The sequence below is a fragment of the Pseudomonas marginalis genome, assembly GCF_008692035.1.
Taxonomy (GTDB): Bacteria; Pseudomonadota; Gammaproteobacteria; order Pseudomonadales; family Pseudomonadaceae; genus Aquipseudomonas; species Aquipseudomonas marginalis.
Genome location: NZ_VTFG01000003.1, coordinates 172,325 through 229,995 on the forward strand (window position 1 = coordinate 172,325; position 57,671 = coordinate 229,995).

At 62.8% G+C, this 57,671-nt stretch carries 38 protein-coding genes (2 of these 38 running past the window's edge); 30 read left to right on the plus strand and 8 right to left on the minus strand.

What is annotated here, in order from left to right:
* From FX984_RS30875 to FX984_RS32555, 4 genes are all read left to right on the plus strand, one after another.
* Window positions 1-82 carry the final stretch of a ShlB/FhaC/HecB family hemolysin secretion/activation protein gene (locus tag FX984_RS30875; RefSeq protein WP_146478210.1) on the plus strand. The gene continues 1,613 nt to the left of window position 1, outside the view, so only the last 82 of its 1,695 coding nucleotides appear in the window; its start codon lies beyond the left edge, outside the window; the stop codon is at window positions 80-82.
* A 21-nt stretch (window positions 83-103) separates the two neighbouring features.
* A complete protein-coding gene (locus FX984_RS30880) occupies window positions 104-6,268 on the plus strand; it encodes a two-partner secretion domain-containing protein (protein WP_146478208.1) in 6,165 nt (2,054 codons plus the stop codon).
* A complete protein-coding gene (locus tag FX984_RS30885; protein WP_139202148.1) occupies window positions 6,265-6,789 on the plus strand; it encodes a hypothetical protein in 525 nt (174 codons plus the stop codon). Before FX984_RS30880 ends, FX984_RS30885 begins: the two co-directional genes overlap by 4 nt.
* 528 nt (window positions 6,790-7,317) lie before the next feature.
* The gene (locus FX984_RS32555) at window positions 7,318-7,494 is read left to right on the plus strand and encodes a hypothetical protein (RefSeq protein WP_155954384.1); all 177 of its coding nucleotides are present in this window, start codon (window positions 7,318-7,320) and stop codon (window positions 7,492-7,494) included.
* 265 nt (window positions 7,495-7,759) lie between these two features.
* Here FX984_RS32555 and FX984_RS30890 read toward each other — a convergent pair whose 3' ends face one another.
* Window positions 7,760-8,371 carry a type II secretion system protein GspJ gene (locus FX984_RS30890; protein WP_098479770.1) on the minus strand — a complete coding sequence of 204 codons (612 nt, stop codon included), beginning with the start codon at window positions 8,369-8,371 and terminating at the stop codon, window positions 7,760-7,762.
* Window positions 8,368-8,820 (minus strand): type II secretion system minor pseudopilin GspH, encoded by a 453-nt coding sequence (gene gspH, locus FX984_RS30895; protein WP_027607548.1) that lies wholly within the window; start codon window positions 8,818-8,820, stop codon window positions 8,368-8,370. Before gspH ends, FX984_RS30890 begins: the two co-directional genes overlap by 4 nt.
* A gap of 93 nt (window positions 8,821-8,913) precedes the next feature.
* Between gspH and FX984_RS30900 the strand changes: the two genes are divergently transcribed.
* Window positions 8,914-9,345 carry a type II secretion system protein N gene (locus FX984_RS30900; protein ID WP_146478207.1) on the plus strand — a complete coding sequence of 144 codons (432 nt, stop codon included), beginning with the start codon at window positions 8,914-8,916 and terminating at the stop codon, window positions 9,343-9,345.
* On the opposite strand, the gene gspI is transcribed toward FX984_RS30900, so the two are convergent.
* On the minus strand, window positions 9,332-9,697 hold the full coding sequence (gspI, locus tag FX984_RS30905) for a type II secretion system minor pseudopilin GspI (protein WP_146478205.1): 366 nt from the start codon (window positions 9,695-9,697) through the stop codon (window positions 9,332-9,334). The genes FX984_RS30900 and gspI overlap by 14 nt on opposite strands.
* 148 nt (window positions 9,698-9,845) lie before the next feature.
* Between gspI and gspG the strand changes: the two genes are divergently transcribed.
* From gspG to FX984_RS31005, 19 genes are all read left to right on the plus strand, one after another.
* Complete coding sequence (gene gspG / locus FX984_RS30910; protein ID WP_053140795.1) at window positions 9,846-10,295, plus strand: type II secretion system major pseudopilin GspG; 450 nt, start codon at window positions 9,846-9,848, stop codon at window positions 10,293-10,295.
* Window positions 10,296-10,303: 8 nt separating this feature from the next.
* Window positions 10,304-11,182: a type II secretion system minor pseudopilin GspK gene (gene gspK / locus FX984_RS30915; protein WP_169899895.1), complete on the plus strand. Its 879-nt coding sequence runs from the start codon at window positions 10,304-10,306 to the stop codon at window positions 11,180-11,182.
* Window positions 11,179-12,249: a type II secretion system protein GspL gene (gene gspL / locus FX984_RS30920; protein WP_146478204.1), complete on the plus strand. Its 1,071-nt coding sequence runs from the start codon at window positions 11,179-11,181 to the stop codon at window positions 12,247-12,249. Before gspK ends, gspL begins: the two co-directional genes overlap by 4 nt.
* Window positions 12,242-12,754, plus strand: a complete 513-nt coding sequence (locus FX984_RS30925) for a type II secretion system protein M (RefSeq protein ID WP_092489622.1) — start codon at window positions 12,242-12,244, stop codon at window positions 12,752-12,754. The genes gspL and FX984_RS30925 overlap by 8 nt, the downstream gene beginning before the upstream one ends.
* Window positions 12,751-15,069, plus strand: coding sequence for a type II secretion system secretin GspD (gspD, locus tag FX984_RS30930; protein ID WP_098479766.1), 2,319 nt, complete (start codon window positions 12,751-12,753; stop codon window positions 15,067-15,069). The genes FX984_RS30925 and gspD overlap by 4 nt, the downstream gene beginning before the upstream one ends.
* Before the next feature lie 157 nt (window positions 15,070-15,226).
* Window positions 15,227-16,645, plus strand: coding sequence for a type II secretion system ATPase GspE (gspE, locus tag FX984_RS30935; protein WP_065939826.1), 1,419 nt, complete (start codon window positions 15,227-15,229; stop codon window positions 16,643-16,645).
* Complete coding sequence (gspF, locus tag FX984_RS30940; protein ID WP_146478202.1) at window positions 16,645-17,856, plus strand: type II secretion system inner membrane protein GspF; 1,212 nt, start codon at window positions 16,645-16,647, stop codon at window positions 17,854-17,856. The genes gspE and gspF overlap by 1 nt, the downstream gene beginning before the upstream one ends.
* A 489-nt stretch (window positions 17,857-18,345) precedes the next feature.
* Window positions 18,346-19,530 carry a substrate-binding domain-containing protein gene (locus FX984_RS30945; protein WP_146478200.1) on the plus strand — a complete coding sequence of 395 codons (1,185 nt, stop codon included), beginning with the start codon at window positions 18,346-18,348 and terminating at the stop codon, window positions 19,528-19,530.
* 205 nt (window positions 19,531-19,735) lie between these two features.
* Window positions 19,736-31,984: a filamentous hemagglutinin family protein gene (locus FX984_RS30950; protein ID WP_146478199.1), complete on the plus strand. Its 12,249-nt coding sequence runs from the start codon at window positions 19,736-19,738 to the stop codon at window positions 31,982-31,984.
* 1,199 nt (window positions 31,985-33,183) lie between these two features.
* Window positions 33,184-33,777, plus strand: a complete 594-nt coding sequence (locus tag FX984_RS30960; RefSeq protein WP_027607535.1) for a transposase — start codon at window positions 33,184-33,186, stop codon at window positions 33,775-33,777.
* Window positions 33,778-33,836: 59 nt separating this feature from the next.
* Window positions 33,837-35,426, plus strand: a complete 1,590-nt coding sequence (locus tag FX984_RS30965; protein WP_146478197.1) for a ShlB/FhaC/HecB family hemolysin secretion/activation protein — start codon at window positions 33,837-33,839, stop codon at window positions 35,424-35,426.
* 24 nt (window positions 35,427-35,450) lie between these two features.
* Complete coding sequence (locus tag FX984_RS30970; RefSeq protein ID WP_146478195.1) at window positions 35,451-37,250, plus strand: DUF2341 domain-containing protein; 1,800 nt, start codon at window positions 35,451-35,453, stop codon at window positions 37,248-37,250.
* 11 nt (window positions 37,251-37,261) lie between these two features.
* Entirely contained in the window at window positions 37,262-37,687 is a 426-nt protein-coding gene (locus tag FX984_RS30975) for an ExbD/TolR family protein (protein ID WP_010211136.1), read from the plus strand.
* A 3-nt stretch (window positions 37,688-37,690) separates the two neighbouring features.
* Window positions 37,691-38,395, plus strand: a complete 705-nt coding sequence (locus FX984_RS30980; protein ID WP_027607532.1) for an energy transducer TonB family protein — start codon at window positions 37,691-37,693, stop codon at window positions 38,393-38,395.
* Window positions 38,396-38,442: 47 nt separating this feature from the next.
* A complete protein-coding gene (locus FX984_RS30985; RefSeq protein WP_092357721.1) occupies window positions 38,443-40,143 on the plus strand; it encodes a putative porin in 1,701 nt (566 codons plus the stop codon).
* Window positions 40,144-40,161: 18 nt separating this feature from the next.
* Window positions 40,162-40,788 carry a hypothetical protein gene (locus tag FX984_RS30990; protein WP_027607530.1) on the plus strand — a complete coding sequence of 209 codons (627 nt, stop codon included), beginning with the start codon at window positions 40,162-40,164 and terminating at the stop codon, window positions 40,786-40,788.
* 20 nt (window positions 40,789-40,808) lie between these two features.
* Window positions 40,809-41,270, plus strand: a complete 462-nt coding sequence (locus FX984_RS30995; protein ID WP_146478193.1) for a YbjN domain-containing protein — start codon at window positions 40,809-40,811, stop codon at window positions 41,268-41,270.
* On the plus strand, window positions 41,267-42,208 hold the full coding sequence (locus FX984_RS31000; RefSeq protein WP_027607528.1) for a peptidylprolyl isomerase: 942 nt from the start codon (window positions 41,267-41,269) through the stop codon (window positions 42,206-42,208). The genes FX984_RS30995 and FX984_RS31000 overlap by 4 nt, the downstream gene beginning before the upstream one ends.
* 51 nt (window positions 42,209-42,259) lie before the next feature.
* Window positions 42,260-43,240, plus strand: coding sequence for a LysR family transcriptional regulator (locus FX984_RS31005; RefSeq protein ID WP_027607527.1), 981 nt, complete (start codon window positions 42,260-42,262; stop codon window positions 43,238-43,240).
* Between the two features lie 27 nt (window positions 43,241-43,267).
* Here FX984_RS31005 and FX984_RS31010 read toward each other — a convergent pair whose 3' ends face one another.
* Window positions 43,268-47,953: a dermonecrotic toxin domain-containing protein gene (locus tag FX984_RS31010; protein ID WP_146478192.1), complete on the minus strand. Its 4,686-nt coding sequence runs from the start codon at window positions 47,951-47,953 to the stop codon at window positions 43,268-43,270.
* 158 nt (window positions 47,954-48,111) lie between these two features.
* Between FX984_RS31010 and FX984_RS31015 the strand changes: the two genes are divergently transcribed.
* From FX984_RS31015 to FX984_RS31025, 3 genes are read left to right on the plus strand one after another with little or no spacing between them, the layout of a single operon-like run.
* Window positions 48,112-48,666 (plus strand): histidine phosphatase family protein, encoded by a 555-nt coding sequence (locus FX984_RS31015; RefSeq protein ID WP_146478231.1) that lies wholly within the window; start codon window positions 48,112-48,114, stop codon window positions 48,664-48,666.
* A gap of 45 nt (window positions 48,667-48,711) precedes the next feature.
* A complete protein-coding gene (gene cobF, locus FX984_RS31020) occupies window positions 48,712-49,467 on the plus strand; it encodes a precorrin-6A synthase (deacetylating) (protein WP_146478190.1) in 756 nt (251 codons plus the stop codon).
* Between the two features lie 11 nt (window positions 49,468-49,478).
* Window positions 49,479-50,198: an alpha/beta hydrolase gene (locus FX984_RS31025; protein WP_027607523.1), complete on the plus strand. Its 720-nt coding sequence runs from the start codon at window positions 49,479-49,481 to the stop codon at window positions 50,196-50,198.
* A gap of 69 nt (window positions 50,199-50,267) precedes the next feature.
* On the opposite strand, the gene FX984_RS31030 is transcribed toward FX984_RS31025, so the two are convergent.
* The 3 genes from FX984_RS31030 to FX984_RS31040 all read right to left on the minus strand — a co-directional run bounded on the left by FX984_RS31030 (window position 50,268) and on the right by FX984_RS31040 (window position 53,687).
* On the minus strand, window positions 50,268-50,822 hold the full coding sequence (locus FX984_RS31030) for a DcrB/PsbP domain-containing protein (RefSeq protein WP_027607522.1): 555 nt from the start codon (window positions 50,820-50,822) through the stop codon (window positions 50,268-50,270).
* Between the two features lie 72 nt (window positions 50,823-50,894).
* The gene (locus tag FX984_RS31035) at window positions 50,895-52,703 is read right to left on the minus strand and encodes a monovalent cation:proton antiporter-2 (CPA2) family protein (protein WP_146478188.1); all 1,809 of its coding nucleotides are present in this window, start codon (window positions 52,701-52,703) and stop codon (window positions 50,895-50,897) included.
* A gap of 126 nt (window positions 52,704-52,829) precedes the next feature.
* Window positions 52,830-53,687: an EamA family transporter gene (locus FX984_RS31040; protein WP_092357731.1), complete on the minus strand. Its 858-nt coding sequence runs from the start codon at window positions 53,685-53,687 to the stop codon at window positions 52,830-52,832.
* A 102-nt stretch (window positions 53,688-53,789) separates the two neighbouring features.
* On the opposite strand from FX984_RS31040, the gene FX984_RS31045 reads away from it, so the two are divergent.
* From FX984_RS31045 to FX984_RS31055, 3 genes are all read left to right on the plus strand, one after another.
* Entirely contained in the window at window positions 53,790-54,572 is a 783-nt protein-coding gene (locus FX984_RS31045; protein ID WP_027607519.1) for an AraC family transcriptional regulator, read from the plus strand.
* Window positions 54,573-54,665: 93 nt separating this feature from the next.
* Window positions 54,666-56,219, plus strand: coding sequence for a DUF726 domain-containing protein (locus FX984_RS31050; protein WP_146478187.1), 1,554 nt, complete (start codon window positions 54,666-54,668; stop codon window positions 56,217-56,219).
* Window positions 56,220-56,260: 41 nt separating this feature from the next.
* Window positions 56,261-57,580, plus strand: coding sequence for an Nramp family divalent metal transporter (locus tag FX984_RS31055; protein WP_027607517.1), 1,320 nt, complete (start codon window positions 56,261-56,263; stop codon window positions 57,578-57,580).
* 21 nt (window positions 57,581-57,601) lie between these two features.
* Here the strand turns inward: FX984_RS31055 and FX984_RS31060 are convergent, their stop codons facing one another.
* Window positions 57,602-57,671, minus strand: the 3' end of a protein-coding gene (locus FX984_RS31060; protein WP_027607516.1) for a type II toxin-antitoxin system VapC family toxin. Its footprint extends 308 nt past the window's final position; the window shows 70 of its 378 coding nt (coding positions 309-378); its start codon lies off the right edge, out of view — the gene reads right to left on this strand; the stop codon is at window positions 57,602-57,604.

Below are 57,671 nucleotides of genomic sequence, written 5' to 3' on the forward strand. Positions count from 1 at the left end.
GCTCGCCCGTTCCCTGGAGCGCCCGGCCGTCGTTGAGCGCCGCGAACACCCGATCTACGCCCGAATCGAGCTGTTTTTCTAATAACAACAAGGAACCTTGCCTATGGACGTGCGCAGCCCGTTTAACCAGTGCCTGGCCCTGAGCCTGGCGGGAATCATCTTCCTCAACCCCATTGTTGCCGCCGCCGCAGAGCTGAGCGTGGACCCGGCCAGCCCTGGCACCAGCGTCGGTCATGCACCCAATGGCGTGCCGGTGGTGAATATCGCCGGGCCCAATGGCAGCGGGCTGTCCCATAACCTGTTCACCGACTACAACGTCGGCAGCCAGGGGCTGATCCTCAATAACGCCACCCAGGCCACGCAACACACCCAACTGGGGGGTGTGATCCTCGGCAACCCAGGCCTGCAAGGGCGAGCCGCCAGCGTGATCCTCAACGAAGTCACCGGTGGCAACCGCAGCCACTTGGGTGGCTACACCGAGGTGGCCGGGCAGGCCGCGCGGGTGATCGTCGCCAATCCCCATGGCATCACCTGCAATGGCTGCGGATTTATCAATACGCCTCGCGCGACATTGACCACCGGCAAGCCAGTGATCGAGGGTGGGCGGCTGGATCACTTTCGCGTAGAGGGCGGCGATATTGCAGTGGAGGGCGCCGGGCTCAATGCACGCAATGTCAGCCAGTTCGACCTGATTACCCGTACCGCCAAGCTGAATGCGCAGTTGCATGCCGACCACCTCACCGTCATCACCGGCCGTAACGATGTCAGCGCCGACAGTTTGCAGGCCCACGCCCATGCCGAGGATGGCCGGGACAAACCGCAACTGGCCATCGACGCCAGCGCACTCGGCGGGATGTACGCCGGGACGATTCGCCTGGTGGGCACTGAACAGGGCGTAGGCGTAAGGCTGGCGGGCGATATGGCCAGCACCGCCGGCGACATTGTGATCAACGCCAATGGCGGCCTGAGCCTGTCCCACACCACCAGCGTCGGCGCACTCACTGCCAGGGCCGAGTCGATTGACTTGCAGGGCCCGACCTTTGCGATGGGGGATGTCGACCTGCAGGCCCAGGGTGACCTGGTGGTGCGGCAAACCCTGGCCAGTGCCGGGAATGTGAGCGTGGAAGGCACCTCGGTCAGCAACCAGGGCAAGGTTGTCAGCGGCATCCTGGAAGATCGGCGTATCGCGGGCAAACAGCTGACCATCCAGGCCCAGCGCCTGGATAACCAGGGTGAACTCAACGCCAGTGGCCATCTGGAAATCACCAGCGGCAGTGTCGATAACAACGGCCGGATCGCCGCCGACAGCGCCAGGGTCGACGCACGCCAGACCCTGAGAAACCGTGGCCAGGTCGTCACCGCCCGCGAACTGGACATTGTCGCCCATCATGCCGTCAACCACGCCGGGACGATTCATGCCGAAGGCGATCTGAGCCTGGTCGCCGACACTGTCGACAACAGCGGCAAAATCGTGGGGGCGGGCAGTGAGCTGAGTATTGCGGCCGGCACGTTCACCAACGCTGGCGAACTGCTCGGCGACCACCATCTGCAACTGCAGATCGATGGCGATCTGAAGAACACCGGCCTCATCGCCGCCAAAGGCGATGCCGTCATCAGCGCATCAAACCTCACCCAAGACCACGGCCAGATCCTCAGCGGTCAAGACATCCAACTGCGCGTGCGCGATGTACTGCACAACCTCGGCGTGCTCAGTGCAGCGTGGCATATGCAGATCAATGCCGCTCAGTTGAATAACCATGGGAGCGTCGGCAGCCAGGGCCATTTCCTGCTCACTGCCAACGTCACCAACACCGGCCTGCTGTTCAGCGGCGGCGACCTGCACGTGCGCGGCGAGCATTTCAGCAACCTCGAAGGTGATCTCTACAGCGTCGGTGATTTCAGTTTCAGCGGCACGCGCTTCAGTAACCTCTCCGGCAGCGTGGAAACCGAAGGCAACCTGCACATCAACGCCCGCGAGTTCGAAAACGCCCGCACCCACCTTGCCCTCGAACGCGAACTGGTCGGCGGCAGCATCCAGTGGGTCTGCGGCCAGCACTGCGACGGCGACGACAGCTTCAAGCGCGGCACCATCTATATCAGCGAAACCTGGCGCGAAACCGCCGCGCCCAACTCCACCCAGGCCGCGCGACTGGTGGCCGGCAAACACCTGAGTATCGACGCGCATACCCTGGAAAACCGCTACAGCCTGCTCGCCGCCAATGGCGACATGCACCTCGCCGCCCACCGCCTTATCAACCAGGGCGCGGCCTCCCAGACCGGTACTTCCAGCACCATCATCGGCACCCCCGGGCGCATCGACAAAGCCCTGTGGGACCAGATGGAGTTCCACGACCTGCCGGCCTTCAACAATGCGCCGTTCGACCCGGTGCGCTTTGCCGAACTCAAGGCGCGCTCGACAGGGGAGGGCTTCAGCAACCCCGGCACACTCACGACCTGGCGCGAGGATGGCCGCGCAGTCTATGCCGCCACCCTGCAAGCCGGCGGCAGCCTCAACCTGCAGGCCAGCGAGTACCTGCAAAACGGCACCCTGCGTGAAAACACCCTGGCGCAACTGACGGGCGAAACAGGCCACAACCCCAACGACCTCGAACTGAGCCCTGATCGCCTCAGCGAAGACCTGACCCAACCGCCGGAATTCCAACTGCCCAGCGGTGAATACGGGCTGTTTATCCCCAGCAGGAATCCGGGCAGCCCCTACCTGATTGAAACCAATCCACTCTTCACCCACCTTGCCAACTTTCTCAGTTCCCAGTATCTGCTCGACAAGATCGGCTACAACAACGACGAAGCCTGGCGGCGCCTGGGCGACGGCTACTACGAAAGCCGCCTGATCCGTGACGCCGTGCTGGCGAAGACCGGGCAACGCTTTCTCGCCGGGCTGGAGAGCGACGAGGAACAGTTCCGCTACCTGATGGACAACGGCCTCAGCGCCCGCGACAGCCTGCAACTGAGTGTCGGCGTCGGCCTCACCGCGCAGCAGGTGACGGCCCTGACCCACGACATCGTGTGGATGGAAAAACGCCAGGTGCAGGGCGAAGACGTGCTGGTGCCGGTGCTGTACCTGGCAACGGTCGATGCCCATAACCTGCGGGGCGGCAGCCTGGTGCAAGGCCGGGATGTCAACCTGGTCAGCGGTGGCGATATCGTCAGCGTGGGCACCTTGAAAGCCTCGCAGGATGTGACCGCCATCAGCGATGGCAGCCTGCTCAATGGCGGCACGATCAGCGCCGGTGACCGCATCAGCCTGCTGGCCAGCGACAGTATCCGCAATGCGATGGCCGGTGAGATCCGTGGCAGTCACATCGATCTCACCAGCGTGAGCGGCGACATCCTCAACGAACGCATCGCCCACGCCAGGCATCAGGGCGACGGCACCCTCGTCACCCATCTCGACACCGCCAGCCGGATCAGTGCCGGACAGCAACTCACGCTCAATGCCGGTCGCGACATCACCAACCGTGGTGATATCAACAGCGCTGGCGATGCCAGCCTGAGTGCGGGGCGCGACATCAACCTCATCGCCGTCACCGACACCCAGCAGGTCCGCACCACGGAAAACGGCGGCCACCGCGTCACCCAACACAGCCGCACTGAACAGCTCGGCGCCAACCTCAACGCCGCCGGTAACCTGAGCCTGCACGCCGGGCGCGACATCACGCTATTGGCCAGCCAGGCCAACGCCGGCAAAGACCTGACCGTCTCCGCCGGTGGCAACCTCCACCTATTGGCCGCCGCCAACGAAACCGATCATGAGGTCAACAGCAAACGCGGCGGCGCCAGGGTCCATGAGCAAACCACCCAGGTCCGCCACGTGGGCAGCCAGCTCACCGCCGGCGGCACCCTTACCGCCAGCGCGGGGCAAGACATCGTGCTGCACGCCAGCCAGGTTCGCAGCGGCAAGGATGCGTATCTGGTGGCCGGTGGGCAGTTGCAGCTGCTGAGTGCCAATGACAGCGACTACAGCCTGTATGACTACAAGAAAAAAGGCAGCTTCGGCGCACTCAAGACCCAACGCGACGAAGTCACCGACCTGCGCGCGGTGGGCAGCCAGGTCACCACTGGCGGCAACCTCAACCTGATCAGCGGCGGTGACCAGCTTTATCAAGGGGCCAGGCTGGAAAGCGCTGCGGACATCGCCATCACCAGTGGTGGAGCGGTGACCTTCGAAGCGGTGAAGGACCTGCATCAGGAGAGCCACGAGAAGACCAACAACAACGCATTCTGGGTGTCATCCAAGGGCAAGGGCAGCACTGACGAAACGCTGCGCCAGAGTCAGCTGGTTGCCGGGGGCGCCATTGCGATCAAAGCCGTCGACGGTTTGAAGATCGACATCAAGCAGGTCAACCAGCAGAGCGTCACCCAGTCCATCGATGCGATGGTCAAGGCCGACCCGCAATTGGCTTGGCTCAAGGACGCAGAGCAACGCGGGGACGTAAACTGGCGTCAGGTCAGGGAAGTCCACGACAGCTTCAAGTACAGCCACTCCGGGCTGGGCCCCGCCTCGCAAATGATCATTGCCATCGTGATGTCGGCAGTCATCGGGCCCATGGCAGCGGCAGCCGCGGGGGGCGGCGTCGGCGGCGCCATGGTCGGTGCAGTAGCCACCGGCGCGTCGACCAATGCCGGCGTCAGCGTGGTCAATAACCGGGGCAATCTCGGTGCGGTTCTCAAGGATGTGACGGCGTCCGATGCCATCAAGGGCTATGGGATTTCGGCGATCACTGCCGGGCTGACGGTGGGTCATTTCGATCGGTGGACCGGCACCCACACCCAGACCGACATAGGCAAAATTGTTACATCCGGCTCGCTGGGCACCTGGAGCGGTGTCGGCCAGTTCGCAGCCAACCAGGCGCTGCAGAACGGCACCTCTGTGTTGCTGAACAAAGCCCTGGGGCAGGGCGGCAGTGTCAGTGACGCGCTGAAAAATGCCTTGTTCAACACCTTGGCGGCCGCCAGCTTCAACCTGGTCGGGGATTACACGAAAAACCTCCTGGCGGACGGCTCGGCCCCGAAGGTGGTGATTCACGCCATGGTCGGTGGGTTGCTGGCAGAAGCCACCGGCGGCGACTTCAAAACCGGCGCATTGGCTGCGGCGGCGAGCGAAGCGTTGGTTGGCCACCTGGATGACTTGGTCAAGGGCAACGACAACCTGCTCACCATGAGCTCGCAGATCGTCGGCGTGCTCGCGGCTGCGGCGCAGAGCGATACGGACGCAGCCAAGCTGGAGACCGGCAGTTGGGTGGCGAAGAACGCCACGCAATACAACTACCTGTCACACAACCAACTGGAGCGAGCCGCCAAGCAGATAACGCGATGCACCGACGCCTCCTGCATCGAAGACGCGACGCGCAAATTCATAGAACTGAGCCTGCAGCAGGACATTGACGCGATAGTCAGCTGCCAGGCCGACCCCGACTCTTGCGCCGCACGCTCCATGGAAGTCGCCAACACCCAGGCGAACCTCAACGCCATCCGCGATATCGCTGACGACGCCTCGCCTGAGGCCCGGGCAGCAGTACAGAACCTCATCAACGGCAACTACGAATTCCAGGAAATGTTAGCGACCGCCACGACCGAGCACTCGGTGGGTGCGATGGTCGATTCGCTCAAGGCGAAATGGGAACTGAGCGACGCTCAGGCGCAGGACATTGCGGACAATTTGAAGATCGCGCTGGCGGTTGGGGTGGGAACTGCGGCGGGGGTGGTGGCTTATAGGCGGGCTGTGGCGGCGGGGGCAAAAGGAACTGCGAGCGGCTTGTCGTCTGGTGAAACGAAATTAGTCGATAACGGTACACCAGCGGCTGATGATGCGAGTTTTACAGCAACATCCACATCAGGATGGACGAGCATCTCGAGTGACGCTCGCGCGGTGGTCCGGGACGTCGAGTACTATTCAGGTGTGCCGATGCCCTCTAATCAGCGCACGCAACTTGCAGATGAGTTGCGTCAGGTGGATCACACTTATGTCGCGCCCAGAAGCGACTATCAAGCCTTACAGCGTGAATACAATAGCCAGCGAAATAATCTCAAGCGTGAGTGGGAGTTGAATACTGGCTTGATATGGCCGAAGACGGAGAGTGGTGTGGATTTCCAAGCGCACCATGTGATACCACAGCAGTATGGTGGACCTAACCAATGGTGGAATTTGCATCCGGTGCCGGGTGGAAGTGCTCACCAAGGTGGCGTTCATGCCCCAGCAAGTCCAACAACTACAGCATTTCCGCAGAACCCTCCGAGGCGACCATGACCATGTACGAAAAATTAGAAGCCTTCAATGCACTCGCATGCGTGCTATTAGAGCGTCTGACCCCTGTTTCTTCTGATGACGTGAGTGGGATGCGACAGCAGTGGCCAGCAGCTCCCGATGATTACTTTACTTTTATGCAGGAGCGGGGGCATGGTGAGATAAAGGAGGACGACTGCGCGCTGTCGCTTTTGACTATTCAACCCATATTGTGTCCTGCGGCAGACTACTTTGGTGATGATGGGTTTTATAAAGACGGACCCTATGAATCGGGTGCTAAGGGCGAGGTGTGGCTGTTCGGCTGGGATAGCACCGGGACTGCTTTCGGTTTCGACAGTGGAGACAGCTGGCGATTGTTGGAAATCGACAATATGCGTTGGATAACGCGACTTGACTTGTCGTTTCGTCAGTTCGTCGAAGGGTTGTTGGTTTGTTATCCGCAGCGGCCGATAAGCTTTGCGAATGGAGTTTGGCGCGACTCGGGAGATGTTTCTTACACCCTGTCGGAGCTTCGTTGGTTGTAATGGTGGCTATGAGCTAACCGGTGACTGGGGGCGAGTAGCTATTAAGGGAGAAGCTGTAGATGTAATTGTGGAATATTAGTTGGTCAAAAAGCCATGGATGGAACAGTTCTTCTAAAGTTTGCATGGAGTCGACTTCTAGGAGGTGGCGAAAAATTAATATACTCCTCGAAAAAGATTGCGTTCATTAGTGCTCATTATTTGCTGATGGGGATTTTGGTGACCTTGAAAGGATAGAGCTGGAAGGTTTTAACAAGCTAGGAACTGTCGAATTTTGGTCTAAAGGTTGGGTGGGTATTGATATATATGACTGTGCTCTTGATGAGCAGGTTATGAATGTGTTGCTTTCTCCAGAAGAGGAAGAATCTGTTTCTCAGGCATTTGAGAGTTTTGTAAGGATATTGACGCAAGATAGTTGATGGTGCAAAAGGCGCAGTAACGGCTCTAGAGACAACCAGTCCTGTTGTCGTGACTGGGAAGTGCGCAATTGATAAGGTACAAAGTTACGAGGGGGCTCTTCGAGACGTATAGATGGCCCGTCTGTTTCACGCTGTCATATATCACGGTGATATTGACGGCTGGAGAAAGGATATTAAAGCCGGTGCCGAAGGCCTCGGGTTGCTGCTGGCTCGAATCGAAGGTAATCAATTTGTTATTACCGATGGCCGCTCCATTCCTCTTTCAGAGTGCAAAATAGAGTTCTCTTAAACTTGCTCCACTGACACCGGCCTTGCGCCGGTGTTTTTGCACCCTACCTGCACACTTTCTGCAGTTAAGTGGGGGGTAAACGGGGTCTGACCGAGTGATCTCCAGATCACCCAACAGGTGTTCCAACGCTAATCTCAGAGACAAAGTTGACTCAAGGCGCAGGAAGATATAACTATGTCGTTCTTCAGGATGGTCAGTTAGTGAACCGACTGCTCTGCAATGGCTTGCGCTCGACAACTACATGAGAAGCGCGAGTGGGGGACGGCTATCTCAGTGGCCCCACCACCTGCCGATACTTCTCCACCCCCTGCGGCGTCTCCCGCACCAAACTGATCTCCAGTCCCAACGGATCCTCACGCCGATTCCCGCTCAACTGCCGCCAGCCCTTATCCGCCTCCCACACCCGCACCTGCAAATCACGGACCCCGCTCAACACCACCACGCCATCTTTCGCCGCCGGCAGCGGATAGCGATCCCGCGCGGGTGCGGCAGCGCGATACAAACTGTCGCCCTTTAGCCACCAGCGCACCCGTTGCAGGCCATCGCCGGCGATGGGTGCGCTGCGAATGATGTCCAGGCGAAAGCCTTTGCTGTCGGAACTGCGCACGGTGACCGCCGCCAGTCCATCGAGCTTTTCTGCACTGTTCTTTGAGGGCTCCGGGGTGTTCAGTTCGACGCCGGCGCGCAGGCTGATGTCGCGCTGCAGTTGGTTGAGGGCGCGCAGCAGCACTTCGGTCTGTTCGCTGCTCGCCTGCAGGTGCTGGTCGGCGCGGGTGACGCTGTCCAGGCCGCGCCAGGCGATTACGCTGACCACGGCCATAAGCATGATCGCGACCATCACTTCGATCAGGGTAAAGCCTTGCTCGGAGCGCTTCATGGCTGGCTCACTACGCGCATCAAGCCGGCGGTGTCGCGTTGCAGGCTGAGGCTGTGTTGGCCGTCGGACAGCACGATGCGCACGGGTGGGTTGATCCATTCGGCGTCGAGCACCAGGGTTTGCCGGGGTTCGATATTGATGTGCATCGGCGTGCTTTCCCACAGGCGCGGGCGCAGTTGGGTGTCGCCCTGGAACGCTTCGACGCCACTGCCATCGTCGGTTCGACGGTTGAAGCGAAAGCCCTTGGCGTCGGCGCGCCAGGTGATCGGGCGGCCGTCCGCGCGGGCTTCGGCCTGGGCCACTTGCAGCAGTTGGCTCAGGCGCTCGGCGTCCTTGCGCAGCAGGTGCAGCGGGTCGGGCTTGATGGTCAGGCTGATGGCGGCGCTGGCAATGCCGATGATCACCAGCACCACCATCAACTCGATCAGGGTGAAGCCTTGCTGTTTCATCGGTAGGCCCCTCGAAAGCTGGTGAGCTTGTGAAATAAAAACGTGCGAATTGGCCTGTAGGCTGGTGCCATGGACAAACAGGAGGTCCTTCCCATGGCATTCACCCTGCGTTTCTCACCGGCCCACGGTGTGCAGATCGTGGCGTTGCTGGCGGCATTGGCCGGTGTGGCGGTCTGGACGCCGCTGCTGCTGACGTCCGCCGAGTCCCATACGCCCCAGGCCGCGCCCCAGGTGCTGGCGGCGCGCAGCGATAACCCGGCGCTGCAATGGTTTTCCAATGCGCCGGCGGCGTTGCAGGTCAAGGTCTCTGGGGTGCTGGCCGGGGCGCGCGGTGCGGTGGCGATCCTCAGTCTCAACGACGGCCCGCCGCGCAGTTTCCTGCTGGGCGAGCGCCTCAGTCCCGGCGTGCGGCTCACGGCCATCGAAGGCGACGGGGTCGAGATCGAGAGCGGCGGCGAGAAGCTGCGCGTCAACCTCGACAAGTTGCCCGATGGGCCGGCCTTGCCGCGGCTCACTCGGCCCTGACCTGTGTCTCCACGCGGGCCAGCGGCGGCGCCTCGCGGCTGGCGTCCAGCACCTGCACGTTGACTTGAAACAGGCGGCCATCGCGATTGATGGTCTGCTCGCACCGCAGTTTCAAGCGCCCCTGGTCACAGCTGAAGGTCTTTGTGCCGTCGCGCAAATGCCCCTCCAGGCGCAACTCCGCCAGGCGACTCTGCGCCGCCAGCAACCCCATGGATTTGTCCCGCAGCAGGCCGTTGCCCTGGGTCATCAACCCGGCCACGCGGATGGCAGCGGCCATCGCCACAGCGATAATCGCCAGCGCCACCAGCACCTCGATCAGGGTAAAACCTTGCTCCTTGCGACGGCCGTACATGGCGTTCTCAAAGCCGGGAAACAGGCCCGCAGACTAGCGCCGGCAGTTGACCGATTGGCGACCGAAACTCCCGAGGATTTTCAATACGACTGACATGTGTTCTTGCAACACTGCGCCACGAAATGTACCCAAGCCAAGGAATGTCGAGATGGATATCGCGCGCCTAACATCCCCATTGCCAGGCCCTCGCGGCCAGCGTGGCTTCACCTTGATCGAGATCATGGTGGTGGTGGTCATCCTCGGGATCCTCGCGGCGATGGTGGTGCCCAAGGTCCTCGATCGCCCGGACCAGGCGCGGGCCACCGCCGCGAAACAGGACATCGGCGGGTTGATGCAGGCGTTGAAGCTGTATCGCCTCGATCACGGCACCTACCCGAGCATGAACCAGGGCCTGAAAGTGCTGGTGGAGCGCCCGGCGGATGCCAAGAACAGCAACTGGCGCGCCTACCTCGAGCGTTTGCCCAACGATCCCTGGGGCCATCCGTATCACTACCTCAACCCGGGCGCCAACGGTGAGGTCGATGTGTTCTCCCTGGGCGCCGACGGCCAACCGGATGGCGATGGCGTGAATGCCGATATCGGCTCCTGGCAGTTGTAAGGCGTGCCATGAAAGGGTATTCGCCCCCAGCGGCGAAGCAGCGCGGCATGGCGATTATCAGTGCCTTGCTGATCGCGGCGGTGGTGGCGGTGATCGCCGGCGGCATGCTCACGCGCCAGACCGTATTCACCCGCAGCCTGGAAGCCGAACAGTCGCGCGTGCAGGGCCAATGGCTGTTGCTCGGTGGCCTTGAACGCAGCCGGCAGATGCTCTGGGAGGCGCGCCAGAAGGACGTGCTGACCCGCCTTGACCAGCCCTGGGCGCGGGCCCAGACCGGCGTGTTCGAGGGGCGGATCGACGATGAACAGGGCAAGTTCAACCTGCGCAACCTGGTTAACCGCCAACAGCCCGACGCCGAGCAATTGCAGAGCTTCGAGCGCCTGTGCCGCACCCTGGGCGTGGCCCCGGCCGTGAGCCGGCGCATCAGCCAGCGGGTGATTGCCTCCTACGAACAGAACGGGCAGCCCGCCAAATACCCGATGCTGCGCAGCCTCGACGACCTCAGTGGCCTCGAAGGCCTGACCCCGGAGGTGTTGCAGCGCCTGCAGGCGTACGTCAGCGTGCTGCCCGGCAATACCTGGGTCAACGGCAACACCGCCAGCGCCGAAGTGCTCAGCGCGGTGGTGCCGCAGCTCAGCCTGTCCCAGGCCCACGGGCTGGTGGCCGAGCGCGACAACGGGCATTGGTTTATCAACCGTGGGGATTTCGTCAACCGTCTGCACTTGCCCCAGGTGGAGTTGGAAGCGGTGCAAGTGGGCATTACCAGCGAGTGGTTTCGCCTCCAGGGCCAGGCGCGACGCGAGCGCCGGCGGGTGACGATCGACGCGTTGCTGCACCGCCCCGAAGACCGTGAGCCCAGGGTGATCTGGTCGCGGGTGGGCGTATGAAACGCTTGCGCATTGCCTTGCCGCCGCTGGATCAGGTCTGTGCTGAAAGCCAGGTGAAATTTGCCTGGCTCGACCGTGGCGTGGTGGTGTCCGAAGGGCAGGAAAGCCTGGCGCAATTGGGCAAGAGCCGGCAGGCGGTGGACTGCTTTCTGCACCCGCGCGACAGCCTGCTCACCAGCCTTGAACTGCCGCCATTGGCCGCAGCAAAAACCCAGGCGGCGGTGGCCTGTGCGGCCCAGGCACTGATCCTCGGTCCAGTGGAACAGATGCAGGTGGCCCACGGCCCGCGCGAAAGCGATGGGCGTGTGCAGGTGGGATGGGTGCCCAAGACTGGGTTGGAGCGGTTGGGCCAGGTATTGGCGCAAGTGCAGCTCAAACTGCGCGGCCTGTACCCGGCGCCCTATGCGTTGCCGGTGGGGGCGGCGGCGTTGGACGACGGCTATCTGTTGACCCGCGACAGCCTGCAGCAGGGCGCTGTGCACCCGCTGGGGTTGCAGGCGCTCGACGTGCCGCTGGTGGCGGAGGCGCAGCGTTGGAGCGGCGCGGTGCCTGGCTGGGGCTTGCACGCTCGCCTTGGTCAAGCCTCCGGCGCCGGATGGGGCAGGGCGCTGGCTTGTGTGGCGCTGGCCGCTGCCATCTGGACCGTCGGCCTCAACCTGTATGCCGCGCGCCAGGTCGACGAAGGCCAACGGCTCAAGGCGTTGATGAACCAACAGGTGCGCCAGGCGTTTCCTGAATTACCCGTGGTGCTCAACCCCTTGCAGCAGGCCCGTCAACAGTTGGCCGCACGTCAGAGCGGCGCGGCCGCCGATTCGGGCCAACGCTTCAGCAGCCTGCTGCAACTGGCAGGCAGCAACCTGCCCTTTATGGTGGGCAGCGTCGATAACCTGAACTTTGAGCAGGGCACCTTGCACCTGGCGCTACTCGCCGACAGCCGCAACCCGGCGGCCGAGGGCGAGTGGCAGGCCGCGTTGGCCCAGGCCGGTTTTGCCGCCACGCGCGATGAGCAGGGCTGGAGCATCGGCCCGGCGCCGGCCACGGAAAAACCGGAGGCCGGCGATGAATAGGTGGCTGCGCCTGCGCACCCAGGCCCAGGTGTTCTGGAGCGGCCTGGCCCTGCGCGAGAAACGCCTGCTGATCGGCGCCGGGCTGGTGCTGGCGAGCCTGCTGACCTGGCTGGTGCTGGTGCAGCCGGCGTTGAAAAAGATCGACTACTGGCAGGCCGAAACCCCCAGGCTGCGCGCCCAGGCCGAAGCCTTGCAGGTGTTGTTGCAGGATGTCGCCGCGCCGCGCCAGGCCGACGAAGCGGCGTTGCGCCAGGCCCTGGACAGTGCCGGCCTGCAAGGGCATTACCAGGTGCAGGCGCTGGAGGCCGGCGGTTGGCGCCTGACCTTCGACAACGCCCCGGCCGACGCCGTGGTGGGCTGGCTGCTGGGCAATCCCCGTTCATTTTCCCTGGAGGTGTCCGAGGCGCGTTTGCAACGTGCTGCGGATGCCGTCGATAACTCGGCCGGCACTGTGTCCGGGACCGTTCGCATGGATCAGGCGCCTGGCGCTAAGGAAGCTTCATGAAGTGGTCAGTCCTCCCTTTTCGCAAGGCCGCGCCGTTGCTGTTGCTGGCCTTGAGTGCGTGCAGCAGCCCGTCAACCACGCCGTTACTGGTGGACAGTGAGCTTGGCCAACCCCTGGCTGATACCCGGCGCAGCGGCGATACCCTGCTGGATCGCCAGCGCGACGAAGCGCCGAAACCGCGGGTCCAGCACCCGGTGACCAACAGCGTCCGTGGCCAGGCCCCGGCGCCGGTCAAGGCGCGTAACCCGCTGGGTGACCAGCCGGTGCAGCTCAACTTTGTCGATGCCGATATCCAGGCGGTGGTGCGTGCGCTGTCCCGTGCCACCGGCCAGCAGTTCCTGGTGGACCCACGGGTAAAGGGCAAGCTCACCCTGGTCAGCGAAGGCCAGGTGCCGGCCCATCAGGCCTACGACATGCTGCTGGCGGCGCTGCGCATGCAGGGCTTCAGCGTGGTGGATGTGGGCGGCGTGGCCCAGGTGGTGCCGGAGGCCGATGCCAAGTTGCTCGGCGGGCCGATCTACAGCGCCGGCAGCAGTGGCATGCAGACGCGCACCTTCCGCCTGCAATACGAAAATGCGGTGAACCTGATCCCGGTGCTGCGCCCCATCGTGTCGCCGAACAACCCGATCAACGCCTACCCCGGCAACAACAGCATCGTCATCACCGACTATGCGGAAAACCTCGCTCGGGTCGCCCAGATCATCAGCGGCATCGACACCCCCAGCGCCATCGACACCGATGTGGTGCAGATTCAGAACGGCATTGCCGTGGACATCGCCGCCATGGTTTCCGAGCTGCTGGAAACCCAGGGCGCCGACCAGACCCAGAAGATCAATGTGGTCGGCGACCCGCGCTCCAATTCGATCATCATCCGTTCCGGCAGCCCCGAGCGTACGGAGCTGGCGCGCAACCTCATCTACAAGCTCGACAATGCCCAGAGCAACCCCAGCAATATGCACGTGGTGTACCTGCGCAACGCCCAGGCCGCCAAGCTGGCCCAGTCGCTACGCGGGCTGCTCACCGGCGAGAGCGATTCCGGGGTGAGCGACGATGGGCGTGGCAAGCTCAGCGCCATGGGCGGCAATGGCAATAGCAGCCAGGGCACGAGTAATGCCCAGAACAGCAGCGGCACGCCCACCGGCAGTGGCGTGCAGTCGGGCTACGGGCAAGCCACCGGTTCCAGCACCAGCACCAGCAGCGGCAATACCGCCAACGAGCAGGACACCGCGTTCAGCGCCGGCGGGGTGACCATCCAGGCCGACGCCACCACCAACACCCTGCTGATCTCCGCGCCGGACCCGTTGTACCGCAACCTGCGGGAAGTGATCGACATGCTCGACCAGCGCCGCGCCCAGGTGGTGATCGAAAGCCTGATCGTGGAAGTGGGCGAGGACGATGCCACCGAGTTCGGTGTGCAATGGCAGGCCGGCAACCTGGCGGGCAAAGGTGGCTTCGGTGGCGTTAACCTGGGTGGCAGCGGTGTCGTGGGCACGCCCGCCAGCCCCACCAGCATCGACGTACTGCCCAAGGGCCTGAATATCGGCGTGGTCAACGGCACCGTGGATATTCCGGGGATCGGCAAGGTGCTCGACCTCAAGGTCCTGGCCCGTGCCTTGAAGAGCAAGGGCGGCACCAACGTGCTGTCCACGCCGAACCTGCTGACCCTGGACAACGAAGCGGCGAGCATTTTCGTCGGGCAGACCATTCCATTCGTCACCGGCAGTTATGTGACCGGTGGCGGCGGTACCAGCAATAACCCGTTCCAGACCGTGCAGCGCGAAGAGGTGGGGCTCAAGCTGAATGTACGCCCGCAGATCTCCGAGGGCGGCACGGTGAAGCTGGATATCTACCAGGAGGTCAGCACCGTGGACACACGGGCATCGGTGTCGGCGGGCACGGTGACCAACAAGCGCGCGATCGATACCAGCATCCTGTTGGACGATGGGCAGATCATGGTGCTGGGCGGGCTGTTGCAGGACGGCTACAGCCAGAGCAACGACGCGGTGCCGTGGCTCTCGGATATTCCGGGGTTGGGGGCGTTGTTTCGCAACGAGAAGCGCAGTGTGAGCAAGACCAACCTGATGGTGTTTTTGCGGCCCTACATCATTCGCGATAGTGGCGCGGGGCGCAGCATTACCTTGAACCGCTATGAATTCATGCGTCGTGCCCAGGGTGGGTTGCAACCCGAGCACAGCTGGGCGATGCCGGATGTGCAGGCGCCGCAATTGCCGTCGGTGGAGAAGGCGATTCCGGGCGGGCAGCAGCAGGGGCCGAGGGCGGTCATTCGCGCGGTGCCTGTAGGTGCACGACCATGAGCCTGCTGTACGCAGGACCAAATGTGGGAGGGGCGGTGCGACGATTCGACTTGCCCCCGATGAGGGTGTGTCAGCCACAGATGTACAACCTGACCCACCGCTATCGGGGGCAAGCCCCCTCCCACATTTGCACTGTGTATTCCTGTGGGAGAGGGGTATGAGCCTGTTGCCTTACGCCTGGGCCAAATCCCAACGCATCCTCCTGCGTCCCGGCGACGACGGCATGCTGCTGACCGTCTGCCCCTCCACCCCCGGTTGGTCGATCAGCGAAGTACGGCGCCAGTTCGGCCAGGCCCACCTCGAGCAGGTACGCGACGACGAACTCGACGGCCTCCTCGCCAGTGCTTATGCCGATACGGGCAGCGCCGCCGCTGTGGTGGGTGCGGCGGAAAACGAGGTCGACCTCGACCGCCTGATGCAGGACATGCCCGAGATCACCGACCTGCTCGACACCCAGGACGGCGCGCCGGTGATCCGCATGATCAACGCCTTGCTCACCCAGGCGGCGCGGGACGAGGCCAGTGATATCCATATCGAGCCCTATGAAACCCACTCCGTGGTGCGCTACCGCGTCGACGGCACGTTGCGGGATGTGGTGTCGCCGCGCAAGGCGCTGCATGGTGCGCTGGTGTCGCGGATCAAGATCATGGCCCAGCTCGACATCGCCGAAAAACGCCTGCCCCAGGACGGTCGTATCGCCTTGCGCGTGGCCGGGCGGCCGATTGATATTCGTGTGTCGACCGTGCCCACCGGGCATGGCGAACGGGTGGTGATGCGCTTGCTCGACAAGCAGGCCGGGCGGCTGCAACTGGAGACCCTGGGCATGGAGCCGCAGCTGCTGGCGCGCCTCGACACCTTGATCCGCCAGCCCCATGGCATCGTGCTGGTCACCGGGCCTACGGGCAGCGGCAAGACCACCAGCCTGTACGCCGCGCTGGCGCGGCTGGATGCGAGCACCAGCAATATCCTCACCGTGGAGGACCCGGTGGAATACGACCTGCCGGGCATCAGCCAGATCCAGGTCAACGCCAAGATCGATATGACTTTCGGCCTGGCCCTGCGGGCGATCCTGCGCCAGGACCCGGACATCATCATGATCGGTGAAATCCGCGACCTGGAGACCGCGCAAATCGCGGTGCAGGCCTCGCTCACCGGGCACCTGGTGCTGGCGACCCTGCACACCAACGATGCGGTGTCGGCGGTCAACCGCCTGATCGACATGGGCGTCGAGCCGTTCCTGCTGGCCTCGTCACTGCTGGGGGTCTTGGCGCAACGCCTGGTCCGCCGCCTGTGCCCGCATTGCAAGCAGGAAGACCCGGCCGCGCCCGGCACCTGGCGCCCGGTGGGCTGCGCGCAGTGCAACCAGATCGGCTACAGCGGGCGTACCGGTATCCATGAATTGTTTTGCGTCGACGACGAGGTGCGCAGCCTGATCCACCAGGGCGCCGGCGAGCAGGATCTGCGCGTGGCGGCACGCCGTGCGGGGATGTTCAGCATGCGTGAAGACGGCGAGCGCTGGGTGCGCAGCGGCGCCACCGCGCCGGAAGAAATCCTGCGCGTGACACGGGACGCCTGATGAATCGCTACCGCTATGAAGCCGCCGATGCCAGCGGCAAAGTCGAGGCCGGGCACCTGGAGGCCGACAGCCAGAGCGGGGCGTTTGCCGTGTTGCGCAGCCGTGGCCTGACCGCGCTGCTGGTGCAGGTCGAGGGCGGCCAGCAAAGCGCCGCCGGCAGCAGCCTGTTCAGCGCCAAGCTGTCGGATAACGACCTGGCCTGGGCCACGCGGCAACTGGCGAGCCTGCTCGGCGCCAGCCTGCCCCTGGAGGCGGCATTAAGCGCCACGGTGGAACAGGCGGAGAAAAAACACATCGCCCAGACCCTGGCCGCCGTGCGTGCCGATATACGCGGCGGCATGCGTCTGGCGGATGCGCTGGCGGCGCGGCCACGGGACTTTCCGTCGATCTACCGCGCACTGATCGCGGCGGGGGAGGAGTCCGGCGACCTGGCCCAGGTGATGGAACGCCTGGCCGACTACATCGAGGAGCGCAACAACCTGCGCGGCAAGATCCTCACCGCGTTTATCTACCCCGGTGTGGTCGGGCTGGTGTCCATCGGTATCGTGATTTTTTTGCTCAGCTACGTGGTGCCCCAGGTGGTCAGCGCGTTTTCCCAGGCGCGCCAGGATCTGCCCGGGCTGACATTGGCGATGCTCAACGCCAGCGACTTTATCCGCGCGTGGGGCTGGCTGTGTTTCGGCGGGATTGTCGGTGGGTTCTGGGGCTGGCGCCTGTACCTGCGCAACCCGGTGGCGCGCTTGAACTGGCACAGCCGCGTGCTGCGCCTGCCGCTGATCGGGCGTTTTGTGCTGGGCCTGAACACCGCGCGCTTTGCCTCGACCCTGGCGATCCTCGGCGGTGCCGGCGTGCCGCTGTTACGTGCGCTGGAAGCGGCGCGGCAAACCCTGTCCAACGAGCGCCTGAGCCAGTGCGTCAACGATGCCACGGCCAAGGTGCGTGAGGGCGTCAACCTGGCCCCGGCACTGGCGGTGGAAAAAGTCTTCCCGCCGGTGCTGATCCACCTGATCGCCAGCGGCGAAAAAACCGGCTCGCTGCCACCGATGCTGGAGCGGGCGGCGCAGACCTTGTCGCGAGATATCGAACGGCGGGCCATGGGCATGACCGCGTTGCTGGAGCCACTGATGATCGTGGTGATGGGCGCGGTGGTGCTGGTGATCGTGATGGCGGTGCTGTTGCCGATCATCGAGATCAACCAACTCGTTACCTGAATGCATGCGGTTAAAAAATGTGGGAGGGGCGGTGCGATGATTCGACTTGCTCCCGATAGCGGTGGGTCAGTCACCTCAGTTGTTGCTGACATACCGCAATCGGGGGCAAGCCCCCTCCCACATTGAACCCTGTCTGTTCAGTTGATTTGGGGCAGGCCGATATCGCCGGCTCCCAACCTCGGGTTCCTCATTCCGTCACATCCAGGCCCTGCGCCACAGCCCGCGCCGCCTTGGCGAAACCCACGCTGAAACCTCGCTGTCACCTGCCGCCAAACCGCTCAAAACCATGACCAAAACACCCGAGAATCTTTTTAAAAATCAAGCCCTTCCTCCCGAGGTTTTTTCCTTTTGCTGTCATCGGAAACTGCGAAATTTCCTACCCATGGCCTCACCCCTCGCCACCCCCGAGACACGGCCTGGGACCGAAGCCATGGCGTCATGCAAGAGCCATCTACCCCAACGTACAAACACGACGAAAGGAGATTCTTCATGTTTAAGCGCAACGTTCTCGCGGTATCCATGACCCTCGCTGCACTGTGCTCGGCACAGGCTGCAATGGCTGACATCAACGGCGGCGGTGCCACCCTGCCACAAGCGCTGTACCAGACCTCCGGCGTGTTGACGGCCGGTTTCGCCCAGTACATCGGTGTCGGCAGCGGCAACGGCAAGGCAGCCTTCCTGAACAACGACTACACCAAGTTCCAGGCGGGCGTGACGAACAAGAACGTGCACTGGGCCGGCAGCGACTCCAAGCTGAGCGCCACTGAGTTGTCGACCTACGCCTCTGCCAAGCAACCGACCTGGGGCAAGTTGATCCAGGTGCCATCGGTGGGGACTTCGGTTGCCATTCCTTTCAATAAAAGCGGTTCCGCCGCTGTAGACCTGAGCGTTCAAGAGTTGTGCGGCGTGTTCTCGGGCCGTATCAATACCTGGGACGGGATTACCGGTTCTGGCCGTACCGGTCCGATCGTTGTGGTTTATCGCAGCGAAAGCAGTGGTACCACTGAGCTGTTCACCCGTTTCCTCAATGCCAAGTGCAACGCAGAAACAGGCAACTTCGCCGTCACCACCACCTTCGGCACCAGCTTCTCCGGCGGCTTGCCTGCCGGCGCCGTTGCTGCTACTGGCAGCCAAGGCGTAATGACTGCCCTGGCCGCCGGCGATGGCCGCATCACCTACATGAGCCCGGACTTCGCCGCCCCGACATTGGCCGGCCTGGACGACGCCACCAAAGTGGCTCGCGTGGGCAAAAACGTCGCCACCAACACCCAGGGCGTTTCGCCTGCCGCCGCCAACGTGTCTGCCGCCATCGGCGCAGTACCGGTACCGGCTGCCGCTGATCGTTCCAACCCGGACGCCTGGGTTCCAGTCTTCGGTCCGGACAACACCGCCGGTGTACAGCCTTACCCAACCTCGGGCTACCCGATCCTGGGCTTTACCAACCTGATCTTCAGCCAGTGCTACGCCGACGCGACCCAGACCAGCCAAGTGCGTGATTTCTTCACCAAGCACTACGGCGCCTCCAACAACAACGATGCAGCCATCACCGCCAACGCTTTCGTTCCGCTGCCAACCGCCTGGAAAGCCACCGTTCGCGCCAGCTTCCTGACCGCGAGCAACGCCCTGAGCATCGGCAACACCAACGTCTGCAACGGTATCGGTCGTCCGCTGTAACCCTCGCTTTCAACGATCTGCACGACCTGATCAGCAACGGCCTGTGCCGTTGCTGATTTTTGCGTTTGTGCGGTTTTTCGAGCCGTTAACAGCCCTCTATGAACTTTGCGTGACAGAAGTTCAGTCCCGTCCCTCGCCAACCGCCTAACCCTCATACGTGAGCCTGTCTTGCTCCCTGCGTGATAACAAAGAAGGAAGATCCCCGATGGTCCGCTGCAAATCGCCGGTTAACCTGAAAGCCCAAGAAACTGTGCTGCGCCTCAAGCCCCTGGCCCAGGCCATCGCCTTGTTGATGGTGGCGGGCAATGCCCATGCGGCCACGGCGTTCAGTTCCAGCTGGTTTGCCGATAAAGGTGCGACCCAGGCGGCGACGGCGGCGCGGATCAGTGCCGGGCAGGTGCAGGGGATTCCTTCGCTGAACCAGCAGGCGCGGGTCAACCAGCAGTTGGCGCGTTCCATCAGCACTTTGAACACCAGTGTGGCGGCGATTGCCGCGCAGCAGGCGGCGCAGGCCGCCGGGCGCCAGGCTGCGTTCGGCCAGGTCTCGACCATTCCCGATGGCCTGGGCAAGGGTGGCCTGCAGGTGGATAACAGCCTGACCCAGGGTTGGACCAACGCCAAGGGCCCGGTGCAGACCCAGGCCGGCGGCAAGACCACGGTGACCATCGAACAGACCGCCGACAAGGCCATCCTCAATTGGGAAACCTTCAACGTCGGGCGCAACACCAGCGTCGACTTCCAGCAGCAGTCGAGCTGGGCCGTGCTCAACCGCGTCAACGACCCGAATGCGCGCCCGAGCGAAATCCAGGGCCAGATCAACGGCGCCGGTACGGTGATGATCGTGAACCGCAACGGCGTGGTGTTCAGTGGCACCAGCCAGGTCAACGTGCGCAATCTGGTGGCGGCGGCGGCGAACATCACCGATGAGCAGTTCACCCAGCGCGGTATCTACGTGGACGCCACCGGCACCCAGCCGACCTTCACTGACGCGGCCGGCAAGGTCGAGGTGCAGCGCGGCGCATTGATCCAGACCCACAACCCCGCCACCTCCACCGACGCCGGCGGCTATGCCTTGCTGCTGGGCTCGGAAGTGGAAAACGCCGGTACCCTCACTACCGCCAAGGGCCAGACCACCCTGGCCGCCGGCGACAGCTTTTACATCCGCAAGGGTGTCGGCACCACCGGCAATGACCGCTCCACCACCCGTGGCAATGAAGTGGCCACCAGCCTCAAGGCCGGCAGCAGCGCAGGCAAGGTCAGCAACACGGGCCTGATCATGGCGTCCACCGGTGACATCACCCTGACCGGGCACCAGGTGCAGCAAAATGGCGTGGCCTTGGCCAGCACGTCAGTGGACGCCCGTGGCACCATCCATTTGCTAAATTCCGCTACCGACACCACCAGCAGCGTGATCCTGGGGGAGGGCAGCACCACCGCGATCCTGCTCGACAGCAGCGGCAGCACCGCGCTCAACGGCCAGAAGGACAACGGCCTGATCAAGCTCGACGGCACGCCCGCCAACCTGATCACCGGCCAGTTCAACAACCTCAGCGCCGTGGCCGACCGCACCGACCAATCACGCATCGAGATCGTCAGCGGCGGCACCGTGGACTTCCAGAAAGGCTCGATCACCCTGGCTACCGGTGGGCAGGTCGCGGTCAGTGCCACCGGGCGCAGCCTGGTACGCGACGGGGCGATGATCGATGTCTCCGGGGCGGTCGGTGTCAAGGTGTCGATGGAATCCAACAACATCAAGATCAACGTACAGGGCAACGAGCAGCGCGACGCACCGGTCAACCGTGACGATGGGCAGTTGATCAATAACGATGTGTGGGTCGACCTGCGCGAGCTGGTGTTTGTGCCCGCAGGCACCAACGGCTATGCGACGGATCGCTGGTACACCGCTGGCGGCTTGCTGGAAGTGGGCGGCTACCTGGGCACCCAAGGCCACTCGGTGGGTGAGTGGATGGCCCAGGGCGGTACCGTGACGTTTACCGGCAAGGACGTGGTGACCCAGAAGGACGCGCAGATCAACCTGTCGGGCGGCACCGTGGATGTGCAGGCCGGGTATATCCGGCAGACCTGGCTCAAGGGCCCGGACGGGCGCCTGTATGAACTGTCCAACGCGCCGGGCGACATTCTCTATTCCGGGTTCTACAAGGGGTATGAAGACACCAGCAAGCGCTGGGGCCAGACCGAGTACTACTACAACCCGATGATCGCCAAGCAGCGTCGTTATGAGAGCGGTTACACGGTGGGCCGCGATGCCGGCAAGCTGGTGATCGGTACCACCAGCGCGGTGCTCGAGGGCCAGGTGATCAGTGACGTGTTCCAGGGCGATCGCCAGACCCAGGCGCCGAACATCAACCTCGACGGTTACCAGCAGTCGCAGAAGGCCATGGCCCAGCGCGCGCAATTGGTCATTGGCGGCTACACGCCTATCTACAACAAGACCACCGGCACCCTGCGCTATGCCTTGGGCGCAAACGCGGACGAGGTATTGATCGAGGGCGGTACGCAAAAAATCGCCGATGGCCTGGACCTCACCACCGCGCTGCCCGCGGACCGCCAGGGCAAGATGGTACTCGACAGCGACCAGCTCAATGGCTATCAGTTGGGCGCGATCAAGGTCGCGGCCAAGCAGCAGGTCACCGTCAACGGAGCGCTCAAGGTGGCCGATGGCGGCGATATCACCCTGTTCGGGCCAAGGGTCGACATCAACGCCAACCTCACGGCCCACGGCGGCAGCCTCAACGCGGGAAATATCCTCAGCCAGGTCGACCCGCTTAAAGGCGGTGCGGTAGGCGACAGTATCCTCAACGGCGGCGGCACGCTGAACGTGGCCAGCGGGGTCACGCTGGATGCCACCGGGCGCTGGAACAATCTGCTGCTGGATCCGGCCAACAGCAGCGGCTTGGCCTATGTGAACGGCGGCAAGGTGTCGCTGCGCAGCACTGGTGGTGTGAACCTGGCGGCCGGCAGCGTGGTGGACACCTCCTCCGGTGGCACCCTCGGCTTGGATGGCAAGCTCAACGGTGGCAAGGGCGGCGACGTGACCTTGGCGTCTCTCGGTACCCTGGGTTTGGACGGCGAGATTCGCGGTTATGGCGTGAGCGGTGGCGGCACCCTGGCGTTGCAGGCGCGCAAAGTACAGATCGGCGACAGCGCCACGGCGCCCGATGTTGGCACCGTGCAACTGGCGGGGGATTTTTTCAACAAGGGCTTCTCGGCCTATGACATCACCGGCAATGAAGGGCTGCTGGTCACGGACGGTACCCAGGTCGACGTCACGACGCCGGTCTACCGTATTGGCGAGCGGACCTCGGCCGCTCCCACGGGCAGCGACCCGGCCACCGCCCTTGAACGCTGGACGCCGGCGCTGTACCAGGAAGACGCCGCCAAAGGCGTACTGACCCAGCGCCGTGGCGCCAGCCTGACCTTGACCGCCGGCAATCTAAATTCCACGGCGGCTGAACTGGCCACCACAGCCTTGAGCGTGGCGCAGGGCGCGGTGATCACTGTCGACCCAGGCCAGGCCATCAACCTGCGCAGCGTCGGCCAGTTGACCATGAACGGCCGCCTCAACGCCTGGGGCGGCAGCGTCAGCCTGGGCGGCCTGACGGCGACGGGCTCGGAAGCGGCCAACGCCGCCGGCCATAGCCGTTCGATCTGGGTGGGTGAAAACGCGCTGATCGACGTGGCGTCGCGTGCGGTCACGGCGGTGAGCAACCGTGGCAATGTCTACGGCCAGGTGCGCAATGGTGGCACCATCAGCATCGGCGGCGACATCAACCTGGCCACCGGTATCGCCAAGGCCAGTGACCTGTTTGTGGTGGTGCGCGACGGCGCGCGCCTGGACGCGTCCGGTGCCCAGGCGATGCTGGATGTTCCCGGCCAGGGCCGCGTGCCGGTGGCCAGCAATGGCGGCAGCATCAGCTTTGCGTCGAACAACGGCCTGTACTTGGACGGCAGCTTCGTTGCCCGCGCGGGTGGCGCAGGTGCTGCGGGCGGTAGCCTGGCCCTGGCCCTGGAAAGCCCGTATTACCTCAAGGCCGGCGTCAACGACAGTGTGCTCAAGGTGCGTGAACTGGTGCTCAGCCAGACCCATCAAGCCAGCCCGACTTCCAGCCTCGAGTACGGCCATGGCCGCCTCGGCGTGGACCAGATCAGCGCCGGCGGCTTTGACAACCTGGCGCTGCTCAGCAACGGCTTGCTGAGTTTCGACGGTGACGTGTCGTTGAACATGGGCCAGAGCCTGCGCCTGTACGGTGGCAGCTATAACCTCAGTGAAAACGCGGCGGCCAGTTCGCGGGTCAACCTGTCGGCGCCATACCTGCTGTTGGCCGGCATCCTCGCGCCGGCAGAATCCGGCAAGGAAGCCTATACCCGCGCGGTGCCGGTGTTGCCCAATCCCTCCGCGCTGGCCACCACGGCGCAGTTCAACGCCAACGCCAACCTGATCGACGTGCGTGGCAATGTGCTGTTCGGCAACAAGAGCTATCTGTTGCGGCCCGACAACAGCCAGGCCAGCCTCGAGCGGCGTGGGTTTGATGATGTGCAACTGACCAGCCAGGGCGACTTGCGCTTCCTGGCGGGGGCGGGGGCAGATGTGATTGCCCAGGGCATCAGCACGCAATTAGTGACCAGTGGTGACATGACCCTGCGTGCGGCGCAGTTGTACCCGGCGACTGAAGTCGGCGCCCGGGTACTGGCGGGCTATCTGAATAATGCTGCCAGCAATGACACAGGCTTCAATTACGATCCGACACGCACCCTGACCATCGCACGCACCGCCAATAGCAATGCCGCCATGCCTTACTCGGCCTTTGGTCGTCTGCAATTGGGCGGGCCCACCATCAGGCAGGGCGGGGTGGTGCGTGCGCCACTGGGGCTGATCGAGATTGGCAACCTGGGCTCTACCCACGTGCAACTGCTGCCGGGCAGCCTCACGTCGGTGAGTGGCAAGGGCCTGGTATTGCCTTACGGCGGTACCGTGGATGGCCAGATCTACAAGTACAACGGCAAGACAGTGACGTTTATCGGCCAGGGTGGCGGCAACAGTGCGGGCAGCCTGAACGTTGGGGTGATTCTCGGTGGCCAGCAGTTGACGGTGCTGCCGCAGGCGACGGTAGATCTGTCCGGCGGTGGCGAACTGCTCGGCGCCGGGTTTATTTCCGGGCGCGGGGGCTCTACCGATGCACGTTACAACCCACTGGTTCAGTTCGGTGCGAACGGCGGGTTTGTACTGCCGGGTCTGAGCACCAACCCGATCTATGCGATTGTGCCGGGCGTGCAACCGGGCTATGCACCGGTGGCGCCGGAAGGTGGCGCGGTCGATCCGTTGATCGGCCAGCAGATCACAATCGGCGCCGGCGTGCCGGGCCTGGCGGCCGGCACCTATACCCTGATGCCCTCCACCTATGCGTTGATGCCCGGGGCTTTCCGGCTCGAGATCAACGGCCTGGCCGGGATGGGCGCCGACGGTGCGGCCCAGGCGTTGCGTAATGGCTCATGGGCCACGGCAGGGCGCTTGTCCATCGCCAATACCGGGATCAGCAACAGTACGGCCAGCCAGGTGATTCTCACGTCGGCCGATATGTTGCGTCGTTACTCCCAATACAACGAAACCGGCTACGCACAGTTCGCCGTGGCCGACGCCACCAGGCTTGGTGTACCTCGGGCACTGCTGCCGGTGGATGCCAAGACCCTGCAACTGGCCCTGCGGCCAGGCGCAGGTGCGGATGCCTTTTCGTTCCAGGGGATCGGTCGCTTCGAGGCCGCTGACGGCGGTTACGGCGGTACCGTATCGCTGATAAACGAAGAAAAGGGCAGCCTGGGAAGGGGCATCGAAATTGTCGCGGCAGGCAACGCGGCTACCGCCAATTTCAAAGGCATTACGGTGGATGCGGACAGCCTGAATGCAATGGGCGCGGCTCGCCTGTTGATCGGTGGAATGACCTATGTCACGTACGGCCAGGGTGGCAACTACATCAACCTCCCCAGCAGCATCATCAGTTCCATCATCCTGCGCGACGGCGCGAAACTGGCGGCACCGGAGGTATTACTGGTGACCTCCACCGGAAAAATTACGCTCGAACAAGGCGCCTCGATCAACACGATAGGCCAGGGCAAGGCCAGCTACGACGCACGTGACGGTTTTATCTACAACCTGAGCAATGTGCTGGCGGTGTCCAACGGTTTGCTCAACGTAATCGCCGCGCCGTCATTGGGCGAAGTCATCAGTGGGGGCATCCAGTTAGGCGTGTGCAACAGCGCGCCCTGCAGCGGCCAGACAGCCCTGTATTCCGAAGGCAGCATCGTTACCTTGACCGACAGCTCCCTGCAGATGGGCGATGAGGTGCGCTATGGCACCCGCCACCTGAACCTGGGCGTGTCCAGCATCAACGTCGGCAGCCCCGAAGCCCTGGCCGCTGCAGCCGCCAACAATCGCCTGCCGGTGGGTATGACCCTCAACCAGCAAGTGCTGGAACGCCTGCTGCGCGGCGACACCCAATTCGGCGCCCCGGCCCTGGAAACCCTGCAGCTGTCGGCGCGTGACAGCTTTAACTTCTACGGCACCACCACCCTGGACACTTATGACGCCGTGACCGGCAAGTCGTTGCTGAGCAACCTGATGCTGTCCGCGCCGGCGATCTACGGCTCTGGCGGCTTGAACGACGTGGCGACTATCCACACCGCCAACCTGATCTGGCAAGGTGCCGTCGCGCCGCCTGTGGCGGCGGTGACCGGCGGTGCCGGCAGCGGCAGCGGGCGCCTGGACATCAATGCCGAGCGTATCGAATTCGGCTATGGGGATTTTGCCCAGCCGAGCACGACCAATACCTTCGACCGCCTCGCCCTGGGCTTTGCCAACGTCAACCTCAATGCCAGTGAACGCATCACCGCCAACCACAAGGGCAGCCTCTCGGTGTACCAGAGCCAGGGCGCGTTTGATGCGATCAAGGGCTTTGCCTACAGCGGCGGCAACCTGAATATCCTCACGCCGCTGATGACCGGTGAGGCCGGTTCGGTCAACCGTATTACCGCCGGTGGCGCGATTGATGTCAGCGCCTCGGCTGGCGCAGTAGGCAAGGTGGACGGCATCGGCGGCGAATGGTCATTGCAAGGCGATAGCCTTCGCCTGGCCACTGCCGTGGTACTGCCCAGCGGCAAGGTCACCTTGGGCGCGCGGGGCGACGTGGTGTTGACCGATGCCGCTTCGATTGATGTGTCCGGCCGGGCCATTGCCTTCAATGACTTGACCAAATACAGCGCAGGCGGCGAGGTTTTGCTGGAGAGCCGTGCCGGCAATGTGCAGCAGGCCGCCGCTTCGACCATCAACCTGTCGGCGCAGCACAACCAGGCGGGCAAGTTGCGCGCGGTGGCGGTGGACGGCGCTGCGGGGATCGTCGACCTGGCAGGCAAGATCATCGCCGGCAGCAGCGGTGACTACGATGCCGGTGGTACGCGGGTGCCATACCTCGCGGGTGCGGTGGAGATCCAGGCCCAGCGCCTGGGCGGCAGCGGTACGCTCAGCGACCAGTTCGCAGCGCTCAACCAACGCCTCAACCAAGGCCAGGTCTACGGTGCACGCAGCTTCCAGCTCAAGCAGGGCGACCTGACCATCGGCAATGACGTCAAGGCCAACAGCGTCAACGTCTCGATCGACAATGGCAGCCTGCGCGTGACCGGCCTGGTGGATGCCAGCGGCGAGCGCGTGGGCAGCATAAACCTGGCCGCCAAGCAGGGCCTGAGCCTGGACGGCACGGCGGTGCTCGATGCCCATGGCAGCCAACTTCGGGTGGACAGCTACGGCAAGATCATCGATTCGCCTAACCGCGCCATCGTGGTCCTCGGCTCTGGCCAGGGCCAGTTGACCCTGGCCGAGGGGGCGCGCATCGACCTGCGTCACGGTACTGCTGCCGCGACCGGCAATGACGGCCGCAACCGTGGCACGCTGGAACTCAACGCGCCGCGCGTGGGCGGCAATGACATCGCCATTGATGCCAGTGGGCAGTTGACTATCCAGGGCGCGCGTTCGATTGCGCTCAATGGCATGAGAACCTACGACGATGCCCCGACCAACACCGATGAAACGCCCAATGGGCGCCCGTACCAAGTGATTGATCAGGACTACCTCACGAAAGTCGTCGATCCAGCAAATACGAATTTCATCAACGCCGCGCGTGTTAACAGCAACTTGCTGCGCAAGCTCGCCGGCTTGAACAACGCCACGTACGGCGATGTGTTCCACCTGCGCCCCGGCGTAGAGATCATCAGCAAAACCCCGGATGGCGACCTGGTGGTGCAGGGCGACCTGGACCTCTCCAGCTATCGCTACGCCAGCCTCAAATCAACGGCCAAGACCGAGTCCGGCAGCCTGACCCTGCGCGCCGGTGGCGACCTGAATATCTATGGCAGCATCAACGACGGCTTTGCCGCGCCACCGGCCACCGACGATGACAATGGCTGGGTGCTGCGCGCCGGTATCGACTACACCGGCGGCACCGTGGTGGTACCGGGCAGCGGCGTGACCCTGGAGGTGGGCACCGTGTTCCCCGCGGGCGCTGCGCTTAATTTCGATGTACTGACCAACCCCCTGTTTCTGCCGCCGGGCACCCGATTGCCCGTCGCGGCTACGCTCAAACAACCGTTGGTACTCCCGGCGGGTACTGTGTTGGCGGCGGCTGTTCGGGATGCCTCGGGCAATGTGCTGTTCGCGGCGGGCACGTTGCTGACTCAGAGCCAGACCCTCGCCATCGGCAGTGTCCTGGATGCCGGCAGCCTGTTGAGCACGTCAGCCAGTGTCGACGGCTTGATCTGGCCCAAGGGTGTGCCATTGGCCACCAAGGTGACCCTGGCCGCCAGCCAAGTGCTGCCCCGGGGCGCCCTGTTGCCGTCGGGGACAGACGTGAAGCTGCCGGGCGGCGTGGAGTCGGTGACGTTGCGTGACGCCGGCCACCCAGGCAAGAACTGGGCAATTGCACCCATGCTGGAGGAGGGTGCGCAGTCGTGGTCGATTCGCCTGGTTGCGGGGGCCGACACCGAGGCAGCCGACAGTCGCCTGCTGCAACCGCATCCGGTAAGCGGCAATCTGCGCTTGGCGGACAGTCACTATGGGACGTTCGGGAAAGGCGCCCAGGTCTGGACCGAGGAGGGCTCCATGGGGTGGTTCGGCGATGACAGCATGGTAGGCCAACCGGTTGATTTCGACGCAATACAATACCCAGGCGTATGTGACGACTTCCCGGAATACTGCGTTATCAGTGGTGAGGCCTACACGCTGCTGGTGGGCGGCAGTACTCGCTTCAGCGTAATCCGCACCGGCGCCGCAGACCTTGACCTGCTGGCCGCCGGCAACCTGAGCATGGAGTCGCTGTTCGGCGTATACACGGCAGGCAGCTCGTCCACCGGCACCTCGACCAACGATCCGTATAACCTCAAGCGAGCCCTGGGCAGCAATGGCAAGGTATTGGCTAACGCCGGGGGCAACGAAAAGCTGGTCAACGCAGACACCGGCAGCCTGTACCGCGCCTGGTACCCGGATACGGGCGGCAACTTGCTGCTTAAAGTGGGCGGCAACCTGACGGGCAATATCACCAGCCCGGCGCAGAATGGCGTTGGTCGTCCGGTACCCAGCGACCAGGGTCAGGATTCAGCCAACGTCGGCAACTGGCTGTGGCGTCAGGGCAATGGGCTCAGTGGGAGCCAGGCGCAAGCTACCGCCTGGTGGATCAATTTTGGTTCCTACGTCGCCAGCGACCGTTCGGACCAGATGGTCGGGTTCACCGGGTTTGGCACCCTGGGAGGCGGCAACCTGAATGTTGATGTGGGTGGCGATGCAGGACTCATCAGCCCTGTCTCGTCAACAGCTCTGAACGTCAGTCGCCGCAGCCAAGGCCTGGTACTGGCAGTCGGCAGCACCGGTCGGGTCGGGGCCGATGGCAGTGTGCAACTGACGGGGGGCGGTGATCTGAACCTGCGGGTCGGCGGAGCGGTGAACCCCGCCAGCCAGACCTTCGCAGACCACCTCAATGGTGCGCTGGTGAACCTGCGTGGGCACGTGCAATTGACCGGTGGCGCCCTGGGCAGCCTGACGCTGCGTTATGGCAACCGGTTCACAGACCAGAGCCCCAGCGAAGTGCGCGCCTACGATCCTTTACGTTCCACTTCGGCCATGGCCTCGGGTGGTTTGAGCCTGTTGCCGGGCGATGCCACTTTCAGCCTGTCCACCCGTGGCGACCTGGTGTTGCAGGACGTCGCCGACCCTGGGCGCGCGCCGCAGATGAACGGCTTGACCTTCGTCAATAAGGGGGTCAACGGGATCGGACAAAGCTGGTTCAGCTTGTGGACCGACCGCACAGCAGTGGACCTGTTCTCTGCCGGGGGCAACCTCACGCCGCTGACCCAGACCCTGGAAACCGATATGGCGGCGGTCTATCCCGCGACATTGCGTGCGGTTGCCGCTAACGGCAGTCTCTATTACGGCAGCGCCTCGACCAGTAATCCTGGCGACGTGCAGCCGCTCAGGGCGTTGGTACTCGCACCTTCGTCCAATGGGCAACTGGAATTGCTGGCCGGCGATTCGATCTCCGGCGGCGATCTGACGATCAGCCGCTCCAGTGCGGCACCCAACAGCCTGGCGACTATTCTGCGTCCGGCCTTCGCCGGTTTCCTGACGGATCAAAAAACGGCAATAGTGGGCAGTGGCAATCTTTCCAGCGATGGAAACCTTGCCACCTTGACGGTTTCCCCGCTGTTTGCCTTTGGCCCCAACACCGCCAGCATGGCCTGGGGTGACGCCCTGGAACCTGCGCGTTTCTATGCGCTGAGCGGGGACCTGCTGGGCGTCAATAGTGGGCGCGCCCTCACGATCACGGGGGTGGGTGACGCTCGGTTCGGGCAAACCTTTTACGAAGGCGCAGGCCCGGTATGGATGCAAGCCGGACGCGATATTGTCGGCAGCGGCACGCGCTTGAGCGGTGCCAGCGCAGGTGTCATCGTTACGGGGCAATACACCTTTACCGGCAACCTGTTCGTGCACAACAGCCCCACCGATATCTCCATCGCCAGCGCCGGCCGCGACATCCTCTACAGCAGCTTTAACGTTGCCGGCCCCGGTACCCTGGAACTGACGGCGGGGCGCAACATCCAGATGGAAGACAAAGTCGCGGTGAACAGCCTGGGTGCTGTGGCGGCGGGCGACAGCCGCCCTGGCGCAAGCATCGTCATGCAAGCCGGCATGGGCGCCAATGGCCCGGATTACCGCCGCTTCGTCGATGCCTACCTGAACCCCGCCAACCTGGCCCAACCGGGTGAATCCCTGCAAGGCGCCAAGGTGGCCAAGACTTACGAAAACGAGCTGGTTACCTGGCTCACCGAACGCTTCGGCTTTGCCGGCGACAGCGAACAGGCCCGGACCTACTACGCCACACTGCCCGCCGAACAACAACGGATCTTCGCCCGCGACGTGTACTTTGCCGAACTCAAGGCCGCCGGCCGTGAGTACAACCAGGACGGCAGTGTGCGCCAGGGCAGCTATGTGCGTGGTCGTGCTGCGATTGCCCGGTTGTTCCCCGAGACCGACGTGGCCGGCAACCCGATCACCTACAAGGGCGATATCACGATGTTCGGCGGTGCCGGCGTGCACACCAACTTCGGTGGCTCGATCCAGATGCTCACGCCGGGCGGCCGCCAGACGTTCGGCATCGAAGGTTTCGCACCGCCGTCCACGGCTGGGGTGATCACCCAGGGCGCGGGAGATATCCAGCTGTACTCCCTGGGCAGTATCCTGCTTGGCCAGAGCCGCATCATGACCACCTTCGGCGGCTCGATCATGGCCTGGACCAGCGAGGGCGACATCAACGCCGGGCGCGGCTCCAAGACCACCGTGGTGTACACGCCGCCCAAGCGTGTCTATGACAACTGGGGCAACGTGAGCCTGTCGCCATCGGTGCCGAGCACCGGTGCGGGGATCGCCACGCTCAACCCGATCCCGGAAGTGCCGGCGGGGGATATCGACCTGATCGCGCCGCTGGGCACCATCGATGCGGGCGAGGCGGGGATTCGGGTGTCGGGTAACGTCAACATCGCCGCCCTGCGGGTGGTGAACGCGGCGAACATCCAGACCCAGGGCAAGTCGTCCGGGGTGCCGGTGTCGGCCACCGTCAATACCGGCGCCATGAGCTCGGCCAGCGCAGCGGGCGCGGCGGCGTCCCAGGCCGCAGAAGACGCGGCGCGCAGCCAACAGGCGGCGGCCAAACAGGGCCGGCCGTCGATCATGACCGTGGAGGTGCTGAGCCTGGGCACCGAGCCGCTGTCGCGTGAACCGGAACCTCGGAAAACCTCGGGCTACAACCCCGACAGCCCGGTGCAGGTGCTGGGCGCGGGGCCGTTGAGTGAACAGGCGCGGGCGCGGTTGACGGATGAGGAGCGTAAGCAGATCAGTTTGTAGAACTTCAGAAGGACCTCTCGATGTACCGTTCGGGGCGATCAGTGATCGCCCCATTTTTTTGCGCAAGCAGAAGGTTGGCGAGCTTCTTATTAGCCGACCGGTATTGTGGGGGGACTCGGTTAAAACGGTGAGGGCGACGATTCGACTTGCCCTGTGGTGGCTCGGGAGCTGACGACTCTCTAACGGGTGCCCTGGGAGTGAAATGTGGGAGGGGGCTCCCGATGGCGGCCTCTGGGCCGACCATTTATTGGGGTTGGAGTGAGTACATATCCGTTGCTGCGGTAACGGCCACTTAGGGTTCCGCTCTTACAGCGGGTCACTTTTGGAAGGACCCAAAAGTAACCAAAAGGTCCTCGCCCCACCACTCGGTGCCTCGCCTAGGCTCGGCATGCCCGAACGCAGGCTTGAATCCGTGGGCCGCCGTCATGGGCCATCCCTGGCCCAGGACGGCTAACCCGGCGTCCTGCCGGGTTACCCACGGATTCAAGCCTGCGTTCGGCCAGCGTGGTTGACGGGGCGCCTAAGATCAAAATCAAAAACAGAGCAACAGCTCGCGATACGACTGGGGGTGTCAGCGCCATCTACACTGCTGTGTAGCAGCCAACGCTAACCACGATGCGAAGCGAGCCGCTTTTGATCTTGCTTTTGATCTCAGGCGCCCCGTTAAACCACGCTGGCCGGAATTCGATAGTGATTTGGGGGGTAAACCGGCAGGGATGCCGGTTTAGCCGCCCCGCGCCATGGATGGCGCGTGGCGGCGGCCCCCCAAATCACTGTCGGATTACGGGCACACCGAGCCTGGGCGAGGTGCCGAGTGGTGGGGCGAAGCGTTTTTGGTTACTTTTGGCGCTCTTCCAAAAGTGACCCGCTGTAAGAGCGGAACCCTAAGTGGCCGTTACCGCAGCAACGGATATGCACTCATTCCAACCCCAGCAAATGGTCGGCCCAGAGGCCGCCATCGGGAGCAAGCCCCCTCCCACATTTCCAACCGAGTACACCGGGCACAACTCCGCTCAGCTCTAGGGCCGCCAATGCAGCCCCCAGAAAAATTGCCCCCCTCACAATCCCAAATGAAGCTTTCATGACAAAAGTTCGGTAGCTCATCGCCACTTCCGTCTTGCCTATGTAACGCGCTGGAGGCCGCCACGAGCCGCCTCCCCAGCCGTCAGCGGGACGCCAGGAGTGGGGCAATGGGAACTATGGAACGTTACTCGAAAGTTGGCATGCAGGAGCTCGACCAGCGCCTGTCGAAGATCGTCGAGGCTGCGCGCAAGAAGCCGGTTTCGGTGTACCGCTACGGCGCGCCGTGGGTGTGGATCGTCTCCCAGGACGACTGGCAGGGCGCCTTGAAGGAAGTGTCCAGCTACATCCCGGCGGGGCATTCGCTGGTGTTGTTGCGCCCGCAGATCGACGAGGTGCTCGAGCAGCATCGCGACCTGCTCCAGGCCGCGCCGGGCATGGCGATCGCGCCGCAGACCGTGGTGCAGATCCTGCTGCTGCAACTGCTGTATTCGGTGCCCAGCGAACAGCAGCTGCACGAGCAACTGAACTACAACCTGCTGTTCCGCTGGTTCGTCGGCCTGGAGCTGAACCAGAAGGTGTGGAGCATCCACGCTTTGCAGCGCGACATCGCCAGCCTGTTGAACAACCCGCAGGCCGTGCAGTTGATCCAGACCATCATCGGTGACGTGTTCTGTGGCGCCTTGCTGCACATGCCGGAGTTCTCTCTGAACTTCGCCTTGCTGCACACCTGGCTGGCGCGGCACAGCCATCTTTCGACCAGCAGCAATTGAGCAGGCCAGACGCCGTGCAAGCGGCGACGGCGCAAAATCTTAGACAGTTAGGGGGCGGTGTGGAGCATCTGTTCAAATCAACGCTGGCGTTGTGCTGCCTGACGCTGGGCGTCCTGGCGCAAGCGGTGTGGGCCGAGGAGGGCGATGAGGCCCCGGCGCGCAAGGTGGACGTCAACGAGTACTTCGTGCGCGGCAATACCGTGCTCGATGCGGCGACGATCGAGGAGGCGGTGTACCCGTTCCTTGGCCCGCAAAAGACCCTGGACGATATCGAAGGCGCGCGCGATGCGTTGCAGAAGATCTACCAGGCGCGTGGCTACCAGTCGGTGTTTGTCGAGCTGCCGGAACAGAAGGTCGATGACGGCATCGTCTATCTGCAGGTCAGCGAAACCAAGGTCGGCCGCGTGCGTGTGGTCGGCGCCAAGCACTACTCGCCGGTGGAGATCCGCGAGGAAGTGCCGGGGCTCAAGGAAGGCGCGGTGCCGGATTTCACCACGGTGCAAACCCAGCTGGCCGGGCTCAACCGCAGTGCCGGCCGGCAGGTCACGCCACTGGTCCGCGAAGGCCAGCGCCCGGGCACCATGGACGTGGATCTGCAGGTCGAAGACCAGAACCCCTGGCACGCCAGCCTCGGCCTGAACAACGACTACAGCGCCGACACCGAAAAGCTGCGCTCGGTCGCCACCCTGGGCTACGACAACCTCTGGCAACTGGGCCACAGCATTTCCCTGACCTACTTCACCGCGCCCCAGGACACCGAGAATGCCAAGGTCTGGTCGGGCTCCTACAGTGCGCCGCTGAACGAACGCTGGACCTTGCAGTTCTCCGGTTACCAGTCCGACAGCAACATCGCCACCATCGGCGGCAGCAACGTGTTGGGCAAGGGCCATTCCTACGGCGTATCCGCCATCTACAGCTTGCAGGCGGCGGGCAACTGGGCCAATTCGTTTTCGTTCGGTGTGGACTTCAAGGATTTCGACGAGCAGATGAAGTTCGGCGCCAGCAGCGACCAGGTGCCGCTCAAGTACGCGCCGTTCACCCTGGGCTACAACGGCTATCGCTACACCGAGCAATCCCAGCTGGGGCTGGGCTTGAACCTGGTGGTCGGCACCCGTGCATTTTTTGGCTACGGCAGCGACGCCGAGGAGTTCGATTACAAGCGCTACAAGGCCAGTGCCAGTTTCGCCGTGCTCAAGGGCGACCTGAATTACACCTACACCTTCGCCAACGATTGGCAGTCGGCCTCCAAGGGCGCTTTCCAGCTGGCCTCCGGGCCGCTGGTGTCCAACGAGCAGTATTCCGCCGGCGGCGCCACCTCGGTGCGTGGCTACCTGGCGGCCGAGCGCACCGGGGACGAGGGCTATTTGCTCTCCCAGGAACTGCGCACGCCGTCCCTGGCCAAGTTCCTCGGCAGTTATGTGCAGGAGTGGCGCTTCTATGCGTTCGCCGAAGGCGCGCGCATGCGCCTGCACGACCCGCTGCCCGAGCAGGAAGACGAATACAGCCTGGCCAGTGTCGGCCTGGGCACCCGCGCCAGTTTGAGCAAGTGGTTGTCCGGCAGCCTGGATTGGGGTTACCCGCTGCTCGATGGACCGAACACCCAGAAACAGGACTCGCGACTGCACTTCAGTGTGCAGGCGACTTTCTGACTTTTTCTTCCGGAGACTTCACCCATGCAACGCCTATTCCTGAGCCTGTTGATCTGCCTGGGCTTCGCGCTCCCGGCCACTGCCCACGCCTGGTGGCAGGACGATTGGCACTACCGCAAACAGATTTCGGTGGACACCACCGCCCAGGGCGCCGCGATCAGCCAGGCCCTGGGCCGCACCGCGTTGCTGGTGCGCCTGCACACCGGCAACTTCACCTTTGACGGGGTCAAGGACGACGGCGCCGACCTGCGCTTTGTGAGTGCCGATGACAAGACCGTGTTCAATCACCAGATCGAAAGCTTCGACCCGTTGATGGGCATGGCGTTGATCTGGGTCGATGTGCCCAAGGTCGAAGGCGGCCAGCGCCAGGACTTCTGGATGTACTACGGCAACCAGAAGGCCCCGGCCACCGCCAATGGCCAGCTGACGTTCGATCCGAATTACACCGCGCTCTATCACTTCGATGGCGCCAACGCGACGCCGCCACGGGACACCACGGCCTACGCCAACACCGCGTTGAACGTCACCGGCGCGAGCATCGACGGCGTGATCGGCCGCGCCTTGCAGTTCGGCGGCCAGCCGCTGCTGTTGCCGGCCAGCCCGTCGCTGCAACACGCCGCCGGCGCTGCCTTCACGTTCAGCGCCTGGCTGCGCCTGGACCAGGCCAGCGGTGAGCAAATCGTGCTGGCCCGACGTGACGGTGCCCACAGCCTGTTGCTGGGCCTGAATCAGGGCTCGCCGTTTGTGGAGATCGACGGCCAGCGCGCGGTGTCGACCCAACCGCTGAACCCGGGCCAATGGCAGCACCTGGCGTTCACCGCCGAGGGCGACAAGGTCACGCTGTATGTGAATGGCCGTGAAAGCGCCACGCTCGCCGTGGCCATGCCTGGGTTCAACACGCAGCTGGCGGTCGGCGCCGACCTGCCGGAAGCCGGCAGCACGCACCTGCCGTTCGCCGGGGCCATGGATGAGCTGCGCCTGTCCAAGGTGGCGCGCCCGGCTGCGCTGTTGCTGGCTGACGCGAGCGCCCAGGGCGCCGAGTCGAAACTGGTGGCCTACGGCGTGGATGAAGAACAGTCCGGCTTCGGCTTCGGCAGCCTGGGCTTTTTGCTCAACGCCGTACCGGTGGACGCCTGGGTGATCATCCTGGTGCTGGTGGCGATGATGTTCCAGTCGTGGGTCATCATGCTGCGCAAGAACCGTCAGGTCGGCCGCCTCAGCAGTGCCAACGAAGTGTTCCGCGAGCACTTCGCCCAGATCGGCACGCGCCTGGAGATGTATGCCGACGACGCGCAGTTGGCTGAGCGCCTGAGCCACTCTTCGCTGTGGCGCCTGTACCTGGTGGCGGTCAAGGAGATCCGTACCCGGCGTGCCCAGGGCGCCGACACCTCGTCGGTGTCGGCGGCCACCATCGAAGCGATCCGCTGCTCCATGGACGGCGTGCGCACCCGTGAGAACCAGGCCCTGAGTTCCAAATTGTCGACCCTGTCCAACGCCATCGCCGGCGGCCCGTATATCGGCCTGCTCGGTACGGTGCTGGGGATCATGGTGGTGTTCCTCGGCACGGCCATGGCCGGCGACGTGAACATCAACGCCATCGCTCCGGGCATGGCGGCGGCCTTGCTGGCCACGGCCATGGGCCTGTTCGTCGCGATCCCCGCGTTGTTTGGCTACAACCGCCTGATCACGCGCAACAAGGAAGTCAGCGCCGACATGCGCGTGTTCGTCGACGAGTTCATCACCCGCCTGGCGGAGATGCACGGCGAGAGCCAGCACAGTGAAACCGCGCACCGCCGCGACCATCACGCATCGGTTCCGGCCTGAGGAGAATCGCCATGGCTTCCGTAAATGCCTCCCACGACGATGACGATGATGCCGCCGTCGACAGCATCAACATCACGCCCCTGGTGGACGTGCTGATGGTGGTGCTGGTGATGTTTATCCTCACCGCCACCGCCCAGGTCTCGGGGATCCAGATCCACCTGCCCAAGGCCAGCGCCTCGGTGTCGCTGTCGGAGGCCAAGACCAAGGCCATCTCCGTGAATGACGGAGGCCAGGTGTTCCTCGACGCGTACCCGGTGACCCTCGGCGAACTGGAGGAGCGCCTGCGCATCGAGAAAGCGCTGAACCCGGACTTCCCGGTGATCGTGCGCGGCGATGCGATGGTGCAGTACCAGAAAGTCATCGAGGTGCTCGACCTGCTGCGCCGGCTGGAGCTGTCCCAGGTCGGGCTGGTCACCGGCAAACCGAGCCAGGGCTGAGTGATGACCGCACAGATCCCGATCGCGCCATTGCCGGTGAAGAACAAACCGCCGTTGCGCCCGTTGAAGTGGGGCGCCGGCCTGTTGCTGGGCGCCGTGGCGGCCTGGTTTCTCTGGCAGTGGGCCAATGACATGAGTGGCGTACGCCGTGAAGCGCCGAAGGTGCCGACGATTATTCCGTTGCCGCCACCGCCGCCGCCACCCCCGGAAAAACCCAAGGAACCCGAGCCCCAGGTTGAAGAGAAGGTCCCGGAACCGGTGCCCAGTCCCGAACCCGAAGAGGTCAAGCCGGCCGAGGAAGCACCGCCTTCACCGAATGAAGACCTGGCCAACCCGATGCAGATCGACGGGGATGCGCAGTCCGGTAACGACGGCTTCAACATCGGCGCCGGCAAGGGCGGCGGCATGGCCGGCAGTGGCGGCGGCGGGCTGGGGACCGGCACGTACAAGCAGTACCTGGCCGGTACCTATCAACGGCTGATGCGTGAAGACCCGGAGCTGCGCAAGAAGGCCTTTGCGATACAGATCGACCTGTGGCTGGGCACCGACGGCCAGGTGACGAAGGCGCTGGTGGCCAAGTCCAGCGGGGATGCCGACACCGACGCCCAGATGCTGGCGCTGATCCGTGCGCCCCGCGCCACCCAGAAACCTCCGGCGTCGCTGACGCTGCCCATGCGCCTGTCCCTCAAGGGCCGGCGTCCGGATTGATTGCACGAAACCTCTTATCTACGGTTTTTTACAGGAGTTGCGTACACATGATTTCCCCCGTGAATCGACTGACCCTGGCGGTTGGCATGGTCATCGCGACCCTGGTCGGGCAGGCGGCGGCAGCCCCGGTTGCGCCTTCGGAAAACGTCACCATCAACCTGATCCGCCTGCTGGTGCAGCAAGGTGTGCTGACCCAGGACACCGCCAATGGGCTGATCGCCCAGGCCGAAAAGGAAGCCCAGCAGGCCCGTCAGGCCAACGCCGCGCCGGTGGTTGCCAGCGGCCCGGCGACCGCGCCTGGGGATGTGCGCGTGCAGTACGTGCCGCAGGCGGTGCGCGACCAGATCCGCGACCAGGTCAAAGCCGAAGTCATGTCCACCGCCAAGCGGGAAAACTGGGCGCAGCCCAATACGTTCCCCGACTGGATCTCGCGCATCAGCTTTGATGGCGATATTCGTCTGCGCGACGAGTCGCGCTACTTCTCGGGCAATAACAGCAACAACATCACCGATTTTGCCAAGCTCAATGACACCGGCCCGTACGACGTCAACAAGAACTCCAACACCAAGTTCCCGCCGCTGCTCAACACCCGCGAGGACCGCGAGAACCTGTTCCGCCTGCGTGCACGCCTGGGCATGAAAGCGGTGATCTCGCCGGAATGGACCGCCGGCATTCGCATCGCCACCGGCTCCGACAATAACCCGGTGTCCACCACCCAGACCCTGGGCGGCGGCTTTGGCAAAAAGGACATCTGGCTCGACCAGGGTTATCTGAGCTGGAAAACCACCGACTACATGACGTTGACCGCCGGGCGCATCGGCAACCCGTTCTATTCCACCGACATGATGTATTCCAACGACCTCAACTTCGACGGCGTGGCGGCGATCTTCAACCATAGCCTCAACAGCGAGTGGGGCCTGTTCGGTACCCTTGGCGCCTTCCCGGTGGAGTACACCTCCGACACCGCCAGCACCAATGGTATCGACAAGGAAGACAGCGACACCAAATGGCTGTTTGGCGGGCAGATCGGCGCGGATTGGAAGATCAACCGCAGCAACCGCCTCAAACTCGCCGCGGCTTATTACCAGTTCCAGGACATCGAAGGCGAGCGCTCCAGCCCTTGCTCCACCTGGCAGGGCGCGGCAGGTTGCGACACCGACGGCACGCGCGTGGCCTTCATGCAGAAAGGCAACACGGTGTTCAACCTGCGCAACAACACCACCAACCCGGCGGATCCTGCGCGCACACCCGACCCGCAGTACGTAGGCCTGGCGTCCAAGTTCGATGTGCTGGACCTCAACCTGGTCTGGGACAGCGAACTGCCCAGCGACTTCAAGCTGCGCAGCCAGGCCAACTTCATTCACAACCTGGCCTACGACAAGGGCGAGATGCTCAAGCGCAGCGAAGGCGAGATCGTCAACAACATCAACAGCAACGGCCAGTTTGAAAGTGGCGGTAATGCGCTGATGGTCTCGTTCACCCTCGGCAGCGCCCTGGAGATGCGCAAGCGCGGCGACTGGAACCTGTTGGCCGGCTACAAGTACATCCAGCCCGACGCCTTGCCCGACGGCTTCAACGACTCGTCGTTCCACCTGGGCGGCACCAACGCCAAGGGCTATTTCATTGGCGGCAACTACGGTATCGACAAGAACATCTACGCCAGTGCGCGTTGGTTGAGCGCCTCCGAAGTGTATGGCCAGCCGTTCGAAGTCGATGTGATGCAACTGGAACTCAACACGCGCTTTTGATGCGCAGGGAGATGCCACATGAACACACGAATCTGCGCGCTGTTACTGCTGCTGGTGAGCACCGGCGCGTCGGCCGAAGGCATGGAGGAGCGCCTGCGTACGCAACTGCGCAGCACCACTCAGCAATTGCAGGCGCTGCAAAGCGAACAGGCCCAGGCCAGTGCCGCACGGCTGGCCGCCGAAAACCAGGCCAAACAGGCCCAGGCGCAAATCAAGCAACTGACGGCCGAGCTGGAAAAGGCCCGTGGCACCGCCGAGCAACTGGCCGGCCAGCAACAGAGCCTGCACAGCCAGGCGCAGGCCCAGGTGGCGGCGAGCAACGAGCAGATCGGCAAGTTCAAGAAGGCCTATGACGAACTGCTGGTGCTGGCCAAGGGCAAGGAAGCCGAGCGCGCGCGCCTGCAGGCGGCCTTAAGCGAACGTGACACACAAGTGCAGCAATGTTCAGTCAAGAATCAACAGATGTACGGCGTGGCCCAGCAACTGCTCGCGGCCTACGAAAAAATCGATGTGGCCGAGGTGATGAGCATTCGCCAGCCGTTCGCCAGCAGCGCACGGGTCAAGTTCGAGGAACTGGCCCAGGGTTTTGGCGACGATCTGTACAAGAGCCGTTTTGATGCGCCCCAGGCAGCCGCCAATCACTGATAGACAAGGAAGAGATCACCATGAGCGAATTGATCACCAGCGTCACCGTCCAGAGCCTCACCGACCTGTTGCAGGACGCCGGCTACCGGGTTAACCAGAGCGAGCAGAACGGCATCGTGCAGTTGCTCAGCGCCAGCCAGGGCATCGGCTTTGCCGTGCGCTTCGGCAACCCGGCGGCGGAGCAGGGCAGCTATGTGGACTTCACCTACAGCTGCGCGCTGCGGGTACAGGGCGAGTTGCCCGAAGGCCTGGCCCCGGTATGGAACGCCTCGCGGCGCTTTGCGCGGTTGTCGGTGCAGGGCGAGTTCCTGCTGATGGAAATGGACGTGGTGGTGGCCGGGGTTGGCGTCACGCACCTGCGCAGCCAGTTGGAATTGTGGGATCGCCTGTTGCAGGAGTTTATCGTCTACCTGCGTGAGTACAGCCAGCAGGCCGCGCAGTTGCGGGCTGCCGCGGTGGGTGAAGAGGTGGCGGTGCTGTGAAAAAGCCAACCCTGATGCTCGGCGCGGGGGCGCTGGCTGTGCTGGTGGTGGCCGTGGCGTTGAGCCTGCGACCGGGCAGCGACCCGGTGGCGGCGCAGCAATCGGCGCCGGTGATCACTCCCGCGCCGAGCGGGCCAGCGGTGGCGCGCCTGGGCAACCAGCAGATCGACCTGGCGGAGCTGAAAAGCGTGCTGGCCAGCCTGCCGGCCGAATCCCGCGAGCAATTGCGCGGCAACCGTGGCGCCCTGGAAACCTGGATTCGCTCGAGGCTGGCGCAAAAAGCCGTGCTTGAACAGGCCGATGCCCAGGGCTGGCGCCAGCGCCCGGAGGTGGAGCAGCAGACCCGCGCCGCCGCCGAGCAGATCGTGTTTCGCGACTACATGCTCTCGGTCAGCCAGGTACCGGCCGACTACCCCAGCGCCGCCGAGTTGCAACAGGCCTACGACAGCGGCAAGGCGCAATGGGTGACGCCGCCGTTGTACCAGGTGAGCCAGATTTTCCTCGCGGTGAATGACCCGCAAAACCTCGACGCCGTACGACGCCAGGCCCAGGAACTGAGCCGCAAGGCCCAGGCCGCGCCGGCTGATTTTGCCGCCCTGGCCACGCAGTTTTCCCAGGACCCCGACAGCGCCGCGCGCGGCGGCGATTCGGGGATGCAGCCGTTGCAGCAACTGGTGCCGGAGGTGCGCGGCGCGGTGGCGCGGCTCAAGGTCGGTGCGGTCTCGGACGTGGTGCAGAGCCCGGCCGGGTTTCATGTGCTCAAGCTCATCGGCCAGCAGCCGGCGCGCACCGCCACCCTGGACGAGCTGCGTGAACGCCTGACCCAGGCCCTGCGCGCCCAGCGCCAGGAACAGATCGCCAAGGCCTACCTGGAAGGCATGCTCAACACCGCGACCTTGAGTATCGACGGCGCCGAGTTGAACAAAGTGCTGGAGTAACACGCCTCAACCCGCATTGGATGCACAGACCAACCAGACAGGGAGTCTCCCATGGCATTTCTCGAACCGTCTGCCCCACAGGGGCCCACTGCTTACCGTGCACCTACCGAGCCACGCAGTGCCTGGCTGGCCCTGGCCAGCGAGATCGACCCGGAGGTGGCCCGCTACTTTCTGGTGAGTGCGCGCTGCGGCTGTTTCATGCAGGCCGCGCGCAGCCTGAATATCAAGGCAACCCTGTTGCGCAAGCGCCTGGCCCAGCTGGAAGAACACCTGCGCCATGCGCTGTTCAGCTACCAGGGCAACGGCCTGGTGCTCAGCCGCGACGGCCAGCAGTTGCAGGCCCAACTGATCGCCCTGGCCCATGAACGGCGCCTGCCGGTACTGGAACAGCCGCTGATTCGCCTGGCGGTGGCCGAGCCGATCCTGCACGACATCCTCGGCCGCGACCTGATCGCCTTGCTGCGCCGCAATGCCAGCGTGCGCCTGGAGATCATCTCCCTCGACAGCCACCTGTCCCTGCAAGCGGTGGACGTGGATGTGGTGCTGTGGCTGGCGGACACCGACGGTCCGGTGCCCGGCCCGAGCTTCGTCACCGAACCGCCGCGGGCGCTGGCGCGATTGCGGTACCTGCCGCATATCGCCAAGCGCTATTCACGCCTGACCACGCGCCCGGACAGCGTGGAAGACCTGGCTGACTACATGCTGGTGCAATGGCAGCCGGACGCCCAGGTCGAGGCCCTGCAGCCGTGGAACCAGGTGGTGCAACAGCGCCTGGCGGCGGTGGTGCAGGTGCATGCCTATTCGCTGATGCTGGAGATGATCCGCTGCGGCGCCTGCATCGGTTTGCTGCCGCACTACATGAGCAGCTTCGACCGGGGGCTGGTGGCGTTGCCGGGGTTGTTGGCCGAGGACAGCATGCAGCGCCAGGTGTGGCTGGCGGTGAATGCGCAGGTGCGCCACCCCGAGGCGGTGCAGATGATCGTCGAGTTGATCATCAGCACCTTTGAGGGGCGGCGGGAGTGGTTTGACTAGCGCAGCAATGCGAGGCTAACGGTGTCGTTAGCTTGCCTTGGTATCAACCTTGAGTGTTTCGAGGTATACCAGTCTGGTTTTACCTTCCTCGACCTTGTAGGTAAAGACAGGATATGACTTCCCATCGAACTCGGGGCCGGCTCGGTTAATGGCTCTCTGAAACTGTGGCTTGGCGGCCTCCCAGGTCTGACCGTTTGAACCATAGAAAACCAGGCCGGCCAGTGCGTCGGGTGGCACGCCCACTGTCTGGATTTCGCTGTTTTCAAGTGGGTTGTCGGGATGCTCGCCTTGTTGGGTTTTCAGTTCCGTCAATAAGTCTTGCATGCCTTTGCGGGCGTTCTCCTGCCCCATGTAACGCGTGTCGGCCTGGATGTTCCCAGAGAAGGCATCTTTTTCATGTATGGCGGTGATGTTGTTCTGGAGTTTTTCCGGAAACGCCAAGATGGCCATGTTTCGCGGCAGGGCTCCAGCGTTGTCACCCATTTTGTAGTAGTTGGGCAGCAAGTCTGCTTGAGCCAGGCTCCATTTGCGCAGCCCTCCATGTCCTCTGTTGGCATCGCCCTGTGCGCGAATGTTGTCAAGGGTCTCACCGGTGTTATGAAACTCCAGATGCGCGTTTCTGAGCTGAAGGGTTCTGATCAGTAATCCGTCTTTTTCGAAGGCTTCAATGACGGGGCGATATTGCGTTCCATCTGTTGCAGTCGAGGTTGTTACTTCGGTGGTGGGCACACGATTGTTTTCAACGACCGTTGTTGGTGGTTCGATGCGGCCTCCTGACACGAAGGCATTGTCAGTTAGTGGCGGTCGCCCACTATTTTCGGGCAGCATGCCGACGGCACTGCTTGAGTTTGAACGTGCAGCAGATCTTGATCCTGCAGCACGATGAAGAAACAGCAACATTGCGAAGTTGACCAACAGATCGGCTGCGGCGGTTAGTTTATCGCCCTTTTTACCTTCTTCTTCATTAGTCAGGGTTTCGAGATCGCCAAGGACGCCGTAAAGCTGCATTGCCATGCCGAGGACGGCAGCGGGTCCGCGAAGAACGGGCAATACTGCGGAGAGGACCATAAATCCACCTTCTTTCAGTGTCGCCCACCGACTTTCCGAATCCGAAACCGTGTGCTGTTCTTGCAACGAGATCATGGCCTTGGCATTGGCCTCGTACAGATAGTTCATCAATTGACCGGATTGCAGTTTTGTTTGCAGGTCATCCATCGCAGTTCCTGCGGTGGCGATCGTCGGCGCATCCGGCTTTCGCAATGCATTGAAGTCACTAAAAAAAACTCGGTTAGCTGGCAGGTGAGGTTCGCTGAACCCTCCATGGCGATAAACCGTGCGGCTGGACTCATCCGGTAGCCAGGCAATAATATCGGTTTGCAACTTTCCGGGCTTCTGGATGGCTTCCATCAATGCCTGCCGCGAAGGAAACTGCAGCAAAGGTGCATCGTTCATCAGTGGGCGATAGAGAATATGAGGGCCTTGGGTGCTGTCCTTGGGTTCGATCAGGAACATATTCTCAACAACGTCAGGGCTGCTGCCGGGCTGACGTACGAACGCCAATGGACGCATTGTGATCTCTTTGCCGTCAACCGTTTTATTGCCTGGCGTGGGATCAAGAATTGCCTGGAGATAGCGAAACCCCATTGCGTTATCGAAGCCGGACTCGCCTTTGGCGGTCAGTTCCAGGGCTTTGATTTTTAATTCAATGGGCACTTGCTGCCCATAACGTTGTTGGCGCTCTGTCTTTTTAGTTGGGTCGTCAAGCAATTCCTTTTTAAGTAACTCAGGATAGTTCTTGCCGACATCGATGCCCGCAATAAGCGTGTCGAAAGCATCTCTATTGCTTAGGGCGGGTATAAGCGCTCCCGTTGTTTTGTTTCGTACTTCTACTTCGGTGAACATGAACTGTGCAAGGTTCTGCATGAACGCTTCGGTGAGGGACATTTTACCGGACTTTTGGCGCACTAACGGGGTTGTAAGGTAGGCAAGATTCGTGGAGTAGTGCACTTCCACATCATCGATATCACAGGTGAAGGGGGGCGGTGAGAGGGCTTTTACTTGGTCCTGTATATACGTGTGGAGGTCAGGGATCCCGCTGTTATAGGTTTGTTCTTTGTTGCGATGCATGTAGCCCGCCAATTCCGTGGTGAGCTCATACAGCATGAAACGGTTGACATCGGTGGTGTTTTTTATCCAGTCGGACACCTTTTCCGCGGCTGCGTCAGAGGGCTGGGAGGAGAGCAGTGCAGGGTAGGTGGTGACTGCATCCGCGTTGTTTCTGTTGATAAGATTGCTTGCCTGGATATAGAACGCATCGGCATCCACTTTGGTCACTTCAGTGCTGAACGTTGCGTTCGGTTGTTGTATTTTCAGGTTCCCTTCCCACGCCTGTTTGGCTGCATTCAACGAGTTGTAGGGGGTCACCTTGCCGCTCGGCTCGCACACCAGCACGAGCGTACGCCCCGGGTACATACGTTCTATGACCAGGTTGGGGGTCAGGGATTGCGGGGTATCGGGGCGGGCATTGTCGGTGCTGGAGAAAGCGAACACGGTTACGGAGCTATCCGCCAATTTGGGGCGTGTCGAGCCGTGGGGGTACCTGGCCACCAGGTCGAGGGTTTCCCGTTGCATGTCATTCAACCCAGGGTGTTTCATACTGGCCAGGAGCAGGTTGCTGCGCATCAGTTCACCGAGCATCAATCGGCGATCTCCGCCGAAAATGGACGCGTCGGCACCGACACCAGGGGCGGGTTCATTGAAAGGTGGCTTGCCCCAATAATCGAGCCTGGCTGCTTGCATGGCTTCGTCCAGCTTGCCTGGCAACTGACTGATAGCCGTTTGCAGCGCCGATCTATCGATGTTCAGCGCGGTGCCCGGCGGATTGCCCGTAAGTGCCTGCGCGTTCGCACGCGTGTCGACAAACTTGCCGTCATGGCTGAACACCGGTGCATCGGCACCGGCAATATGGTTAAGGGCGAGTTCCATAAGGGGGGTTTCCAGGAACTGGCCCGGATTCTGCGGGTCCGGGGCGGCGAAGGCCAACTGCTGGACATCGACGTTCAGAGAGGGAGATGCCGTGCTGATGGCATCCTTTAGCAATCCGGCTACCACTGTTTGACGGTTCGGTTCGCCCCCAAACAGACGCTGTCCGATGATATCCGCTGGCGTTACAGGCTGGGCGGATGGCTTGGCCGGCGTAGGTATGGCCGCGTCGATCTGGTTGCGTCTGAACGGCGTTGTGGGAACGGGGAAGCTTGGTGGGGGGAGTCCTTCTGTACGCGCCAGGCGCTGTTTGGCTGCCTGTTGGTGTTCGCGCACAGCAAGGGAGAGTGGGTCGTTTGGAGGATTGTCTTTGTCCAGGGCAGGGAACCCATCGCGAATGAGTGCTGCGCTTTGTTCGAGCCACTGCGGTGAGCCGTAATGCTCGCGGACTCCGTAAAAATCCAGAATGCCCGCCATGGGGAGATTTTCCCTAACGTAGTTATAGTTCTGCAATCTCTGCGAACTGCTACCCCTTATCTCGCGCGCCGCTTTCAAAATGTCATCTTGAATGGGTTTCCAATGTCGATTTTTAACCGGGAAATGGATCCATTTGAAGCTGCCGTCCGAGCTCCTTATCTTGCAAAACAGAGTCCCTTTATTATCGATTTCTACAGTTCTTGGATCTACGCAGTGTGTTTGCATGAACTTCTTGAAAGTATCGCTGGAGAGAGCCTCTTTATAGGCTTGCACTGCCTGCATATAGGATGAATCCTTAGGAAGGTCGGAGACCGTCAATTCAGTCGCTTCGTTCTGGCCGCCTGTGGCTTTGACTCCCACCCATCTGCTGACATCACGGGCAAGTTCCCGGTCGGCCTCCTCGACACGTTGCGAGATTGTCGGCGTGCGGTTGGCATCTGCTACACCCCGGGTTTCGTTGTAGGTCGCCGTGGCGATGGCGTTCTCGACTTCGCCTTGTGCCTTCCTGACGCGCATGAATTGCGGCGCCAGCGGACCGTTGTGGGGCATCAGGGATTTGAAGGTGCCGCCCCGGAGGCTGCGGATTGAACTGAGCAGGTTGATCTGACGGCTCGCGGGCTCTTCGCCATAGAAGTTACCCACTACGTCAATCGGGGCACTGTGTTCGCCGGTGTACTGGAACGATTCAACTCGACCGGCAGCCACCTCTTTTGCCGCGGCTGCGACAGCGGCGCTGGCTTCTCGCCAGCCAGGTGTCGCGTGGGAGAAAAGTTGAGTCTTGCCATTGATAGTGCATTCCATCGAGTCCGCATGGGGGAACCACCTGAGGCTGGAAATATCGATGTTGTGGTTCTTGGCATAGCTTGCGAACGGCTCTTGTTTGAGCGCCAGTGTGAAGAGTGCCCAAGCCTGGCCGAAGGTGGAAAACGGTGGAATGTCAGTGACCGTGGGAGGCTGGTCGGCGGTTTTCGGAACAGAACCTTTGCGACTTTCCAGCAGCATCAATGCGGCGCAATACTGGATCGCCATTTCCTTATCGCTCTTGTGCAGCAGTTGCTTGCTTTGTTCCAGGGTGTGTTGAAAATGGGGATCCCTGGGGCTGGGCGGTGGATTCACAGGCCACTGTGTGACGGTTTGAATCAGTGACCGTTTGGTCCTGCCCTGTACTGAGGGTTCGCCGTCCTGAGCGCTCGCCGATGATCGGGTTGTGGCTGGCTGTGGTTGTACGGTTACCGGCTGGGACATGATGGTCATAGGGTTTTCTCGTAATGGTCAGGGAAAAGACGACACCGTAATCGCGTTTTGTTGCCTGCGACCTGTGGCTTGTAGGGAGTGGCATGTCTAAACTCGGCAGTTCCGCCCATGTGTTTCTGGTGTATACGGAGCCCTATCCCGATGCAGAGCGAGCAGTGATGCAGGCCACCCGCTTGACCCTCATTTGCCACGCCGCCACGCCTGCTCAACAGTACGGGCGTTTTCCCGATAACGAGTCCGTGGCGATGGATTGGCAAGCCGCCGCGCTGTCCCTGGCCGGGCGCTATAAGAAAACCCCGCGCCTGGTGTGTGCGCCCGAGGCACGCGCCAGGCAGACTGCAGGACTGTTCGGCAGTGACGCGGTGATTGAAGATGCCCTGCGCGATGGCGATTTCGGACGATGGAAAGGTGTGGACATTGGTCGCCTGCACGCCGATGAGTTGCAGGCCTGGCTCGCTGACAGCGCCAGCGCGCCCCATGGCGGCGAGTCGGTCGATCAGGTGTGCAGGCGGGTGGCGCAGTGGATGCAAACCCTGGAGGCCCAGCCCGGGCACATCGTGGCCATCACCCATCCCTTTGTCGTCCGCGCCGCGTTGCTGCATGTCATGCAGTGCCCGGTGTCGATGTTCTACCGGATCGACGTCGAGCCGCTGTCCGCCACCGAGCTGCGCTTCAACACGGTGTGGCGCCTGCGCCTGGAAACTCACGCCTGAGGGCGTGAACATGGCAAAATCCACGCCCCGCAATGAGAGCACCCCATGAAACGCATCCAGATCATCGGCATTGGCGCCGGCAACCCTGACTACATCACGATGCAGGCCGTGAAGGCGCTGAACCGCACCGACGTGTTTTTCCTGATGGACAAGGGCCAGAGCAAGGACAAGCTGATCGACCTGCGCCGTGAGATCTGCGAGACCTATATCACCGAACCCGGCTACCGCTTTGTCGAGGCCGACTGCCCCGAGCGCGTGCGCGGTGATATCGACTACACCACCGCCGTGCAGGACCTCAACCGCGACAAGCAGGCCACCTTCGAGCGCATGATCAACGAGGAAATGGCCGACGGTGAAGTGGGCGCTTTCCTGGCCTGGGGCGACCCGGCACTGTACGACAGCACCATCCGCATCCTGCAGGCGATCCTGGCCTGTGGCCGCTGCACCTTTGAATTCGAGGTGATTCCCGGCATCACCAGTGTGCAGGCCCTGGCGGCCCAGCATAAGGTGCCCTTGAACCGTATCGGCAAGTCCATCGAGATCACCACGGGGCGTCGCCTGGCGGCGGGGCAGGCCAGCGAGGCCGATACCCTGGTGGTCATGCTCGACGCAGAAGATTCCTACCGCACGGTGGCTGATCAGGACCTGGAGATTTACTGGGGCGCCTACCTGGGCACGCCGGATGAGATATTGATCAGCGGCAAGGTCAGTGACGTGGCGGAACAGATCGAACGGGTGCGCAAGGCGGCGCGCCTTGAGAATGGCTGGATCATGGACACCTATTTATTGCGCAAACCCTGAGGTCATTTCCCATGCTCAAACTGTTTGCCTTGGCGCTGACCCTGATGGCCGGCGTTGCCCACGCCGATTCCGAGTTGCACACCGATTTGCCGCTGGCGTACCTGGAACAGACCCAGGGCGATGCGCGCAACGAGCCGCTGGTGATTTTCCTGCACGGGTTCGGCAGTAATGAGGAAGACCTGTTCGGCATCAAGGACGCACTGCCGTCCACCTGGACCTACCTCTCGGCCCGTGCGCCGACGCCGGTGCAACCGAATGGCTTTCGCTGGTTTACCAAGACCCCGGGTGACGGCGATTACGATGGTGTGACCGCCGATTTGCACAGCAGCGCCCAACTGATCAAGGATTTTGTCGGCCAAGCCACCGCGAAGTATCACACCCAGCCTGACCGCGTATTCCTGGTGGGGTTCAGCCAGGGCGCGATCATGGCGTATGAGGTGGCTTTACGTGACCCGCAGCTGGTGCGTGGCATTGCGGCGCTGAGTGGCAGCGTGCTGCCGGTGCTCAAGGCTGAGCTCAAGCCGGATCAACGCTTGAACAACCTGGCGATCTTTATTGGCCATGGCACCCTGGACCAGGCACTGCCCTATGCCTCGGCGACGCGGGCGAATGAGGTGTTGGTGGGGCTTGGGTTGAAGCCGGAGTTTCATGGCTATCCGGGGATGAACCACACGGTCAGTGAGGCGGAGGTGCAGGATCTGAAGGCCTGGCTGGAAACGAGTTTGAAGTGAGCGCGCTGAACAAAGGTGGGAGGGGGCAAGCTCCCTCCCACCTTTGATGGGTGTTGTCAGGACTCTTTGTTATTTGCCGCCGGTAATCTGCTTCACCAGCTCTGCATGCCCCTTCGCATCATCGGCCCGCGAGATCGCCTGGATTACCAGCAAGTGGTTGCCGGAGCCGCCGAGGAACGTGGAGTTCAAGGTCTTGCCGCCGCCCTGGGTGGCGGTGCTGTCCACCTGGCGCAGGCCGAGGCCCTTGAAGGTCAGTTTCTTCTCGCTCAGCTTCTTGAAGTCGGGCAGGGCAGCACTCTGGTCCTTGACGAAACCGGCCACGGCACCATCGAGGAACTGCGGGTCGTTGTCCTTGATGCTCACCCCGTCGTTACGCACGGTTTCGGCGACGATCACCACGCTTTTCGTGCTCTGGTTGGCGTACATCGTGCCTTGGGTATTGGCGCTGCCGTCCTCGGCCTTGCCGGCCGGGAGGGTGTCGGCGGCATATCCCTTGGGCAGGTTGAAGTTGAACTTACCGCCCAGGGTGGAGATGGTTTGCGTGGCCGGCTTGGCGGCGGCGAAGACGCTGCCGGCGGTCAGCGCGAGGGCCAGCAGGATAGCGGTCTTGGTGAACGTGGCCATGAAGCGCTCCAGGGGTGAACGAGATTGCGGCACATTCTGTCAGAAAATTCGCAATATCGTTCGCCCTTAGCCTCACACCTTGTCGGACTCTTCCTCAAGCCGATCCATTTCAAACAGTCGCGCCAGTTCCGCCCGGGCTTCCTGGGCGGTCTGCATCACCTTGGCCTCATCGTCGTACACCGCGTGCTGGGCGGCGAGCACTTGCAGGTCGTGGTGCTTGAAGCGGGTGATGCGGGCATCGGCCTGGGCCTGGGTCAACCCGAGGCCCACCAGGGTACGGCGGCTCATTTCCAGGCTGGAGTAGAAGGTCTCGCGAACCGGCGAGGCGTCGAGGTCCACCAGGCGGTGCACGTGCTGGCGGTTACGCGCACGGGCGATGATCTGCATGTGCGGGTAGAGGTTGCGCACCAGTTCGGCGGTCTTGATGTTGATCTCCGGGTCGTCCATGGCGATCACGAAGAACTCGGCCTGGTCGACCTTGGCGGCGTGCAGGATCTCCGGACGTTGCGGATCACCGTAGAACACCGGCATGCCGCCGAAACTGCGGGTCAGTTCGATGGTTTCCACCGAGGTGTCGAGGGCGATGAAGGAGATGTTCTGCGCGCGCAGGATCCGCGCGACGATCTGACCCATACGGCCCATGCCGGCGATCACCACGCGCGGCGCATCGCTTTCGATGGCGCGGTATTCCTCCGGTACTTCCACCGGCTTGACCTTGGGCTTGAACAGCTTGGGGCAGACCAGCAGCAACAGCGGGGTGACGGCCATGGACAGGGTGATGGTCAGCACCAGCACGTCGTAGAGGTGCGGTTCGAACAGGCCCTGGTCGCGGCCGATCTTGAACACCACAAAGGCGAACTCACCGCCCGCCGCCAGCACCACACCCAGGCGCAGGGCGCTTTCGCGGTTGAGATCACCTACCATGCGGCCCACGGCGTACAGCAGCGGCAGCTTCAAACCGATCAACAGCAGGGTCAGGCCGATCACCACCAGCGGCGAGCTGAGCAGCAGGCTGAGGTTGGCGCCCATGCCCACGCTGATAAAGAACAGCCCCAGCAGCAGGCCCTTGAACGGCTCGATCTGGGATTCCAGTTCGTGGCGATACTCCGAGTCCGCCAGCAGCAGGCCGGCGAGGAAGGCACCGAGGGCCATGGACACACCCACCAGTTCCATCAGCCAGGCGGTGCCGATCACCACCAGCAAGGCGGTGGCGGTGGACACTTCGCGCAGGCCGGTCTTGGCGACGATGCGAAACACCGGCCGCAGCAGGTAGCGCCCGCCGATGATCACCACGGCAATACTGCCGAGGATCTGCAGGACGTGTTGCAGGCCCTGGGCTTCGGTGGCCGGATGATCGCTGCCGGCCAGCAGCGGCACCATGGCAATCAACGGGATCGCGGCGATGTCCTGGAACAGCAGGATCGCAAACGCCAGGCGCCCGTGGGGCTGGTTCAGCTCCTTGCGCTCGGCCAGGCTTTGCAGGCCGAACGCGGTGGACGACAGCGCCAGGCCAAGGCCGAGCACGATGGCGCTGTTCCACGACTGGCCAAACAGCCACAACGCCACCGCGCCCATGACCAGGCCGGTGAGCAGCACCTGGGCCAGGCCGACGCCAAATACCGCCTTGCGCATCACCCATAAACGCTTGGGCGACAGCTCCAGGCCGATGATAAACAGCAGCAACACCACGCCCAGTTCGGAGAACTGCGCGACGCTTTGCGGGTTACCGATCAGGCCCAATACCGACGGGCCGATGATCACACCGGCAAACAGATAGCCCAGCACCGCGCCCAATTGCAGGCGCTTGGCCAGGGGCACGGTCAGCACGGCGGCGAGCAGGAACACCACGGCTGCTTGTAACAGATTGCCTTCATGGGGCATTGCGAACTCCAGGATCTTTAAAACCAATCGACAGGAGGGTATTAGAGCGCTTTTTACCTTTCGAAAATTGTGTTTTTGCTGCGTTTGAGGGGACAACACGCCAGTGTGTGTCTGGCGGCGGGCGGTTCACGCCGGCTTGCGGTACAAACCCACGGCCAGGCCGACGATGATGATCGCAATCGAGATCAGGTCTGGCGCGGGAACGCGCTCGCCAATCAGCAGCATCGAACTGCTGAGCCCGAACACCGGAATCAACAACGACAGTGGCGCCACCATGGACACCGGGTACAGCTTGAGCAGCGAGTTCCAGCCCCAGTAGGCAAAGTGCGTCGCCAGGTACACCTGAAACAGAATGGACAGGATCGCAATGATGTCGAGGCTGGATTGCAAGCCTTCGAACGGCGCGCTGCCATGCATCAGCCAAGCCATGAGAAATAACGGGATCGGCGGAAACAGGCTGGCCCACACCATGAACGAGAAGACCTCAGTGACCCCCGACTTCTTGACGATGACGTTACCCACGCTCCAGGCCAGCGCACTGAGTACGATCAACATCACGCCCAGCACTGCGTGGCTGCCTTCTCGGGTGGAGATGATAGCTGCCAGGCCGATCAGGGCCATAAATGCACCCGCCATTTGCGTCCCGCGGAGTGTTTCCCTGAACAACACGCAACCCCAGCCCATGGTGAAAAATACGCTGAGTTGAATGATCAATGACGCGATGCCGGGGCTCACACCCCTCTCGATGCCATAGTTGATCACGCCCCACATGCCCAGCCCGAAGATGACGCCGTAGGCGGCCACGTAGCTGAATTTGACGGCGGGGCGCTTGATGAAGAACACCAGCGGCAGGGCGGCGAGGGAAAAGCGGATGCCCGTGAGGACAAAAGGGTCGACCGAGCGCAGGCCGAGTTTGGTGATGGGGAAATTCACCCCCCATACCAGGGTGACGAGCACGGCTAACGCCAGGTGTTTTTTCAGCATGGAATGTTCCCTTGGTCATGACGCTTTTCGAGGGCGTTGATGTTAGGGAGGGGCGGGTTGGCCCGCTTGCTATACAAGGCCATCTTTTGACAGAATCGGGCCATGATTCCGACCTTTGATTCCGCCAGCCCAGAAGCCGTGGTAACGCTGCGCGAATACCCTTGCGGCACCGTCTTTGAGCGGCACACGCACTCACGTGGGCAGTTCGCCTATGCCTCCACCGGCGCGCTGAAAATGTTCACCGATCTCGGCAACTGGGTGGTACCGCCGCAACGGGCGATCTGGGTGCCGGGTGGTGTGCCCCATGAAATGCATATGCGCGGGGATGTGGTGATGCTCAATACCTACCTGGACGCCGATGCCGCTAAGCGGGCGCGGTTGCAGGAGCGCTGCCAGGTGTTTGAAGTGTCGCCCCTGCTCAGGCATTTACTGGAGGCGGCGCTGGCTATCGACTCCTCGGCATTACCCAGCGTGAGGCATCACTGCGTGCTGACGCTGTTGATTGATGAAATCGCAGCCATGCCCGAGCTGCCACTCAGCGCGCCATTGCCGCGCGAGCCGCGGCTGGCGCGAGCATGTCAGCGCTTCCTGGATGCGCCCACGCAGAAAATCACCCTCGATGAGATGGCTGATTGGTCGAACATGAGCCGGCGCACCTTCACCCGCCATTTCTACGAGGGCACGGGGATGACGTTCGTGTCCTGGCGCCAACAGGTGTGCCTATTGGAAGCCACCGCACGGCTAAGCCATGGCACGTCCATCACCGATGTCGCGTTCGAATTGGGGTTCAGCAGTTCCAGTGCATTCACCTCCGTGTTCCGGCGCAACCTGGGGGATTCGCCGGCGCGCTACCTGGCCAAATCAAAGGCTGCGGCGCAGTTCTGAGCCTTCGCGACCGCCACGCCGGTCAGGATTCACCGTTCTGCAGGCCTCCCTTTGTTATTATCGCCGTCCCTCGTCACCAGGAGTCACCGGCCCATGCAGCACCAGTGGGATGAAATGCACCGCACCCGCAAGCCCACGTTCGTATTGTGCGGCGAGCCTCAGGGCGATGTGCTCAATCTCTATGTTCACGGTTACTCGGCGTTCTTTAACCGGCAACAGCTGGGCAATTTCAAGCAACAGCTGGCGGGTATCGAGGGTTCGACCAACCTGATGCTGTTCTGGCCGGCGGGGCATTTCCTGGAAAACCTGTTTGCGCCCTTCAAGGAGGTGATCGCCGCGATGCTGGGGGGCGGCAGCATCGGTGCCGCGACTGTCGGCGTGGGCAAGGCGATTGCCTATTTTCTCGACCACTACAAAAGCGTCGAGGCGCGGGTGGACGAAGTGGCCAGGAGCTTGCTGCCGGAGCTGGCCAGCTACCTGCATGGCGAGGCGCTGCCTGTGCGGCGTATCAACCTGATCGGGCATTCCCTGGGGGCGCGGATTCTGGTCAAGAGCCTGCTGGCCAGCCCGGATACCGCCCGGGAACTGCCGTTGGACAACCTGCTGTTGATGGGCGGGGCGATCTGTACGTCCAGCCCTTGGGATGAGGTGTGCGCGCCGCTCAAGGGGCGTGTGATCAATTGCCACTCCAGCAAGGACTGGGCCCTGGCCATGAAGCCGGACACCGAGCGGTGCATCGGCCGGTATGCGATCCCGGTGACGCCGGCGCTCAAGGCCAAGGTCACCAATGTGCACCTGGCCACCTTCGATCACGCTGCCTACTGGCCGCAGTTGCAGACCGTGGTGCAGTACACCGACCTGTTGCACGAGCGGCGCGGCCTGATCCGCGCCGACCAGCGCAGCAGCGAGGTACGCTTTGCCGAAGAGGACACCGACTTGTTAGCGGCCCTGGTGCAGGCGCGGCCGGAGGAGCTGGCGTTCCTGGCCGAATTGATGGCGCAAAAGCGCAGTGCATCGATCGACGCCACGGTGCGCGAGCCGCTCAAGCTGGCCATCGAGTTGCAGCGCATGGGCGGCGACAGCTTTATGAACCTGGCCCGTGGCCATGGCGTGAACTATCGGCAGATTGCCGAAGAGGTGGCGCAGCGACTGGGAATCAAGTTTGCCGAGCCCGTTGAAACGGTGGCATTGGCTGACCTCGAAGCCCGGGTCGCGGAAAAACTGCTCGAGCAGTACAAGGACAAACTCGGCCACGCCGACCGCCAGGTATTCGATGCTGAACTCAAGACGGCCGCGCAAAAGGAGCAGGGTCTGTTCAGCCGTTTCGATGTCGGCCGAACAGCCACTACGGCGTTGAGCGGCACGGCGCTGGCCGGGTTGACCGGGTTTATCCTGCGTCGGGGTGCGGCCTCTGCGATCCCGGTGGTCGGCCAGGCGTTGGTGGCGGCGATGCTGCTGGTGAGCGGTGTACGGGCGTTTTCCGGCCCGGCTTACTCGATCACCACCCTGGCCGTGCTGGTGATCGGGGTGATTCGCCAGCGCATGGAGCGTGAAGCCTTGAATCAGGAGATGGACCTGGTGGTACAGGTCGTGGAGGCGTTTGACCTGCCTCGGGAGACGGTGATGCGCACGGTTGCTTCCGACTGATAAGCTGAGCCCCTGTCGAGTGTGTTTGCCTGGGATACCGCGTGAAATTCAGCCTGCCGAAAATCGCTACCGCTCCATTCTGCCCGCCGGAAGTGGCCGGCTCCGTTGCCGTTGACCCCAAGGCGTCCTTCTTCAAGCGCATCCTGATGTTCGCCGGCCCCGGCCTGCTGATCTCCATCGGCTACATGGACCCGGGCAACTGGGCCACGGCCATCGAAGCCGGGTCGCGCTACGGCTACAGCCTGTTGTTCGTGGTATTGCTCGCCAGCCTGGCGGGGATGGCGGTGCAGTGCCTGTGCTCGCGCTTGGGTATCGCTACCGGCAAGGACTTGGCGCAACTGTGCCGTGAGCGCTACAGCAAACGCTCGGCACGCACCCAGTGGGTGCTGGCGGAAATCTCCATCATCGCCACCGACCTCGCCGAAGTACTCGGCTGCGCCCTGGCGTTTCACCTGTTGCTGGGCGTTTCCCTGACCACCGGCATTGTCATCACCGCCTTCGATACGCTGTTGGTCCTGGCCCTGCAAAACCGGGGGTTCCGCCGCCTGGAAGCGATCATGCTGGCGCTGGTGGCGACCATCGGCGTGTGTTTCTTCATTGAGCTGGTGCTGATCAAACCGTATTGGCCGGATGTGTTCAGCGGCTTCACCCCATCACTGTCGGCCATCAGCGATGCCGCGCCGTTGTACCTGGCCATCGGTATTCTCGGCGCCACGGTGATGCCCCATAACCTCTACCTGCACAGCTCGGTCGTGCAAACCCGCCTGATCGGCAAAGACCTCGCCAGCAAACAGGACGCGGTCAAGCTGGCCCGGATCGACACCATTGGCTCCCTGGCCCTGGCACTGCTGGTCAACGCCGCCATCCTGATACTCGCGGCCTCCGCCTTCTACAAGACCGGGCACACTGGGGTGGTGGAGATCCAGGACGCCTACCGCTTGCTTGACCCGTTGGTGGGCGGCGCCTTTGCCAGCATCCTGTTCGGCATCGCCTTGCTGGCGTCCGGGCAAAGCTCGACCTTTACCGGCACCATCGCCGGGCAAGTGATCATGGAGGGGTATCTCAACCTGCGCATTCCCTGCTGGCAACGCCGCCTGATCACCCGTGGGCTGGCGCTGATCCCGGCGTTTCTCGGGGTGTGGTTGATGGGCGACCAGGCCATTGGCAAGCTGCTGATCCTCAGCCAGGTGGTGCTCAGCCTGCAGTTGCCGTTTGCGTTGTACCCGTTGATCCGCATGACCGGCGACAAGCAGCTGATGGGGCCGTTCGTCAATCGCCTGCACACCCGGGTGCTGGCATGGTTTCTGTTTGCGCTGATCAGTGGCGCCAATGCGTGGTTGATCGGGCAGTGGGTGTTCTGAGTTCCAGGCCGTAGGTGCGGGCTATACCAGGATTGCCAAGGATGTGTACTGGGCAATCTGCGTGTCGGCGGTCAATAGCCTCATCGGTTCA

Bases quoted from the DNA above. Each gene is read 5' to 3' on its own strand.
- FX984_RS31030 (WP_027607522.1), bottom strand. From the start codon at position 50,822: ATGGCCACGTTCACCAAGACCGCTATCCTGCTGGCCCTCGCGCTGACC.
- FX984_RS30980 (WP_027607532.1), top strand. From the start codon at position 37,691: ATGACCGCACAGATCCCGATCGCGCCATTGCCGGTGAAGAACAAACCG.
- FX984_RS31035 (WP_146478188.1), bottom strand. From the start codon at position 52,703: ATGCCCCATGAAGGCAATCTGTTACAAGCAGCCGTGGTGTTCCTGCTC.
- gspE (WP_065939826.1), top strand. From the start codon at position 15,227: ATGAGCCTGTTGCCTTACGCCTGGGCCAAATCCCAACGCATCCTCCTG.
- gspG (WP_053140795.1), top strand. From the start codon at position 9,846: ATGGATATCGCGCGCCTAACATCCCCATTGCCAGGCCCTCGCGGCCAG.
- cobF (WP_146478190.1), top strand. From the start codon at position 48,712: ATGAAACGCATCCAGATCATCGGCATTGGCGCCGGCAACCCTGACTAC.
- FX984_RS30995 (WP_146478193.1), top strand. From the start codon at position 40,809: ATGAGCGAATTGATCACCAGCGTCACCGTCCAGAGCCTCACCGACCTG.
- gspI (WP_146478205.1), bottom strand. From the start codon at position 9,697: ATGTACGGCCGTCGCAAGGAGCAAGGTTTTACCCTGATCGAGGTGCTG.
- gspD (WP_098479766.1), top strand. From the start codon at position 12,751: ATGAAGTGGTCAGTCCTCCCTTTTCGCAAGGCCGCGCCGTTGCTGTTG.
- FX984_RS30975 (WP_010211136.1), top strand. From the start codon at position 37,262: ATGGCTTCCGTAAATGCCTCCCACGACGATGACGATGATGCCGCCGTC.
- FX984_RS31010 (WP_146478192.1), bottom strand. From the start codon at position 47,953: ATGACCATCATGTCCCAGCCGGTAACCGTACAACCACAGCCAGCCACA.
- gspH (WP_027607548.1), bottom strand. From the start codon at position 8,820: ATGAAACAGCAAGGCTTCACCCTGATCGAGTTGATGGTGGTGCTGGTG.
- FX984_RS31050 (WP_146478187.1), top strand. From the start codon at position 54,666: ATGCAGCACCAGTGGGATGAAATGCACCGCACCCGCAAGCCCACGTTC.
- gspK (WP_169899895.1), top strand. From the start codon at position 10,304: ATGAAAGGGTATTCGCCCCCAGCGGCGAAGCAGCGCGGCATGGCGATT.
- FX984_RS30880 (WP_146478208.1), top strand. From the start codon at position 104: ATGGACGTGCGCAGCCCGTTTAACCAGTGCCTGGCCCTGAGCCTGGCG.
- FX984_RS30925 (WP_092489622.1), top strand. From the start codon at position 12,242: ATGAATAGGTGGCTGCGCCTGCGCACCCAGGCCCAGGTGTTCTGGAGC.
- FX984_RS30970 (WP_146478195.1), top strand. From the start codon at position 35,451: ATGCAACGCCTATTCCTGAGCCTGTTGATCTGCCTGGGCTTCGCGCTC.
- FX984_RS30985 (WP_092357721.1), top strand. From the start codon at position 38,443: ATGATTTCCCCCGTGAATCGACTGACCCTGGCGGTTGGCATGGTCATC.
- FX984_RS30960 (WP_027607535.1), top strand. From the start codon at position 33,184: ATGGAACGTTACTCGAAAGTTGGCATGCAGGAGCTCGACCAGCGCCTG.
- FX984_RS30990 (WP_027607530.1), top strand. From the start codon at position 40,162: ATGAACACACGAATCTGCGCGCTGTTACTGCTGCTGGTGAGCACCGGC.
- FX984_RS30885 (WP_139202148.1), top strand. From the start codon at position 6,265: ATGACCATGTACGAAAAATTAGAAGCCTTCAATGCACTCGCATGCGTG.
- FX984_RS31015 (WP_146478231.1), top strand. From the start codon at position 48,112: ATGCAGGCCACCCGCTTGACCCTCATTTGCCACGCCGCCACGCCTGCT.
- FX984_RS31045 (WP_027607519.1), top strand. From the start codon at position 53,790: ATGATTCCGACCTTTGATTCCGCCAGCCCAGAAGCCGTGGTAACGCTG.
- FX984_RS30890 (WP_098479770.1), bottom strand. From the start codon at position 8,371: ATGAAGCGCTCCGAGCAAGGCTTTACCCTGATCGAAGTGATGGTCGCG.
- FX984_RS31005 (WP_027607527.1), top strand. From the start codon at position 42,260: ATGGCATTTCTCGAACCGTCTGCCCCACAGGGGCCCACTGCTTACCGT.
- gspF (WP_146478202.1), top strand. From the start codon at position 16,645: ATGAATCGCTACCGCTATGAAGCCGCCGATGCCAGCGGCAAAGTCGAG.
- FX984_RS31040 (WP_092357731.1), bottom strand. From the start codon at position 53,687: ATGCTGAAAAAACACCTGGCGTTAGCCGTGCTCGTCACCCTGGTATGG.
- FX984_RS30945 (WP_146478200.1), top strand. From the start codon at position 18,346: ATGTTTAAGCGCAACGTTCTCGCGGTATCCATGACCCTCGCTGCACTG.
- gspL (WP_146478204.1), top strand. From the start codon at position 11,179: ATGAAACGCTTGCGCATTGCCTTGCCGCCGCTGGATCAGGTCTGTGCT.
- FX984_RS30900 (WP_146478207.1), top strand. From the start codon at position 8,914: ATGGCATTCACCCTGCGTTTCTCACCGGCCCACGGTGTGCAGATCGTG.
- FX984_RS30950 (WP_146478199.1), top strand. From the start codon at position 19,736: ATGGTCCGCTGCAAATCGCCGGTTAACCTGAAAGCCCAAGAAACTGTG.
- FX984_RS31025 (WP_027607523.1), top strand. From the start codon at position 49,479: ATGCTCAAACTGTTTGCCTTGGCGCTGACCCTGATGGCCGGCGTTGCC.
- FX984_RS32555 (WP_155954384.1), top strand. From the start codon at position 7,318: ATGGCCCGTCTGTTTCACGCTGTCATATATCACGGTGATATTGACGGC.